We start from the raw sequence: 53378 nt of genomic DNA on the forward strand, positions 1-53378 counted from the left end.
AACAATTTTGATTAAAACACTTTAAAATTAGTCTTTTAAATTTCTATTGTTTTCTGCATCTATTAAATCATAGGATCCTCTTAAATATTTATAGTACTGTGTGATACTATCATATATTTTCATAAATTTATTAAATGCGATGAATAACTCTCTGTCATTTAATTCATCAAAGGAGTATGATTTAGAACAGACCCAATGAAATCTAAATACATCATATTCTCTGGATTTAGGTCCTGCTTTTATTCTATCTGTCTTATCAATTTCAACATAGTCACAGTCAGCATTATCTTCTTTTAGAATTTCAATTAACCTTTTACCTATTTTATTACTTTCCATTGCATTGTTAATCCTGTTTAAATCCTGTGAAATATAGAATTTTATAATTCTTTCATCGCATTGGAAAGTTACACCAAAAATTAAACCGTTTCTATAAAATAGTGAACTTGATATATGATTTAAATTCATGGATAAATTAGGTGTTAATGCGTACTCATCATTTGCATCTGATAGGGATATTCTTAAATCACTTGGTATGCCATTATATGCACGTCTTATTGTTTCAATAAAATCATATTTTATATAAGTTATCATTTCATAACCAAGTAATGTCTGTGGAAATTCCTCTTTTTCTCTCGGATAGTTTTTGAAGATTTCCTCAATATCATCTAGTAAGCTAAACTGTTCTAATTTATCATAGTCAATTAACAGATCATTATAGATATTCAGTACATTATCCAATTCATCTATAATCTCATCTTCTGTAATCTCAATAATCATGTTATGGAATTTGGATATGATATGTACCTCGTCAATATCATCCCAGCAAGAACTTCCATAATAGTTATTTAATTTAATATAGCCTTTAGGCATATCTTTTATGGCATTACTTAATGTTTCAATAATGTCATGACCTACAAATTTAGTTGTATCTTTAAATTTAATCCAGTCATGTGCTATGGAGATTAGAAATCCATTTTCATTAGGTTTGATTTTGATCTTAACATATAAATCTGAATTAATGATCTGTTTATTAATTATTTCAATTGTAGGTTCCATTTCACTATCGATGATTAACACGTCATAGTCATCAAATGTTCCTTCGATTTCGGACTGTATAATATTACACAAATCATCAATCACATCATTAACTGCAGATGTATTGTCATTATTTTGTAGAATTTCTATAATTCCATTAATACAGTCTAAAATCATTTTATAACCTCTTTATATTTTTTAAAAATTAACAATCTATTTAATTTTATAACATCTTAGTTTTTATAGTTTATACTATTTATAAACTAAGACTCAATTTTTATATTCTTTAATATTAATTCCACAAAATGGGCATAGGACGGTATTCTCTTTAACTTTATTACCACATTTTGGACAGTAGGTTCCTAATTTCAATGGTTCTTTGTTCTTTCTATCTTTATGTAATATGGATTCTTTAATCCTTTCAAATTCTTTTAATGACTGGGGGTTCCATTCATTCTCAATTAAAATCTTTTTTGCAAGATATGCCTCTGTCATTGTGTCGAAAGAACCGAATTTTTTATCTCCTTTAACTATTGTGAATTTATTTATTTTATGATTGAATTCTAATTTACCTTCAATCCTGGATTTGTCTATTTTATTATGTTTTATCTGTCCCTTTGGTCTTTTTTCTGGAAAGGGAGGCAAATCCATATTTTCATATTTGTTTTCTAAATCACATTCAACAAGTAAATCATAGTCAAAGTTACAGTAAATTAAACAATCCCTTTCATATAATGCATCACTTAATTTACTAAATTCTCCATAATCTTTATTTTTGTGTTTTATTCGATAATGGTCTCCTACACGGACAATATTCCTATAAAAGTATCTAATATCGATTTCTTTAATAGAATCCCCTCCATACCATTATCTATTTAAAATATTTCTTCTTAAAAAACAGTTTATTTGTAAGTATTTCTTTGATTTTTTTATTTAATAAAGTTTATTAACTTTACAAATTCATTAACTGTTAAACTTTAATTCTATTTTTTTTGCTTATTTCATTTATTGTAAATTTATTTAGTGCCTATATTATTTTTTATTTTAAAAAAATTATTATATACTTTTAAATAAATTATTATTCATGTTAACAATAGAAAATGGATTGGTTTTAAAGGGTTCTAATCTTGATCCTGTTTATGAAAATATATTAATAGATGATGGAGTGATTATAGAAATCTCTAAAGAGGTTAAAGAAGGTAGGACAATAGACGCCTCTGGTTGTATTGTATCTCCTAGTTTTCTAAATGCCCATGTTCATATTGGTGATTCCATTATTAAAGATGAAGGTGATGGTTTAAGTTTAAGTCAGATGGTTAAACCTCCAAATGGTATTAAGCATAAGGCTTTGGAAAATGCAGAACCTGAGGATATTGTTCAGGCTATGAAATCATCTATGAAGGATATGCTTTCAAGTGGAACCACCCACTTTATTGATTATAGGGAAGGTGGAGTCGAAGGTGTGAAATTACTTCGAAAGGCTTCTTGCAATCTTCCAATAAATCCGATTATTTTGGGAAGGGATAATAGTTTCTATGGTGAAGATCCTGATATGAATCTTGTAAAAAGACAGTTACATAAACTCTTAAAATATGGTGACGGTGTAGGTTTAAGTGGTTTTGGTGAGATATCCGCTGAAGTTTCAGAGTTAATATCCTCGGAGTGTGCTAAACATAATAAGATATCCTCAATACATACTGCAGAGTCTATAAATGCTCAAAATAAATCGATTGAAAAAACAGGTTTAAGTGAGATTCAAAGGGCTGTGGATTCTTCTCTAGATCAGGTTGTTCATTGTACTAATCCTGTTGGTGATGATATTAAACATCTAAAAGAATTTAATACATCTGTGGTTTTATGTCCTAGGGCAAATGCCACATTGAATGTTGGGATACCTCCAATAGATGATGTCCTATGTGAGAATATTCATCCACTTATCGGGTCTGATAATATAATGTTGAATGCTCCAAATATAATGAGGGATTTGGAATTTTCACTAAAACTAGCAAGAGCATATTATAGGAAATATTTCAATCCAAAATTTTTCTTTGAAATGGCAACAACAAATATTTATAAATCTAAAAAGACTAATCCCCGTTTATATGATGTAGTAGGTAAAACTGTTATTGAGGAAGGTAGTTCTCCACAGTTAACAATTTTAAGGAAACTATCAAAAAACCCTTATTTAAGTATAATTAATAGGACTGAAACAAAAAATATATTATATGTAATGAATAAAAATACACTTGTAGATTATAGTAATAATCAAAATTATAATGATTAATTAAATTTTCTTTAAAAAATGATAGATTATAGAAAATTTTTTTTAATTATCAATTAAAAATTATTTCACATAATAACTTAAATCTAAGTTGTTTTATGGATATATGGGATAAAAGGGTAAATGTAATATGATTTCCATATATTTTTTGATTTATAGTACCCGTTATTTAATTTATATATTTCAAGGAGATTTAAAAATGTACAAAAAAATATTATTACCTACTGATGGTTCAAAATATTCTGAGAATGCAGAACAACATGCACTTTTCCTAGCTGAAAAATCAGGTGCTGAAATTATTGCATTAAGTGTAATTGAAAATGGTTTTTCAATAGGTCTTCCATCAGATGATACTATTTATGAAATAAATCAAATGCTCAAAGAAGAAACTAAACAAAATCTTAAAAGAGTTGAAGAGATTAGAGATGAAGTTGATAGTAGTATTAAAGTAACTAGTTTAGTTAAAGAGGGATCTCCTGCTGCAGTAATTTTAGATGTTGCTGAAGATGAAGATGTTGATTTAATTGTTATAGGTAGTTCAGGTAAAACTGGATTTGATAGATTTTTAATGGGTAGTGTAGCATCTAAAGTTGTTAAATCAGCTAAATGCTCAGTACTTGTTGTAAATTAAATCTTTAATTTTTAATAATTTATAATTTAATTGAAAAAATAGTTATCTATTAAAATTACTGGATATCTACAATTTGTAATTAAGTTTATAAATTAATTATTCGAAGATATTAAAAATTAATTATTGATTGATTTAATATTATTTTATGATTAATCTTCTATTTTTTTAATTTCGATAATTTATTTTAAAACTTATAAAATATTTTATTAAATTAACTAAAAAATGGTGGAATTATGTTAATAAAAAGAATAGTGTCTAAAAACGTTGTAAGCGTTTCTGTTCCAGGTAATAGACATAAAGCTTTAGAATTAATGAAAAAAGAAGATGTTTCTGTTGTACCTGTAACTAAAGGAGATACTAAAAAAGTTATTGGAATATTAACTCGTTCTGATTTAATTAATAATCCTGACGAGGAACAAATTGCTCTTTTAATGAGTAGAAAATTGGTAACTGCAAAACCAAATGAGGAAGTAAGTGTAGTTGCTAAGAGAATGTTAGATAATAATGTTAGAAGAGTTCCTGTTGTAAATGATGATGATGAACTCGTAGGTATTATAACAAGCTATGATCTTGTAACCTCAGCACTTGCAAAATTGGATGTTTCAATTCCAGTTGAAGATTTCATGATTACTAATGTTCCAACTACTTGGGATGAGGCACCATTAAATGTGGCTTTTGAATCAATGAAATTCTTTGGTTTAAAATCTATTTTAGCTTTAAACAGTAATTGTAAATTAACTGGTATATTGACCGAGACAGACTTTATTGCAGAAAGTGAAATTATCTCTGAAAGAACTGAGCATAGTTCTACAGTAGGTACTGAAGGAGATAAATGGTCATGGGATAGTACCTCAATATTATACATTGAGAAAAACCATCTTAAATTTACAAATAAACTTGTAAAAGATGTTGCAACCTCAAATGTTGCAACTGCAAATTCAAAAACAAAAGTATCTGATTGTGCTAAAAAAATGAAAGAATTAAACATTGAACAGATTCCTGTTACTGATGTTGATGGTGAAATCTTAGGTCTTGTTCGTGCTAGTGACTTAATGAAAGCACTTATTGATGCAGAATAGACCATCTCTTATTCTTTTATTTTTTTATCAAATTATTTCTTTGTTTTAATTTTTTTAACTTTTTTTATTGTTTCAAATTAGTATTGTTTAAATTTAATAAAAACAAATATTATTATTAACTAACTTTTTATTTTTATTAAGTGAATTTATAAAAAAATGATTTAACGGAGTAATGATATGTCATCTGAACCGATTTTGGTAATTAGAACAAGTCAAAGGAAAATTATTATTAGAGCTCGTATTGAAGATGATTATGTTGAAAATGAAATTCTTTTAAGTCCTATTTTAGCAATGTATAGAAGAAATAATGATAATATTATTAAAAATTTCTTGGATCTTTTTGAATCTTCTGTTAAAAGAACTATAAATGAATTTATACCTCATAAAACTTTAAATATGGATTACAATGTAATTGCAGATGATGATTTAGATAATGCTACACAATTATCTGTTAATGTAACTAATATTGAAGCAGATAATCTAAAATTCCGTATTGATGGTGGAGAATTTACTATCTTTAATTTAAATCCCGAAAGAAATGAGAAAGTTCCATATGATAATAATATTAGTAGGGTCTTACTTACTCCAGATATTGTTTTAAAAAAATATAAAGAGCTTTATGATAAGCGCCAAATAGATTTAAAAAAACCTAAAAGACAATATGTTGGTGAGGATTACAGTCCTGAGGACTTAAACTAAAACATTTTCTATTTTTAATTTTTCTTTTCTAATTTAATTTAATCTAATTATTATTGTTTTTAATTGGATAGGGAAATTTCTTATAAAATTAATATATTAAATATTTCCTTTTAACTTAGTTGATTACAGAAATTTCTTATAAAATTTGTATATTAAAGCTTTCTTTTTCTGTTTAGTTTAATTTTTATATCATTTTTAATTGAATATATGAAATTGGCTAAATTCAATTGGTATAATTAAAACTATGCTTAAAAATAGGTTTAAAAAATTGGTTTTATAAATGATTCTAAAAATTAGATTTAAGAATTCAATTATTATAGTTAAAAGCAATTATTAAAAATTAGATTTAAGAATTCAATTATTATAGTTAAAAGCAATTATTAAAAATTAGATTTAAGAATTTGATTTTTATCTTTGGAGATAATTAAATATGAAAAAATAATTTATAATGTCTTTTTTATTGGTATTTAATGGATAATCTTATTAAAAAAATAAATAAAGAAGTTATAAAACATATTTATTTTTTTAAACAGTTCTTCTAATCAATTTAAGAATTTTAATTGCAAAATCTTCTCCTTTATCAATATCAACATTGTCTATAATGATTTTACCGTTTTTTGAAATGCTTATGTCTACATCTTCATTGCTGAATAGGATAAGACCACGATCATCGAAGTATTCAACATCACTAAATTCCTTGGATAAATGATTGATTGTCTCTTCAATATCTATTTCATAGGGAAGATTCTTTGTAAACATTACCTTATTATTCTTTGCTTGACATCCCCTATAGGTGTAAAGTTTCTCGTCATTATCTTTAATTTCGGTAATATTTATTCCAATCTTTTTAAATCCTATTGCTTTAAATTCATCCTCTATTAATTGTAATGTTTCAACATTTAATAATGGCTCAATATTATCAGTTTCAATAATAGCATAACTATTAAGTTTCCGAACTTTTACAATATCATTTTTTGTAATGTTTTCAACAATCTTTTCAGCAGTATTTATTCTATTAATTAAATTTCTAGTAATTGGTTTATTGGTTTCAATTCTAGTTGCAAGACATGTGGTTGATTTATTGTATTCTATATTATGTTCTTTTAGGAATCTATGCACATCTCTTGTTTCAAATCCTGCATCTATTAAAGGACTTTCAATATTATATTCATATTTTGCTATAATTCCTGGTCTGTCCTCTAAAAAGTCACTGATATTGTTTCCGTCAATTACATAGTCAAGGTTATTTTCCTCTGCAAGCTTTTTAATTGAGGAATATATTTTATTTCTACAGATTAGACATCTTTTTTCATTATTTTTACAGAACTCATCATCTCTGATAAACTTATCTTTAACTATAATCTGTTTAAGGTTGAATTTATCTGCTTGTTCTTTACTTTTTCTAATAAAATCCTTTGGGAATAAACCATTATCAAAGGTGAAAAGGATAATTTCTTTACAAAGGTTTGCCCCGACATATGCAAGTAAACTACTGTCTGATCCTCCAGAAAAGCATAACGCTACCTTTTTATCTTTTAAACTTTCTTCTAATTTCTTAACTTTTTCTCCATATTCCATTGTATCACACAATACTTTTATTACGATTTTTAAATGGTTTATTGCTTTTATATAAATATTTAATAATTGTATATTTTTTTTAATTGTTTTTATATTATTTAATAAATTTTACTCAATTTCTAAATAATTTCAATATTTTCTATATTTTAAGACATTATTTGTATGCTATTTTCTTAATATATTTCAATACCTCTTTGGCATCTTGGGTTTTAATGTTTTCATGGGAATTGATATATCTTATAAGTTTATTCATCTTATCTTCGGGGAGATCTGATTTTTTAAAGATATTCGGATAGTTTCTATGGGGATAATAGATTTCTTTTGCTATTTCATGTATCTTTTCACCTTCCTCTTCTATGATTATTCCAGAGGAGATAGCCCCCTTAAGTTTATAGTCAATATTAACCAATGCCTCTGATAATGGTCTATATGTTTTAGGGTCTAATATTACGGCAACATCATCATCAGATTTGATATTTCCATTTTTATATTCGTTATAAACAAAACCTACACCTATCATTCCAAGACTGTCAAGTTCTGATGCTCTTAAAGCACCCATACTAGATCCACCAACAACGGTTATCCCTTCATTCAGTGCTTCCATAATTTCTTTATGTGCTACTGCAGGTGCTGAGTGAAATTGCCCATCTATTATGCCAATAATATCGGGTTTTTCCTCTTCTTTAAGAATTTTAAATATGTCCCCTCTTTTAACGGGAGGCCTATAATCTGCATCAAGTATTTGGCTTGCATCATCAAAACTTAAGGATAATCCTGTAAAAACTATAATCCTTTTATTATTCTCCATTTTATTACATCCAATAAAAATTATTTAAAAATCTAATAAATTTAAATAAATAATAAAACAATTGTTATATATATTTATTTTTATTAAATTTATATATTTTTATTATTTCTTTTTAATCTTTAAGATTAAATAATATTTCTTATTAAACTTAAAAAATTTATTATTTTTATGATGTTTTTAAAGTTTGGCTATAAAAATAGATGTTTTATTAAGTTTTAAAAAAATAGGTAAAAAATAGGTGTTTTTAGATTCTTTAAAGGAATTTTTTATATCTGGTACCTAGTCTATCCTGGTCTAGTGTATAAAGTTCTGCACCAGGAATTACAACACGGCAAGCATTAATATTAATTTCAGGTCTTGTTAAATCGTCAAACAATATTTTATCAAAACCACTTTCAATTAGATGACTTTTACAGATTTCAATATCCTCTTTAAGTGATGAATTACCACTTAAATCATTCATATCCTCTATTGAAATCTTGTTTTCCTCTTCTTTATAATAGATGCTATTGATTTTTTTCATGCGGTCATAACCTGCTTTACGCATGAAATTTGCCCTTGTAGTATCCTCCCTTGTACCATGTATCTGTGTTGCTCTACTTTGTGCAACCTCCGTTAATGCACGTATGATTGCTATATTCGGATCAAGATGTGTTCCAACACCTAAACATAAAAGGGCAGGATCTTTCAGTGAATCATCATCACTTGATGCTGTAACGGTTGGAACATTAATGTCACTTGTAACATCCATTAATTTAATGTTAATGTTCTGTTTGTTAAATTTGTCAAGTAATTCTTGTATGATTGGGTTTTCTATACTATCTGTATCAATCTGCCTTTTATTTTTATGGACTATTTCAAACAGACTCCATGCATCCCTTTCAATAACCTCAAAGATTCCGTGAAGTACGGCCTCTTCAATGACATTTCCAGATGCAAGTCCGTTGGTGTTTCCTTTAAACAGTGGTGTTGCACTTTTATTTGATGGGATATATGGGTGGAAAACTGCGTTTGCAGGTATGTAATACTCCTCCTCACTTACAATATCAATACAAGGATACCATTCAAGGGTTGTAACAGATAGAATGTCATCGGTAATGTTGTTCGGTAGATATAGGCTTTTAGGGTCAATGAATTTTTCACCTTTCATGTCTTCAATGGAAGATACTATGATCTTTTCCTTATCTGTCTCTTGCATCTCGGCGGAATATCTCTCAAATCCCTCCATCATTGCAGATGCTTCAGCTTGATCTTTATTTGCACCCTTTCCTGCATATACACTCACTGCTCCAGATTGTGCAGTAGGTCTGATTGCTGAGAAGACAGGTATTCCCACCCTATCTAAACCAGTAATATCTGTAATTCTAGTAATGCCCGCTGTTTTAAGTTTATCTTCATTTTTTTTAAGTGTTTCTGAGGGTTCACAAACTCTATGGCCTGTTTTAAAATATTTCAATTTAACATCTGAAAACATTAATTTACCACCAATTTTATATTATGTTTATTATGATTTTTTTAAGATTTAAAATATTTTATTGAGTTTTAAAATTAGTTGTGAAGTAGGCATGTCCACAATTGAAAAATAAAAAAAAGAAATGTAAGAATAATTCTTTTACATTTTTTGTGTTTTAATAAAATTACATTAATAAATTAAGAAGTCCACCATTATATGTATAGTATACAAGTATTCCTGCAAATGCTGTAATTATAAGCCATACTAACGGATTCCAATTAAACACCTTTCTACCATCAAGCATACTTATAGGTATTAAGTTGAACAATGCAAGGAAACTGTTGGTTGAAAATCCTAAAAAACTAATTGATTGGATAATTGAAGTTCCAACTGTATATGGACCAAATATCGCTCCGGCATTAAGTAATATTCCTAAAAATATTAATGCAAGTATAATGTTTGTAAGGGGTCCTACAATGGAGATTATTCCATTTTCCTTATTACTCATATAGTCTCCATAGATATATACTGCTCCAGGAGCCGCAAATATGAATCCGAAAAATGAGGTTATAAGTGAAAACACCAAACCTGGAATCCATAATTTAAATTCCGCCCAGTAACCATAATGTAATGCAGCATACTTATGTGCAAGTTCATGTAATATAAAACCTAGACCTACACCAATCATAATCATTGGTAAGATAAAGATTAAAGTACCTGGATTCCTATTGGAATAAAGTATACTAAAACCTAATGAAATAACCAGAAATGATATGATTAAATCAATTGATTCTTTTTTAGTAATATGAAACATAATTTCATATTAGCTTTTTTACTTTATATATTTATACTAATCAAATTCCATTTTATATGGGGGTATATCGTTTAAAATTGGTTATTTGTTATTGTTTTTATAAAAATTTTAATTTGAACTATTTATTTTTATTTTAATTAATTTTTATTATAAATTTTACTAATAATCCAATTATCTTTTATTTATAATAGTTTTAAACAATTATTTATTAATATTTAAATTTTTATAAATTAAATAACTTGTAGTTTTTATTTTAAATAGTTTTTAATAGGTAATTTTTAAAATAATTCTGGATAATATTTTTGTTTGTCATTTAAATTCCTATTAATTCTTTAATTTTTTAATATTTTTTGGATTTCACTTATAAGTTTTAACAAAAATCTTTAATAATGATTTAAATTAAAATTATTATTGATTATGGGTTTTATAATAGGAGATAAAAATGTCAGAATATGAAAGTCCAAGTTCAATTCATTTATCTAATTTGATTAAGAAAACTAAAGAAAAAGGTTATGACGGTTTATTATTAACTGAACCTAACAATATTAAATATTTATCTAACTATGATACTAAAAGCTTTGCTTTTGCTATTTTAAGTGATAATCCTGTTGTTTATGCGACTGAATTAGATTTGGAAAATGCAAAACTTAATTCTCAGATAGAAGTTAGAAAATTTGAATCTTTATCTGCATTAAATGATGATTTGGTTAAGGAAGGTTTAACAAACTTTGCAATTGAGTCAACACTTCCAATTAGTTTATATGAAAAATTTTCTGATAAGTTCTCTGGAAAATTAAATTTAACCATTGATCATTTAATTGAAGATGAGAGAATGGTTAAATCTTATGATGAGATTGTTAAAATTCAAGAAGCAACTAAAATTGCTCAAAAGGCATTTACTGATTTGGATGTTTTATCTAAATATGATTCTGGAGCTAGCGAATGGGAAGTTTCCTATGAATTAGGTCGTTTAATGAGAGATTATGGTGCTGAATCAGAATCATTTGATACAATAGTTACCTCAGGTTCAAATTCATCATTACCTCATGCTGAACCGGAACATAAGGAACTAGAAACACCTATTTTAATTGATTGGGGTGCAAAATATAAGGGATATTGTTCTGATAATACAAGAACTATTGTTTTCAGTGAAAAACAACAAGAAATATTTGATATAGTACTTGAGGCTCATGATAAAACTATTGAATCTATTAAAGAAGGTATGAAAGCCTGTGAAGTAGATAAAATAGCAAGGGATATTATAGCTGAATATGGTTATGGTGATAAATACATTCATAGTACTGGTCATAGTTTAGGTTTGGATATCCATGAGAATCCGAATGTTTCAACAAGAACTGAAACCGTTCTTGAGAAGAACATGTTTATAACTGTTGAACCGGGTATTTACCTTGAGGGAAACTTTGGTGTAAGAGTTGAGGATACGGTTCTTATTGATAAAAAAGCTCATGTTATTGGAGATCTTCCAAGAATTATAATATGAACTCTTTTTTTATCTATTTCTATTTAATTTATGACTTCATTAACACTATATCTTTTCTACTTTTTTATCTATTTCTATTTAATCTAATGAAATCATTCAAAACACTATTTTTTTTAATTACATTTTTTATCTTTTCCATTAAATCGTCTTTATGGTATTTCTACTTCTTTAAATTATAATCTTTATTTAAAACTAGATAATTTTTTAATTAAATTATTTATTTTATGTATGGATAATAATAAATTAAATATCTACTTTAATAACCTATCTATATGGATTTTACAAGTGTTGTTGCAAGGTTTTCTATCTTTCTCGAAGGGCTGTTAAATAGAAAAACTATTAACAACTTACAGGAATTATTGCTTAAAGCAGGTATTAATCTTTATATATGTGATTTTTTAGCTATTCTTCTTTTAATATCTATAGTTCTATTTATTTTAGATTTAATCTTAATATTTTTCTTTAATTTTTCATTCTACTTTTTAATTACAGTTTTTGTTCCCTTTCTGGCTCTTTTTTTATTTATAAATTATAAGATAGAAAAAAGGAGGGATATCATAGAGAAAACATCTGCTGATTTCTTAAGACAGTTGGCATCTATGCTTAGGGTAGGTTTAAGTTTTGAGAATGCTATGGAGTATATGTCTGATTATGGTTCTGGTCCATTATATGACGAGATTAGAAGGGCTGTAATAGAGATTAAATTAGGTAATGACTTTGATAAAACATGGATTAAATTAACCAAAAGATTAAATTCTAAGGATTTAAAACATAGTTTTCTAATTATATTGGATAGTAGAAAAAGTGGGGGAAGTATTGCTCAGGTTTTAGATGATTTGTCATATGATATACGGGAGATGTGTGTCCTTAAATCTGAAAGGGAGTCTTCAGTTTCAATGACTATAATGTTTCTGGTTATTTCTGCAGTTATTGCCGCGCCTTTTGCAATGGGTATGGTGAATGTTTATTCTGATTTTGTTGCATCTTTAGGAAAATCTAATAGTTTAATCATGACTGTAAGAAATATCTTAGGATTATACACAATAATCCATTCGTTTCTAGTTGGTTTAATTATAAGTGTAATAAAGTATGGTCATTTTAGAAAGTTTTTACAATATTCTATACCTCTGACTTTTGTTGGATATTCTGTATTCTATTTGATCAGTAACTTTGGTGTAGGTTTCTTAAGTTTTACAGTATAGTAAAGAGTTACTTCTAAATCATTTTGTTTTTCCTGATTTTACAGTTTTAAGATGTGATTTTATATTAGAAAATCCTTGAGAAATTAGAACTTCATTAATATGTTATTTCGTTAAAATGTTTGGGGAATTGGAATTTTGTTAATATGTTCTTTATGTTGAAGATATGGGGGAATTGGAATTTTACTGATGTGATTGTTATGTTAAATAAAATCTTTGATGAATTAAATAGTCAGGTATCTTCCGAACTTATTTTATTAATTGGTGGAATTTTAGTTATTGTACTGATTACCATTAATCTTTATAAAAATTATATGTTTAACACATATCACAGTTTAAATAATTCCGAGATTTCGGATTTTAACCAATCAATAAATAAATTATCTGGAAGATTTAAGAATTTCTAATATTTTTGAAGTTTAAGAAAATATTTAATATTATGATTTTAATAATGAAAAATAATAAAAATTGAATTAAAATTATTGGGAAGTCTTATTTATGGAAATCTTAATCAACGGTAAATATGTCACTAAGGAAGAAACAATGGATGTAATAAATCCATATGATAATTCTGTAGTTGATAGTATATCGATTGCCGATAAAAATGATGTGTTAGATGCAGTTGAAGCTGCTAATAATGCAAAATCTAAAATTAATGAATTTTCATCAAGAAAAGTATCTAATTTATTATATGATGCATATGATGATTTAAAAGCTGAGAAGGATAAGATTGCAAAAATCATTACACAGGAAACAGGTAAACCAATTTCCGGTTCCAATTTTGAAATGGATAGGTCAGTTGAAACCTTAAAGTTTGCAGCTGAAGAGGCTAAAAGAATATATGGTGAAACCGTTCCTTTGGATGCAGGTCTTGGTGGTAAAGGTTTCTATGGATTTACAAGAAAGATACCTTTAGGTGTGGTTGCAGCTATCACTCCTTTCAATTATCCGGTTAACCTTGCAATTCATAAAGTAGCACCTGCAATTGCAGCTAAAAATACTGTAATCTTAAAACCTTCAAGAGAGGCTCCACTATCAGGACTTATGCTTGCCGACATTATTGCAAGACATTTTCCAGATGGTGTTATAAATACTATTACAGGTTTGGGAGAGGAGATTGGTGATGCTTTAGTAAGTAATGATGATGTTGATAAAGTATCATTTACAGGTAGTGTTCCGACAGGATTATCCATAGCCAATTCATCAGGTATGAAGAAGCTTACATTGGAACTTGGAGGAAATGATCCCGTAATTGTTCTTGATGATGCGGATATTGATAAGGCAGTAAGAGGTGTTGTAAATGGAGCATACCTTTTCTCAGGTCAAGTATGTATGGGGGTTAAAAGGGTTATTGTAGATAAACATGTTATTGGTGAATTTACAGATAAACTTGTAGCCGAGACCCAAAAACTTAAAGTAGGCGATCCTATGGATAAAGATACTGATATTGGACCACTTATAAATAATACTGCAGTTAAAATGGTTGAGGAATCTGTAAACAATGCAGTTGAAAATGGTGCAGAGATTGTATGTGGTGGAAAAATTAAGGATAATTTCTATTGGCCTACCGTTTTAAGCAATGTAAATCCTGAAATGGATCTTGTTAAAAATGAAACATTCGGTCCAATTGCTCCTATTATTGAGGCTGATGGTGTTGATGAAGCTATTTCAATTGCAAATGATACCCGTTATGGTCTACAAGCAGGTGTATTTACAGAAAATATTCATAGTGCACTTAAATGTACTGAGGAGATTGAGGCAGGCTCTGTATTTGTAAATAAACAATCAACATTTAGAACAGATAACATGCCATTCGGTGGATTTAAATATAGCGGTACTGGTAAGGAAGGAGTAAAATATGCAGTAGAGGAAATGTGTAAAACTAAACTCATTGGTTTAAATTTACGCTAATTTCTATTTTTTTTAATTTTTTGTTAAAACTAGTTTTATTTTCTTTTAGATTTTGAAATCGTTTTTTAATTAATCTTAAAATAGCTTTCTAATTTTATATTCTAAATATAACTATTAGTAAAATAATAGGTTTTTTTTTTATTTGTTTTAATTTATTTGTAAAAATAGGTTTTTTAATGTTATAATATTGGAACTATTAGTAAAATAATATGTTTTTAATTGATTTTAGCTTATTATTGAAAATGGTTCTATTTTAATATAATTTCATTGTCCTAAATATAATATTTTGAAATATAAAAAATAGTGTGTTGGTTTTTAAAATAAAAAATAAAAAAATTAAATTTAAGATTCATATGACTTCTTTTCAGGTCTTCCTGCTATTGAAAGTATAATTACAAGAATACATAATATTATTCCAAGTATTGCAACATAATGTAATCCTGCAGTTAATTCTTGAGCAGCAACACCAAATAATGTTTCCTGTTCAAGTGTTTTTGAGGATACTGCATAGGATAATATTAAACCACCGTAACATACAGCGAAACTAATACCTAAACTTCTTGAAGTAGGAATAACTCCAGAAGCAGTTCCTGCATATTTCTCTGGAACTGAAACCATTATCGCTTTATTAATTGGTGATTGTAGTAAACCACATCCAAGACCATATACTGCAAATACTATAAATATCTCAAGTCCATGGCTTAAGTTAGTTGTAAATGTGATTAGTACCAATGAAATTATACAGATAATATTTCCAATTACAGTTGGAAGCACAACTCCTTTTTTATCTGTAATCATTCCACTTATAGGTGCTATAAATATCATAATAAGTGGTGCTGCACTAAGTACTACACCTACCATTCCAGGTCCGTCATGTACTACCTTTTCTAAAAAGTATGGAATGGAATAAATAAGCAAATACTCTGCTATATATGCAAGGTGAAGATTAATTGTATTTGCTGTAAATGTTTTATTTCTAAATAAATGAAGATTAATTAACGGATCTACAGCAGTTTGTTCTGATTTAATAAATCCTAAAACAGAAATTGCAGTTAATACTGCACCAATAATCGCATATAAGAAATATCTATCCTCAATAAAGTTTAAAGTTCCAATTACAAATAATATTGAAAAGAAGGCGGTGGTTAATCCTTTTATGTCCCAAATAATTCTCATTCTTTCAATTTTATCAAGACTATATATTGCTAGTATGAATGTTATAATTCCTAAAGGGACATTGATTAGAAAGATTGCTCTCCAGTCATAGAGTTGCTGTAACAGACCACCAATGGTAGGTCCAATTGCAAGACCTACTGCCGCAGAAACAGAGTATATTCCATAAGCCTTTCCAAGATCCTTTTCTGCAAAAGCCTTTTCTAAAATAACCATTGGACTTGCAAGAAGTAATGCACCAGCAATTCCTTGTAAAAATCTACTTAAAATTAATATGTCTATACTTGGGGATATTGAACACATAATGGATGTTATAATCATTCCAACAACACCTATCTTGAATATCCTATCGTGTCCGTATCCGTCTCCAAGTTTTGATGCAAATAGCGCAAGACCAATAAATGATATAAAGTATCCGGTTACAACTAAACCAGTAAGACCTACACTGGCATTAAAGTATATTCCAATATCTGGAAGGGATACATTAGCAATACTTGTGTTAATACTGGCCATTAAGCATCCTAATGATAATGATAAAAGTATTTTCCATTTATTTGGTGATTCTTCATTATTTGCCATTTATTTTTAGATACTCCTTAAGTTTATTTTTCTATAGGTTATAGTTTGTATTTATGGATATAAATATATGATGAAAATTTTTTAATTAAAATTAAATAAATTTAAAGTTTAAAGAATTTTATAATAGATTTTAATATAAATATTGAAAAACATATATTTTTTAAGAAAATATTTAATGTTTGTTCTATTTTTCTAAAAATGTGTCTATTAAGTTTCTAGTTGTATTTAATGATTCCATTGGAATGCCTTTAGGATTTTTACCAATCTCACCTTGAACGTCTTTTAAAATATTTCCGTCATATCCTAAAAACATAGCTTCTGAAACTTCACCAAAGAATGACTGTGGTGGAAGTATTGATACTCCTACCCTATTTCCTTCTTTAACATTTTTATCATTTGTTATTACCTTTAAGGCTCTTGTTCCAATATTGACATTACACATCATAAGTTTATCTGCATTGGGATGTTTCATTACGCTCATTATTTCTCCTGCTCTAATGTCAATACCAATGATGGGATCATTAATTGGTCCATATGCTAATCTGTTTCTAAGTCCAAGGATTGTATCCAGGAAGAATTTAACTTTTGCAATGTTCTCCTCGGTTTTAGATTTATCGTCTTTAGGTGCTGCATTCATGAATTTATGGTTCCACTCAGGTCCTCCTAAAAATTCTATAATCCTTTCTGCATTTTCCTCAAGCTTGCTAACATCCTCACTGTTTGTTAGGTTATCTCCTTCAAGATATGAATATTTTAATGATTGGAAGGTACTGGTCATATTTTTAGCTTCATCAATAGCTGCTTTTTTATTCCAATTTCCCCTAAAACTTCCAGTTTGAACAGTATTTAAATATAATTCCTGTGACTTTATAGCTATTAAAATTCTATAATCCTTAGATGTATCCCACATAAACAATCTCCTAAATATTTCTAATAAAAATAAATAAACTAATTATATTATAATATTTTTATTTTTTTAAATAGATATACTTTAATATGGTTTTTGTTTTGGTTTTTTGGATTTAGTTTTTTTTAGTATAGATACGTTTTTTATTTACTTTTTATTTGGTTAAGGTATACTTTAATATGGTTTTTGTTTTGGTTTTTTGGATTTAGTTTTTTTTAGTATAGATACGTTTTTTATTTACTTTTTATTTGGTTAGGATAAGTTTATTCTTAAAATATATTTTATAAATTATGGAATTTTTCTATTTTTAAAAATACTGATTAGAAGCATTATTTTCTTAAATTTTTTTATAAAATTATTTATTTTTTCTTTAAAACCATTGTTTATAGGGGATTTTTTGAAATTTATAAATTTATATATGATAAAATATTTATATTAAGAATAAAACATATTATTATTAGTATAAAAAATCATTAAATTTATTATTAAATTTTATAATTTATTCTTATTATTATTGATGTGGTGAAAATATGGTTGAAGTTTCAAGTCTTCGTGATTTAGATATTTATACAGTTCATGGAAAATATGTTGGTAAAGTAGAAGATGTTGTTCTTAATATTCGTTTAGGTACTATTTCAAAATTAGTTATTAGAGCTTTAGAACCTCAACATGAAAGACAAGTTGGATTTAGACAAATTATAAGAAGCGGGCTTCAAATGGTACCTGAAGAAGATGAGATGAGATCTTATCAAGAAGGTTTACTTACCATTGGTTTTGATAAAGTTACAGCTATTGGAGATATTATGTTAATCAATACTCCTAATGTAAGGCAACAAATTCCAAATGGTCGTGGACCAAATTCTCAAAGACCAGTTAATCCTGAGACTTCTGAAAATCCGGAACAACCAGGTCCTCAAGTACCAAAACCAGAAGCTCCTAATGCATAATCTTATTATTTTTCATTAAATAATATTTTTATACTTTTTTTTATAGATACTAAATTTTAATTATTTTATCTTAATTGTATTAATAAATAATATTTTTTATTTTAATCTTTAATTTAGCTAAATTTTTTATATACTTTATTGATTTGATAATTTTAGAAGTGATTAGATGATTGTTGGAATACTTGGCTGTGGTGCCATAGCTAATATTATTGTTCAAAACGTAAATACTGATGATACTAATATTGAAATAAAATATTTCTATGATAGAGACGGTGAGAGGGCTGAAAATCTTGCAGATATTGCAGGAGGTATTGCCCTTTTAAAACTAGAAGATATGTTTGGTAAGGTTGATTTAATACTTGAAGCAGCTTCACAAGATTCTGTGAGGGAAAATGCTTTAAAAATCATTGAAAGTGGTACAGATATGATTTCAATGAGTGTAGGTGCATTTATGGATGAGGATTTTAGAAACACTTTAATTGATGCGGCTAAGAAAAATAACACTAAGATATATGCTCCTTCAGGAGCTGTAAGTGGTATTGATGCTATTAAAGCAGCTTCTGTTTTAGGTATTGACAATATCAGATTGACCACCCGTAAATCTCCTAAATCTTTAGGTAAAAATGTGGATGAGGTTGAGGTTTTGTTTGAAGGTAAAGCTTCACAGGCAGTAAAGGAATTTCCAATGAACATTAATGTTGCAGCAGCATTATCCCTTGCATCCGGAAGGGACATTGATGTAAAGATTATTGTAGATCCTGAAGTAACTAGAAATGTCCATGAAGTGGAAGTATGCGGTAAATTTGGACAATTAAAAACAGAAACAATGAATTTCCCGTCTAAGTTAAATCCTAAAACCAGTATGTTGGCAGCTTTATCTGCTATTAAATTACTTAGGAAATTAGACGAGCCATTTGTAATTGGTACATAATACTATAAAATTATTTAAGGTGTTTAAATGAATAATATGAAAGATTTTGAAATTTATTCTAATTTAAAAGTTTCAAAGATTAATCCGGTAATTATTCGCTTGGACGGTCGTAATTTTCATACTTTATCATCAGATTTAAAATTTGAAAAACCATATGATGTACATTTTGCAAAGGCAATGTCTGATGTATGTTTGGATATAGCAAATGAATTTCAACCCTTGTTTATCTATTCCTTCTCAGATGAGATAAATATATTGTTAAATGAACTTCCATTTAATGGTCGTGTTGAGAAATTAGATTCCGTATTTGCAAGTTTCGCATCCTCCTCACTAACATCAAAGCTTATCCGTGAATTCAATATTGATAATGATAAACTATTTAATGAAAATCCATCTTTTAATGATGAATATGAGAGATTTAAACGTAGTTTAGGTATTCAAAATAGTGAAGATACCAATGAAGTTTTAGGTTTTAGAAAACCAATTTCTTTTGATTCAAGGATTGTACCTATATCCCATGAAGAAATCCCGGAATACTTTAAATGGAGACAAAATGAATCCTGGAGAAATTGTATTAATGGTTATGGAATTTGGTCATTAAAGAGAAACTATCCTGCTGATGTAGCTGCCTCAAAATTGTTTGGTTTAAGTTTATCTGATATAATAGATATCCTATCCGATGAAGGAATAGATTTCAATGAAATAGATCTTTGGAAGAAGAGGGGATTTGCTGTTTATAAAAACTTCCACACTATTAAAAAATATGATAAACTAACTGACAGTGAGGTTGTAGAAAGAAGGAGATATCTATATAGGGACTTTAATCTACCAAAATTTGATAGACAATTCTTTGTTAAAAAGGAGATTATTGAAGAAAACCCTTAACTCTACAAAATTCCTCTTTTTATTAAATTTTCACTTTTTTCTATTTTTTATAGGAACATATTTTAGAAATATCTAAAATCTTAATAATTTTTTATATGGTTCTTTCATAACTTTTAAATATCTATTAATTTAAATTATCTATAAATCGTAAGTATGATTTTTATAATATGATTTAATTTTAAATTTAATGATCTTTATTTATTAATAAACTATGGAGAGATATAATGGGTTTAATTTCAAAAATATTAAAATCAGATGATAATGATTCAAACACCTTTAACAGGGTCTGTGTTGATAGAGAAGTTTTGGAATCTGTTATATACTATGCAAAGAAGGCATATCCTCATGAATTTTTATCTATGTTAGATGGTTTAATAAGGGATAATACTCTATATATCACTGGACTAATTTTTATTCCAGGCGAAACCTCTGATACTGGCGCAGTTCTCCATTATGATCAGCTGCCTCCAAACACTAAATTTTATGGTACTGTTCATTCACATCCAGGTCCTAGTGCAATGCCTTCCGATGCTGATTTGGAAATCTTTTCAAAAAGGGGATTTTTCCACATGATTGTAAGATTACCTTATACCATTGAAACCTTTAAAGCATATGATAAGGGAGGTAATCCCATGGATTTTGAAATAGGTGATTACTCCTATCTTAAAGAAGAGGAATTTTCCGATTTCTTTGATGAGGATGATATACTTACAGATGATGATAATTTCTCAGATGAAGAGGAGGAGTTTCTTGAAAGTTTTGATGATATCCATAAAAGAACAGATTATGATGAATTTTCAAAAAATTATAAAAACACTTTTTATATTCCATCACCAGGTCAATCTGATTCTGCTGAAAATCCAATAACTATTAATCCGGAGGATCTCGATGATAATAATGTAATTGAGATTAACGCTAGTGATATTAAACGTGGTATTAATATTAATCTTGAGCCGGGTATGCCGGTTCCTAGAATTGTTATAAAAAATGATCAGGATATTGACTATAAATGTAATAGCGAAGATGATTTTAAGGAAGAGTAATCCTTTCAGTATAGGTATCTAATATTTTTTTTAATTCCCTTTTCCTTTAATATATTTTTTTATTAACTAATTTTGTTTATATTGGTTTCGTATATTTCTTGATTTTTATTAATTGGTTTGTTCTTAATTGATTTTAATTTATTTCTCGATTTTTATTGTTGATTTTCTTTATACCGATCTGTATATCTCTTGATTTTTTATTGATTGGTTTTCATGCTTTAGTTTTATTTCAAGTATGATTCTTAGATTAATAGTGAACTTCTATTTTTCTAATTAGATTTTGTAATTTTTTTATTTACTTTAAATATAATCTTATTTTAATAATAAACTTCTATTTTTAATTATAAATTTCTATTTATATAATTTATTTTCATTTAAATCTAAAAATAATAAACTTAATCATTAGATTTTGGATATTAATTAAAAATGGAACATATTAAAATATTGTTTACTTAGTAAATTATTATAAAATTAGTAATTTTAATTTGCTTGGTATGACATTTTACTTAGCAAGTTATTATATAATTAGTAAAAACTTTAAAAATTAGTAACATGGTTTGTGGATTTAATTGAAATTTAAGTATGTGAAAATAAAAAAAAGAGAAGTTAAAATTATAATTTAATTTTAACTGCATTGTGAACATTGTCGAGAGCAACTAATTTTTCTAAGACATCTTCAGGAATTTCATGATCTACAGTAAGAATCATTACTGCATTTCCGCCAACGGTGTCTCTTCCAATTTGCATTACTCCAACATTAATATTAGCTTCACCTAAAATGGTGCCAATGCTGCCAATGGTTCCAGGTACATCTTTGTATCTAGCAATGAACATGTTTCCTTCAGGTTTTACATCTACCCAGTAACCGTCTACTTTTAGGATTTTTGGTTCAAAGAGAACAGTTCCTTCTGCAGAGAATTCATCAGAATCAGTTTTACCAGTTACTTTAATAAATGAATCGTAACCTTTTGCATCTTTTTTGGAACCTTCGGTTACAGAAATTCCTCTGGATTCTGCTACTGCAGGAGCATTAACGACAGTTACAGGACTGCTTAATATAGGGTTTAAAATACCTTGTAATACAGTTCTTGTGAATATTTCTTTATTGGAAAGTTCACTAATTTCTCCACCATAAATAACTGAGACTTCTTTAATATGTCCGTTAATGGATTGTGAAATGAAACTACCTAATTTTTCACATAATTCTAAGTATTTTGCAGAATCCTTTAATCCAGAATTATCTACTCTAGGCATGTTAATAACATTGTTTGGGGTTTTACCAGCAAATAAATCTGCAATTTCATCAGCAATAATTATTGCTGCTCCTTTTTGAGCTTCTTTGGTGGATGCTGCAATATGTGGAGTACATACGATATTGTCAAGTTCCATTAATTTGCTGTCTTCAGGAGGTTCAGTTTCATATACATCAAGTGCTGCTCCCCCGATTTTATCATTTTTAAGTGCATCATATAATGCATCTTCATCAATGATTCCACCACGAGCACAGTTCATAATAATTGCGTTTTCCTTCATGATCTCAAATTGTTCGGTTGAGATTAAATGGTTAGTTTCAGGAGTAAGTGGTACATGAATAGTAATTACATCTGCGTTTTTAAGTACAGTATCTAAATCGGTTAACTCTACTCCCATGTCTTGTGCTACTTCAGGAGGTAAGTATGGATCATATGCAAGTGCATCCATCTCGAATGCTTGGCATCTTTTTACTACTTGGGAACCGATTCTACCCATTCCAATTACACCAAGGGTTTTACCTTTAAGTTCCATTCCCTTAAATAATTTTTTCTCCCATTTACCTTCTTTGGTAGATTTATCAGCAATTGCAATTTTACGAGCAACAGCTAACATAAGTCCCATGGTATGTTCTGCTACAGTAATTGAAGTTGATTCAGGTGCATTTACAACCATAATACCTTTTTTAGTAGCTGCATCTAAATCCACATTGTCTACACCTACACCTGCTCTTGCAATGATTTTTAAATTTTCAGCAGCTTCAATAACCTCAGCAGTCATTTTGGTTCTACTTCTGATAGCTATTCCATCATATTCCTTAATAGTTTTTAATAAGTCTTCTGGACTAATGGTAGTATCCACTACAACATCAGCGACTTCTTTAAGTCTATCTATACCTTTTTGATCTATTGCATCAGCAACAAGTACTTTCATCCTTTCACCTATATTTTAAAAATTTCTTTATAAGTAATAATATAAAAAATAAGCTCTATTTTATTTAGTTAAACAAAATTCATATTTAAAATAGTATTTAAATATTTGTTTTAATATTAATTTGATAAAATAGTTTTAAATATCATCTTAGATATTTTTAAAAGCCTTTGGCTTTTATTTTAATGAAATATTATCTAATCTACTTTTTTTCTAAGATTTTATTTTATATTATACGTAAAATTTAAATATAATTGAATTTAAAATAATATAAATTAATAGTTTATATTATAAAATAATCTTTGTTATTCTTAATATTTAAATTTTTGATGTTTCTAAACTTTTGGAGTTTAAATTAGTTTTAGCTATTTTTCCTTATTTAAAATACTAAAATCTATTTTAATACCTCGCATTTGGACATTTTTTAAATATTGTTTATAACATGATATTATTTTATAATATTCAAAATTGGTGATATTATGGTTTCTGTAGATGAATTTTTAGTATCAAGTGCAAATTTTTTGCCTGGTTATGAAATAGTTGAAATTAAAGGGTTTGTTTATGGTTTAACAGTTCGTGCCCGTGGTGTTGGTGGAGATATAGGTGCCGGAATCAAAGGTCTCTTTGGTGGTGAGATAAAACAGTATGTTCAGATGATGGAAGAGTCAAGGGAGGAATCCATTGAAAGATGTATTAGTCATGCTAAACAATTAGGTGCTAATGGTATTATATCTGTAAGACTTGATTCTGATTCAATCTCTACAAATATGCAGGAAGTTTTAGCATATGGTACAGCTGTTGTAGCTAAAAAAATAGAATAGTTATACTAATTTTATTGTTTGTCCTTTCTAATTTCCAAACACTTTTTTTTATTTTTACTTTAAAGTTTAATAATAAATTTTAATAATCCTATAATTTAATATTAAACTAAAGATTATATCTAAATTTTTTTTATTAATTTAATTTTTTATGGTGTTGATATTATTTTTAATGATAATATAGTTTTTAATGATGTTGAGATTCCAAAAGCAGTTTTAGGTTATGCACCTATGACCTGTGAGGGATATTTTGGACATAGGACACGGTTATATGAATTGGATATTTATAATAATCCTGAAAAAATAGCATCTATTATTGTAAAAGCATATGAAAAGGGAGTAAGGGCTATGAATATCCCTAATGATTCATGTTTGTTAGATGCAATTGATATTGCTAAAGGTCAAGGTGCAGATATGAAAATAATTGGAACTGTAGGTCATACAGATGTTAATTATCTGGCACCTAATTTTAAAAAAGCAAGAGAAGAGGTTGATTATTTAACAGATATTGAAATATTATCTAACTATGATACCCCTTTAATGCTGGTTGATGATATTCTAGTTGACGGTTATGATTGGGATTATACTGCTAAGGTTTTGGAAGAGATTAAAGATCATAATATAATCCCAGGTATTATCACATCTTATCCTTTTAAAACATCCGGACAATTGGTTGATGATTGCATTGACCTTGATTTATTTGATTTTTATATGGTTCCAGTAAATAAAATAGCATATACAATGGATGTTGATTTCTTTGTAAAAGAGCAGCAGGAAGAGTTAAAAACATTGCTCAATCAAATTAATAAAAAAGTAATTATTTCAAGAATATTGGCCTGTGGTATTCAATCACCTAAAGAGGCCTTTGATTTTTTAGAAAAACTAGATTATGCTGATATGGTAACTGTAAGTGCAGCTTCTGAACGTGAAGCCGATGAGACATTTGGTCTATTATTAAATAAGTAAACTTAAGAAAAGATTTAAGTATCTTTTCTCTCTTTTACCATTTTAATAAACTCACTTGAGTTATCTGCTTCTTTTAATTCCCATGATTTGATTACAGGAATACCGTCAATTGATTCCTTGAATTTTTCATTATTTATTACAAAGAATGAATCAGAGGATGTAATTAAAGATAGGTCTTTAAGTGGTATTGCCATTTTTTTAAGTGTTTTTGTATTTCTATTTTTCTCAAGATTTGCAATTAATGGACTTTCATTTTGACTGGTGTCCTTAAGTTTTGCAAGTGCATCAAAAGGTGTTTTACTTGTATTTACAACACCGAAACCTAATTTTGCAAGATCATTGTTTTTATCAGTAGTTATTTCCTCTTGATTTTGATAAGGTTCAAAAATATCAATATCAAAGGTTATCTTTGTGTTTAAAACATCTTCCAACATGATTGCAGTTTCAATATTGGCCTTAACTTTACCATTTTCATAGTTATATATTGTTTCACGGGATACATGAGCTAAATCAGCTAAATCTTTAAGTGATAAGGAATATTCTTCCCTGTATTCCCTTAAAAGCTTACCATTAATATTAACAAAGTATCCTCCACGGTTTGCCAATACCTCAGGATATTCGTTATATATAATCATGTTTTTAAATGTTCCAAGACTGACTGCTGGAATACCATGTCTTTCATAGACCACATCATCTTCTAATGGACGGTTTCTTGTTTTAAGTCCAACAAGTAATGGACTTCCTAAGAAAACTTCTGATATTTTTTTAATTTCATTTACATGGGTTTCATTAACACTATCAATATTAACAAGAACTTTCATAAGTAAAAGCAAAAGCTTACGACGAGCCACCATATCAAAACAGCTCTGTTCATAAACATTTGATGTTTGAAATCCTTCTGTAGTTAATAGTTGACTTATTTCTTGAATTAATATATTCCTACTTGTAGCCATAGGAATCACCTCATGAATAAAAATATTATTATAATATATTATGTAATTTCTATTTAAAAGGATTTTTTATTTTTAGTGAATATATTATATAAATTGAAAATTTCCTTATTTATTTATTCTATTTTTTAATTAGTAAATCTAAAATTAATTCATCTTTTTTATTATTTTTTTATTAGCTAATTATTTTTTTAAATCCCCCTTTTAAAGGTATCTCATCATTTAATTGTTTTTTATATTTGATTTTTAATTTTTATTCTAATCTTTTAATTTTGTTTTTGTGTTTTCTTTAGCTGTTGTTTCAGTCTTTTACTAATTTAACCTTGATTAATGATATTTATGAAATTATTATATAAGGTATAATATACAATATATTAATATTATTAATTTTTTTGGATGTGTTAGTATAAGTTATATTTATGTAGGTATTGATGATACTGATTCACCAGATGGAATGTGCACTACCTATCTTTGTGCACTTGTAATTCAAAGATTGAAAGATAAAGGGTTTACTATTGAAGGTTATCCTAGACTCATTAGGTTAAATCCTTTCGCTAGATTCAAAACACGTGGAAATGGTGGAGTTTCATTTAAATTTCCTAAAGAACAATTTAAAGATCATGATTTAAATGAGGCTAAAAAAATTATTTTGGATGCAGTTGAAGAGCTTGCAATGTTTGATTGTGATAATACTAATCCAGGTGTAGTGTTTTATGACGGTGAAATCACCGAAGAAATGGAGGCTTTTGCATATAAGGCATTACATTCAATTATTACAATTGAAGAGGCTGAAGAATTTGCAGAGCATATCGGTGCCGAAATCCATAAATTTAAAAAAGGTAGAGGTATTATAGGATCTATTGCAAGTATGTCATGTAAACTTACAGACTATACCTATGAACTTTTGGCATATAGGTTAAAGGAAAATAGGGGCACCAAACGTCATATTGATTATGATTCCGTTGTTAGGATGGATAAATTAACAGACACCTTTGAGAATATTGACGGCGATTATTTGGCTATTGAACCTAATACTCCATGTCCTGTACTTTATGGTATTAGAGCAAACGATCCCGAAAGCCTTAAAAAAGCCCAAAAAATTGTAATTAATGGTGAGGAAGTAGAAAGATACTGTATTTATTTAACAAATCAACATACTGATATGCATCTGGAGGATGCTAGGGATATTGCCTCCATGAAACAATACAGCTCATATATTGTTGAGGGTTTCGTTAAAGACAAACCTCACACTATTGAAGGTGGACATCTGTTCTTTACACTTGGGGATGAAAGTGGTTCCATTGAATGTGCTGCTTATGAACCTACCAAAGATTTTAGAAAAATCGTTGCTAGGTTAAGACCTAAGGATAAAGTTAAGTTATATGGTGGTATTGGAAAGGAAAACACATTTAATATTGAAAAATTCCAAGTGCTTAAATTGAATAATATTGCCTATAGAAATCCAAAATGTCCTGAATGTGGTAAAACCTTAAGCTCTGCAGGTCATAATAAAGGATTTAAGTGTAAACATTGCGGATATATTTTAAGAGACTCCTCTAAAATTCTTTATGAAATTAGTCGTCAATTAAAAGAGGGAAAATTCTATGAAACTCCTGTATCTGCACGTAGGCATTTGGCAAAACCACTTGTTCGTATGAATTTAAGTGATTAGATTCATATCTTCCTTTTTTGTCTAGTTTTTTCACTTTTTGTTTAGTGGTCTAATATTTTTTAATCTTTTTTTCATTTTTATAATATTTTTCTTAAATATTAATATATTATATTAATTTTTTTTGAAGTTTTTAGCTTTTTTAATCAATTTTTATCTATTTTTCTGAATTTTTAAAAAATTCAATTCTCTTTTTGAAATTCTTAAAGTCCTTAATTTTTAATTTTTTTTAATCTTTTTATATTGGTTATTTTTATTAATATCCTGTTTGAATTCTATGTTTTTGGGGATTATGGACTTTATTTTAGTATTTTTTATAATTGATTCATTATTTACTTTTTGTTCTAATGGATTTATATTCTATTTAGTTTTAAGTATATGTTCTCAAAATAAGAAGTATTATTCATTTTTTGCATTTTATACTAAATTTTATTCACATTTAGGGAATTTTATTTTCTAAAATAGATTAGTTTATAAATTAAAAGAATAAATAATATTTTAATTTATTTTAGAATAATATTATAACTCCTAAATTTAATATTATTTTTTTAAATTTTTATTAGGGTATATTTATGAGTAAGGAATCAACATCTCAGGATCGTAAAATAAGACCATGGATGGAATATAAACTACATATTGTAGTACTATTTTTGGTTATCATTGCTGAATGGATTGGTATGAAGAAATTCAATCTGGGTGGTAATGTAAGTATTGTTATTATGCCATTACTTTATGCAATGGTTATAGGATTGGCTTTTTATCTTGCAAAACCAATTACTTTTATTGGAAATCATGAATCAAAAGTTGCAGAAGGATTAATGTTATTATTTATGACTCCGCTTCTTGCTAAATTAGCAGTGTCAAGTGGTCAAGCTTTAAAGCTTTTATTTGATGTAGGTCCAGCTATTATATTACAGGAATTTGGTAATTTAGGAACTATATTTTTTGCTTTACCAATCGCTCTTCTTTTAGGATTTAAAAGAGAAAGTATCGGTATGACAAGTTCTATTTGTAGGGAACCTAATATTGGTACGATTCTTGATAAATATGGTACAAAATCTCCTGAAACCAGGGGGGTTTTAACTGTTTATGTTATAGGTACTATTATTGGTACTGTTTTTATTAGTTTAGTTTCAAGTCTTTCTACCTCTTTACCTTTCCACCCTTATGCTCTTGCAATGGCAAGTGGTGTTGGTAGTGCAAGTATGAATGCAGCTGCACTTGCACCTTTAACTGCAATCTTTCCAGATATGAAAGATACCATAATGGCATTTTCAGGTTTTTCAAATCTAATTTCTTTCTGTTTCGGTATTTATCTTACAATGTTTATTGGAATACCTGTAACTGAAAAATTATATTATTGGCTGGAACCTAAGATTGGTAGGACTACTTCTGCATCAATACCCTCTCAAAGTTATGAAGACGAGGATATGAAAAACCATGATTTAAGTAAAGAAATCAATAAGATTACATGGAAAAGGGTTAGTGATTGGATTATTCTATTTGTAATCTTTTCATTTATTGTAACCTGTGGAAATTGTGTTTCAACAGGAAGATCATTTTACTTTACATTTGTTGGAATGTTGATCCTATCTGCTATGGCATTTGCTAGTGTTGTTTTAGAGCGTGTACTTCCACATCATATATCCTCAATTTTATATGTAAGTATAATAGGTATGCTTCTTTCAATGCCTTGGTGTCCATTATCTCCAATCATTGTAACCTATGTTAATAATGTTGAACTTACTTCAATCGTTACTGTATACCTTGGTTATGTTGGTATTTCAATTGGAAGAGATTGGGATCAATTTAAAAAGTTAGGTTGGAGAGGAGCTATTGTTACCTGTTTTGTTATATTGGGTACATTTATAGGTTCTGCTACTATTGCTCAACTTGTATTAATGGGTACAGGTGCAATCTAAATATTCTTAAACCCTCTTTTTAAATCTTATTTTTTAAATTAATTTTCTTAAAGATTCAATTTTAAATTTAAAATCGCTTAAATTAAAAATAAGTATTAAATGTCTTTTTTTTGATGGGTTATAGTTTAAACGTTTTAATCTTCTTTTATTTTCAAATCTTATAATTTAGGAATAAAAAATTGATAGGTTATAGTTTACGTTTTAATCTTCTTTTATTTTCAAATCTTATAATTTAAGACTTAAAATAATCTTTTTATAAAATATTAATAATCTTATAGAAACTAATAAAACTAATTTTAAATATATTATAATTAATTATAAGCTTTATAAAAATGGTGTTTTTATGGATGATATATTAATAAGAGATGTGATAGTCATAGATTCAACTTACAATGATCTTTTAGATACATCTATCTTGATTAGTGATGGGAAAATTGAAGAGATTTCAAGAAACATAAAAGTTGATGATGATGTTAAGGTTATTGATGGGGATAATCAGTATATTCTTCCAGGATTTATTGATTTACACACTCATTTGATGGCTAATGGTTTTCATTATGAGGATAATATGAGAAATCCCTTATCTACCTATTTTTATAATGGTCTTATAAATGGAAAGGATACCATTGAATGTGGTGTAACTACAGTCAGGGATTGTGGTCTTGCAGATATCGGATTTAAAAGAGAATCAGAACAATTTAGATTTCCACTACCTAAGACCCTTATTAGTGTATGTCCTTTATCTATTACAAGAGGTCATTTTGATTATACAGAACCTTCAGGTCATGATATGAGAATATCTTATCCTGGAATGCCTAGATGTATTGGAGACGGTGAAAGTAATGTACTTAAAATGACAAGGGATTGTATTGGTGCAAGAGCAGATTTTATTAAAGTCATGGCATCAGGTGGAGTTTTAAGTGCTTACGGTTTCCCACAAAATCCACAATTCAATAAAAAAGAATTAAAAACCATAGTTGATGAGGCAAGAGCTAATCATCTTAAAGTAGCAGCACATTCTCATTCAATAGCAGGGATGAGAAACTGTATTGCAGCAGGTGTATCCTCAATAGAACACGGTACTTTTGTAGATAGAAAAACGGCAAAAGAGATTAAAGAGCATAATATGAGTATAATTCCAACTTTACTTGTCCATAAGGAATTATATAAAAATCCCAATGAATCCTATAGGGTTAATAAGGGCAATATTAAAAAACTTAAGGATGTTGTCAAGGTACATTCTGAGAATATTACAACCGCATATGAGGAAGGTGTAAATCTTTTAATGGGTACAGATTGTGGTGTAGTGGATCATGGTATTAATTTAGGTGAACTTGAGAATTTAACTAAAATCGGCATGAGTGAAAAGGAGGCAATAAGTGCAGGTACCTATAAGGCAGCCCAATTTTTAGGTCTGGATGATAGGATTGGCTCAGTTAGACTACATCATGATGCTGATTTAATTCTTACAGATAAAAATCCTTTAGATGATATATCCTATATTAAAAATAAAGACAATATCAAATTGGTGGTAAGGGACGGACATATCTTTAAAAACCATTTAAATAATTAAATATTAATTTATTTTTTATTTAAGTCGGGTTTAATTTTATTTTCCTTTTATTTTGAATTAGGTTTATGTTTTATTATTTTTAAATTTAAACTATTTTAAAGCAATCTTTAAAGATTTGGCTATTTTTAATAAGCTATTATATGATTTTCAAATATCCTCATAATTTAATGCATTGGGTTGTTTTTAAATATTTGGCTGTTTTTTTATTTTTATTTTACTATTTTTAATGATTTTAATCTTAATCTTATGATATTATAATTTTTTTTTTTAAATCTTCAGCTGTTTTATTGATTTTTTTATTTTTTATTATATAATCTCCAATTATCTCCATAATCTAAATTATATTGAGGCTATTTTTAGATATTTGTTTATTTAAATGGGTTTTTATTATTATTAATATTATAACTAAAAATTTAATTAATATAGTTTACAAAATATTAATATTATTTTAATTAATCATTTTTAAAAATTATTTATCTAATTAGTCTGTGTGTTTTTTATGATTGTAAAGAAAATTGCCGATTTTATTGTAAATTTAAAATATGAAGATATATCTGATGATGCTTTAAAACAGATTAAACTAGCTTTTATTGATTATATTGGTGTATATTTAAGGGGACGCAATGAAATGGCTCCTCAGATTTTAAAAGATTCATTTAGTCTTATGGACCATAATTATGATAATTCAATCTTAACTGATGCAATGTTTTTAGGTACCTCCTCACATGTTCTTGATTTGGATGATGGTCATGATGTGGCATCTGTACATCTTGGAACCGTCGCATTTTCGACTGCCATTGCATTGAGCCGTAAATTAGAGGTTAATGGTAAGGAATTTATAGAAGCTATTCTTGCAGGTTATGAAACCGGAATATTGATTGGTTCCATTGCAAATCCCAATCATAGAAATCAAGGATTTCATTCAACCGGAACAATAGGTACATATGTGTCTGGTGCCGTTGCAAGTAAGATTTTAAGATTAAACTTTTATCAAACAATACAATGTTTAGGTCTTTGCGGAACACAGTCTGCAGGACTTTTAGAATCAGATCATCAGGGAACTATGGCTAAAGCTTTTCACTCAGGTAATGCTGCAAGGGCAGGAATCGTTTCTGCATTCTTGGCCTATAATGGATTTACAGGTCCCGAGTCTATCATCGATGGTGATGAGGGTTTCCTGAAGGCCATGGCAATAGGGGATATACGTTCTGGTAAGACATTAAAAGAAGTCAATTCAAATAAGATTAACAGATATATGAATGATTTCGGTAAATTCCTTCAAACTAGTGATGTTTACTTTAAACTATATCCTTTCTGTAGACATATTCACTCAGCTATTGAGTCAAGCTTGTATTTGCATAATATAATTAAAAAACAATACGATGTAATCGAATCCGTTGAAATATTCACATATAAGATTGCATCAGAACATGATAATTATAAACCTCATAATAAAGAAGAATTAAGGCAATCACTTCCATATGCGGTGGCCATTGCGTTGGTATGTGGTGAGGTTGGTCTTACAAAGATTAATTATTTAATTGAGGATGGTCTTTTTAAGGATATTGATGAGGTTGAGGATGAGAAGGTTAAAGAGATTAAAATCTTGGCTCCTAAAATCATTATTCATGATAAAAAAGAATTCGATTCTTTAGAGGCAGGTGCCCGTCCGGCTAATGTTAAAATTAATCTAAATGAAAGTTTTAGAGGTGGGGCATTTGAACACACTACCATCTATTCAAAAGGAAATAAACATAATCCAGTAAGTCCTGGAGAGGTTATCGATAAATTCAGAAAATTAAATCCAACTTATGGGGTTCAAAAATTAAATAAGATTGATTATATGGAATCTTCAAAGATGGATGAGTTAATTAATGTTTTAATTGATTCTTATGAATAATGGAATTTAATTTTGATGATAAGTTAAATCGGGGAAATATTATGATGGATGATACAAAGAATTTCTTAAAAGGATTAGGTATTGAAGAACAAGATTCTAATTATGTGTCTTCAAAGTGTTTTAATGATAAAGGTCAGTATAGATTAGAAATACCTGGAATTCAATCTGTAAATGCTCTTGAAACAGTTTTAAAAACTTGTAAACAAAAAGATATTTTTATTCATAGAATTACACAGACTAAGGGAATCATGTTTTTAACCGATGATGAAATTAGCCGAATGGTTGATTTAGCAGGATCTAATGGAGTGGAACTGTTTTTAGCTGTAGGTCCAAGGGCAACTTATGATACAAGTGCAAGTGTTCATACCAAGGAAGGTATTCGTATAGGATATAGGCTTAGAGGTTATGACAATCTAGTTTATGCAATTGAGGATGTTAAAAGGGCAGTCTCTCTTGGAGTCCGTGGAATACTATTATATGATGAGGGTCTTTTATATGTTTTATCTAAAATGAGAAATGAGGGCCAACTTCCAAAAACGTTACACTTTAAATTGTCTGCCCATGCAGGCTGTTCAAATCCTGCAAGTGCTAAACTATTTGAATCAATTGGTCTTAATTCTTTAAATCCTGTAAGGGATCTTCAAATACCTATGCTTGCATCTATACGTTCTGCTATTAATATACCTATGGATGTTCATACAGAAAACCCTAAATCCTCTGGAGGTTTTATACGTCATTATGAGGTTCCAAGCATGATAAAAGTGGCGGCTCCAATTTATCTTAAAACGGGAGGTTCTGTTGCAAAAACACATTCCTGGGATACAACAAGTCAGGATGCAGTAAAAAGAGTAAAACAAGTAGAGCTTGTAAAAAGGATAATAGATAAATACTGTCCTGATGCGGTAATCTCACCTCAAGCATCAAAGGATTTGGCTGTTCCTGAAATTTAATCGTTAATGGTTTAGTTATTTAAAATATTATGGTGAATTATGTCTTTAATTAATAAGATTGCAGATGGGGTTATTAAAGCCAGTACTACTTATAGTCAGGATAGAATTGACGGATTTAAAAGAGCTTTAAAGTTAGAGGAGGAACTTTCTAATGATAATGCAGTATGGGCATTGGAACAAATGATTAGAAACGAATCAATCGCATCTTTAAGAAAACTCCCATTATGTGATGATACAGGTATTCCTCATATATTGGTAGAATTAGGTGAGAACAGATCCCTTCCTGAAGGATTTATAAGAGATATTAAGGAAGGCTTGAAACAAGGTTTGGATGATTTACCTGGACGTCCTATGGCTGTTAAAGGAAATCCTTTAGAGCGAATTGAGCAATCTAAAGGATTATATGATGAGCCTTCCATGATGTTACCTGCACCTATTTCCATTGATTCCTTTGATAAGAATAATAGGAGTTATTCCAGGGATTTAGAAAATCAGATACATATTCATATATTACTTTTAGGTGGTGGACCTGAAATACGTTCTAAAACATATAGGGTTTATCATCAGCATGATAGAAAAATCGTAATAAATGAAACGATTGATTGGCTTAAGGAATCTCTTAAAATGTTGGGCTGCACACCTTCCATTCCTGCAATTGGTATTGGGAGAAGTCATTATGAAGCAAGTCATCTAATGTTAAAGGCTATGGTTTATGGTAATTTAAATTACCAAAGTAACACTGAAAACTTCATTACAAATGAATTAAACAAATTAAATATTGGTCCTATGGGTCTTAAAGGTCATACTACTGTTTTAGGGACATTTTTAAATATCGGTCCTCAAAGGGCAAGTGGTGTTAGGATAGTATGTGCAAGACCCTGCTGTTTTGTTGAACCTCGTATTTCAACAATTAAAATATAATTTCTATTTTTTAAGAGGTAAGTTTTATAAATTTAGATATTGATATTTATATTATCTTATAAACTAATGTGAGGCATAAACTTGGAGAATAAAAAAGTACATAATAAGTTTAAAATTCCAGAACATAATCTTACTACTGCAATTACTAAGGTAGAACCTAATAAGATTTCTACAAGAGGTTATAATCAAGTAGATCTAATAGAACATCTAAGTTATAGTGAAATGGTATATTTATTACTTTTAGGTAAATTACCTAGTAAAAAAGAAGGCAGATTATTAAATCATGTACTTGTTTCCTTCTGTGATCATGGTGTAACACCTCCAAGTACTCAGACTGCAAGGATTATATCTTCAAGTGGTTCTCCAATTAATAATGCAGTTGCTGGCGGTTTGCTATCCTTTGGATATCATCATGCTGGAGCTATTGAGAAAGTCATGATAATGTATCAGGATGGAATTAACAGTTTACATATATCTGGAGATCCTGATTTGGATGACCCCCAAATTACAGATAAGGCATTGGATATTGTATGTGAAAAGATTTCAAAACATGAGAAGGTTCCAGGTTTTGGTCATAGATACCATGATAAGGATCCAAGAGCACGTAAATTAATTGATTTGGTTATTAAAGAGGGAAGTTTAGGTCCACACGTTAAACTTGCGTTGAGTATGGAACAATTATTGAGGGAAAGGAAGGGCATATCCTTAAATGTGGATGGTATTAATGGAGCTATTCTTTCAGATTTAGGTTTTAATCCTGAGTTAGGTATAGGGGTATTTATGATAGGCAGACTCCCAGGTTTGGTTGCCCATAGTTATGAGGAGAAAATGGATGAGGAAGAGTTTAGAAGATTCTGTGAATTAGATGATATCACTTACACAGGATTTGAAAATAAACAAGTAAATAATAGAAAATAATTTAATGGTGGTCAATATGGATTTTTTTGATGTAATTGATAAAAGATATAGTGTACGTGGATTCACTGATGAGGAAGTTAGTAAAGAAGACTTAGATAAAATTTTAGATGTAGCTGCAAAAGCTCCTACTGCAGTAAATTTTCAACCTTTTAAGGTTTATGTAATTGACACAAATAAAAATAGGGGGGCTCTTAAGAAGGTTTATCCCTCAGAATGGTTCTTACAAGCACCAATTGTATTGTGTGTTGCAGTTTCAAAAGAAGATGCTTGGACACGTAGGTATGATAATAAAAACTTTGCTGATATCGATGGGACTATTGTCATGGATAATATCATTCTTGCAGCAACAAGTTTAGGATTAGGCACATGTTATGTTGGTGCATTTAATCCAGATGCAGCTGAGGAATTAATTAACTCAGATAAATATGCTCCATTATTATTTACTCCACTAGGACATGTTGATGCAGGTCCAAGAATTCAAGATAAAAAAACAGCCAATGATATAAGTGAATATATTTAATCTGAGTATTAATTATTTCACCTATCGGTTTTTTAATATTATTTCCTCGGGTTTTATTAATCAGTTAAGGATATAATTGAATGTTAAGTTTGTCAATGTTGAATTTGTTAATCTTTAATTGATGGGTATTTTAGTTTTATTGTTTATTTTAAAAAGATATTAAGTAGTTGAGATGATGAGACCTCTTACAATACATGCTAAAAATAAAGAAGAATTAGATAAATTTACAGATCTTCTTGAGGAGAACAATTTTAAATTACATTCATATGATGATAATTTTTCATTTCTTTATAAGAGGGCATATGGCAATTGGGTAGCTCATTTAATTTGCATTATACTTGCAGCTACTCTCACTGCATGGTTTCTATTTGGAAATTTAGTCCTATTTTTATATGCTTTTTATAGAAATTCCCAGTATGTTTTAATTACAACAAAACTTGAAAATGATGGTGAAAAATTGGATTTCGATGAGTTTAATGAAATTGATTTAGACAGGGGTTCATTTTCTTAATTTTCTTAAACTCCTTTTTGAATTTCTTAAGATTTTTATAAACTATTTTAGTTGAGTTTTTTTTACTAATTTCTTTAAAGTTTTCTTAAAGATTTTAGAAACTATCCTTGAATTTTTAGAGATTCTTTCTAAAATTTCAAAAAACTATTTTCTTATTGGTTTTTTACATATTTCATATATATGGTAGTTATTATTTTAACATGTTTTTTCAAAAACATTGTTTTATAGATTTTTTTATTATTTTCATAAATAATTTTTTTAATTCTTTGTGTTTTTTATTGTAAGCTTATTTTATTTCATTATTTTATTAAATGGACAGTATACTGTATTTATTAATTTTTCATATAATTTTTTATATACATTATTAGTATTTGTTTAAGTCTTTATAGGAAATCTCTTAAAACTCTATTTATTCTTCATTCTTAACTATCATATTTTTTTTAAAAAAATATTTAAATTATCTTAAACAAAATTTTAATTGTAAATTTTTAATATTTTAAAATTTTTATTTTCAATATTTTTTTCTAATTTTTTAGGAAATAATAGTTAATTTATTATATTAAAAATTAAATAAATTAATACATTAATAATATGATAAATAAGAGAAAATTATTTTTAGTATAAAATAGGTTTTTAGGTAGATAATATGGTTCAGATGACTTATCAAAAAAGGATGCAAGTATACTCAATTGTTTTCTTATTTGTTATGATTAGCTTAGCAATAGCTCCATTTTATCTAGGCGAACCTTTTACTAGTGAAAACTTAGCTACTGCTGTACTTGTTTGTTTAGTGGGAGTAGCGTTTCCATTGGTCTCATATAGACCAGAATGGAATAAGGCTATGTTATTTTGTGAAGGCATATTATTCGCTATTTTAGGTTATATGTTTTTGGAAAATCCTTATAATTATGTTTTTTTAGTATTTGGTATTGTTTTGATTGCTATTTCAATTTTAGCATATATGAAGAAATTACCTCCACGATTACTAGGATATTTTTATCATAGTAGTAAAAAGAAGTAATTTTTTTAACTTTTTTTTAAAAATCTTTTTGTATTAATAAATTGAAACTTATTGAATTTTATTAATGAACTTTATGTGTTTTATTTAGAGTTGGATTTTTATTTAAAATCGCGTATTATAATCTAGATAAAATTTTAAATACCATGGTGATAAAAAATGGCAGAAATATCAGAGGCTATCTCAATGATTAAAAAGGCTGAAAGTGATGCTGTTCAAGTAGTGGAAGATGCTAAAGTTAAATCTGAAGATTTAATTAATGAAGCTACTGCTAAATCTAACCAATTAATGGAAGAAGCTAAAAGTAATGCATCACATGAGGCTGAGGTCACTGTTTTAAATTCAGAAGAAGAAGCTAAAAAAGAGGCTGAACAAATTAAAGCTCAATCTGAAAAAAATGTTGAGTCTATTAAAGCTAAATCTTCAGTGAATGTTGATGAAGCAGCTTCTGTTATTGTTGAAAAATTGTTGTAGTGTGAGATAATGTTTCAAACTGAAAGAATGCGTAAACTTAAAATAGTCACTTTGGATAAGTATGCTCCTTCAATAATTAGTGAATTACATGAGGCAGGTACTGTTCAAATTGATGATATTTCAGAACGTATTCAACAAGATCCTGAGATTGGGGAACTATTAACTCCTGCTAAATCCACATCTAAAACTGGTAGAATATCATCATTATTAATGAAAACAACTAGTCTTTCCGATGCAATTGCAAATGCTTTAATGTTTAATACAAGTAAGAAAGATAAGATTCATTCATTAATTAATCCAGAATTGATTGTTCCTAAAAATGTGGAACCGATGGATACTGACGCATTGATAATCTATGCAGAATCTGTTTTAGATGATGCTAGTACTGAAATATCTCCAGTACAGGATAAATTATCCGCTCTCGACACTGAAGCAAGTAGATTAAATTCTAAAATTACCGTTGCTCAAAAATTAATTAACTTTAATTATGACTTAGGTATTTTAGCAGACACTAATACTACTTCAACAATAGTTGGAAGGATTGCTGTTGAATCTGCTTCTGAAGTAAAAGCAGAATTGAATAAAATAACTGATGAAATTGTAATTGATGAAACTAATTCTGATGAAGCTTTTAATAGTTTTATTGTAGTTAGTTCTAATGAATATAAAGACACTGTCTATTCTACACTTAGAAAATTCGGTTTTGATAATTTAGATGTTAGTGGTATGGAAGGTAAACCTTCTGATTTCATTGCTAACGCTAATGCTAGGTTATCTGCTATTGCTAATGAAAAAACCCAGTTACAAGCTCAATTTAAAGAGCTTGCTAAAAAATGGGATGACGATATCTTAGCTTTAAAAGAACAATTAGAGAATGAAAAAGATAAAAATGAGATTTACACTAGTTTCGGTGAAACTAAAAACTCTAAAGTATTTGAAGCTTGGGTACCAGTTAAAAAAGCAGAAGAAACTAAAAAACTTATTGAAACTGCAAGTGATGGATATTGTGTTATAGAGGAAGAAGAAATTCCAGATGACAGTGAAGATGTACCTGTTCTTCAAAATCACTCTGGATACGTTAAACCATATGAAATATTAGTTGATATGTATTCACCTTTAAAATATAATGAGGTTGATCCAACTTTATTTGTAGCTATTACATTCCCATTATTCTTTGGGTTCTGTTTAACTGATGCAATGTATGGATTGTTAAACTTTTTAGTTGGATACTTTGTATTATATAGAGGTCTTGGAAGAAATAGCGAAACCTCAAAAGACTTTGGTAAAATATTTATGGCTTCAAGTTTATGGGCTATACTTTTAGGTCTTTTAACCAACGGTCTATTGGGAGATTTCTCATCTAGAGTCTTAGGTATGGGAGCACTTCCAACTACCTGTTTAGATGCATTTACCAATGCAGCAGTAATTTTAGTTATTGCAATTGCTCTTGGTTTAGTCTATCTTAATATTGGTTTCCTTTTAGGTGCAATCAACAATTACAGATATGGTAATAAAAAAGATGCTTGGACTAATCAAATTGTTTGGTTCGTTTTAGAAATTGGTATTGTATTCTTAGCACTTGGATACATGTTACCTGCAATTGGAATGATTGGAATAATAATTGGAGCTATTTTCATAATCGCTGCTTTCGGCCTCTTATTCTGGGGAGGAGGAGCTTATGGAATTATGGATTTCTTCAGTTATATGGGAGATGTCCTTTCATTTGCTAGGTTACTTGCATTATGTTTAGCTACTGCAGGTATTGCAATGGCTGTAAACATTCTTACTGTAATGTGTGGTACTATGATTCCATATATTGGAATTATTCTCGCTATCATTGTATTCATTGGTGGTCATATATTTAACTGGCTTTTCCAAACTTTAGGTGCTGGTGTTAATGCATTACGTCTTAACTATGTTGAATTCTTTGCTCAATTCTTCATGGGTGGAAAAAACAGATTTGAGGCTTTCAAAGCAGGTAGGAAATTTACAAAACTTAACAAATAGATTTTTTCATTTACAATTTTAATATTTAAAAATAAAATTAATTTCAAAATTATGATATAATTTAAGGAGAAATAAATTATGGTAGAAATTGTCTTAGGAACTGCTTTAGCAGCTATTGGTGCTGGTGTAGCAGTCGGTTTCGCTGGTTTAGGATCAGGTTTAGGTCAAGGAATGGCAGCTGCAGGTTCTGTAGGTGCTGTTGCTGAAGATGGGGATATGTTCTCAAGAGGTATTATTTTTGCAGCTTTGTGTGAAACTCAGGCTATTTACGGTTTCTTGATTGCTATCTTATTATTAGTATTTTCAGGATTACTTGGTGGTGGAGGTAAAGGATTATCCACTGCTGTAGGTATTGTTGCTATTGGTGCAGGTGCTGCTGTTGGATTTGCAGGTCTTGGTTCCGGTATGGGTCAAGGTATTGTTGCAGGTTCATCTGTAGGTGCAATTGTTGAAAATGATGATATGTTCGCAAGAGGTATTATTTTCTCAGCATTACCTGAAACTCAGGCTATTTACGGTTTCTTGATTGCTATCTTACTCATGGTATTCGGTGGAATATTATAAGTGATTAGGAGGTCAAGAAATGAGTTCTGGGGCAGATAAAATTGTCTCTAACATAAACTCTGAGGCTCAAACTAAAGCTGATGGAATAATTCAAGAAGCTCAAACCAAAGCAGATGCTATAATAGCAAATGGACAAGCTGATGCAGATAAAGAATCAGCTAAAATTATTGCTAATGGTGAAAAACAAGCTAACATGAGACATCAACAAATTATCTCTGAAGCTAGAATGAATCAACGTAGAGATGAGTTAGGGGCTAAAGAAGAAGTTATCGAAATGGCTTTCGATAAAGCTATGGACGATTTAAAAGATTTAGCATCTACTGCTGATCCAAAATATGTGGAAGCATTAAATAAATTAATAAAAGAAGCTGCTGTTGAAATTGGCGGTGGAGATTTAATCGTTCAAACTAAAGAAGCAGATAAAACTAAAATTCAAAGTGCTTTAAGTTCTATGGCTAGTAATATATCTTCTGACACTAATGTAACTACTACTTTAGAATTTGGTGAGCCAATAGACACTATTGGTGGAGCTATTGTTAAAACTAAAAATGGAGATATCGAAGTAAATAATACTATTGAAGCTAGGGAATCTAGATTCAAACAATCATTACGTAGTGAAGTTGCTCAAATATTATTTAGATAGGAGTGAGAATATATGGCTGATGAAATAGCTACTTTAATAACACAATTAGGACTTTCTAATGAATTACTCCTTGTAGGTGTAATTATTGCAATATTGATTGTTGGTGCTGTTGTAGTTGTTGTTACTAGTAGACCTATATTAGATATTTATCCTTATCTCAACCCTATTGCTAAGGTCAGAGCAAGAAAAGGTAGACTTTTAGATGATAAACAAATGTCAGAAATCATAGAAACCGATTCTATTGATGAGCTTACAAATTATTTAAGAGGATTACCAGATTATGCTCCATACATAAATGAATACTCAATTGAAAAATCATTAGATACACATCTTGCAGATACTTATCAATATCTTGCAACTATTGCACCTGATGAAATTAAGGATTCATTTGATGTTTTAGCTACTAAAACTGATATTGCTAATATTAAAGCATTATTAACTGCTAAAGAAGTAGGATATAATAATGAACAAACATCTAATTTGTTACTTCCTTCCGGTTCATTATATGAAGACTTAGATCGTTTAGTTGATGCAGGTTCTGTAACTGATGTTATTGCAGGATTAGATGGAACCGAATATGCTGATGTTTTAACTGATGCTATTCCAGAATATGAGGAACAAGGTTCTTTATTACCATTTACAAATGCATTAGATAAATATTATTTACATAAATTATTACACTCAACTAAAGTTCCAGGAAATGACAATACTGAAGCAATGTATTCATATATTGGAACCCAGGTAGATATGGATAATCTTAAATTAATTATAAGAGCTAAAGAAAATGGTTTAGCTTATGATTCAATTAGTCCTTTCTTAATTAGTGAAGGTTATCAATTAAGAGAATGGAAACTCAAAGATTTAATGGAATCTGATAATGTTGAAGGAGTTATTTCTTCATTAGAAGGAACTAAATACAGTGAAATACTTTCTGAGCCTTTAGCTCAATACAATAATGGGGAATCTATTGCTGTATTTGAAAAAGCTCTAGATACATATTTTGTTGAATATTCACATTCCTTATCTTTAGAAAAACCATTAGGTGTAGGTCCAATTATAGGATTTTTAAGTGGTAAAGAGAAAGAAATTAAGAACTTAAAAATCATTACAAGAGCTAAAAGAGAAGAAGCATTTCCAGATAGTAAGATTCCGGAGTTGCTTGTATGATTTCATATGTTAATTATGGAGTGATATTATGAGTTCTGTTGCTGTTATTGGAGATTTAGATACTGTCACCGGTTTTAGACTTGGTGGAGTAAGAGAAGGACGTATTGTAAATACTAAAGAAGAAGCTGAACAAGCTCTTGATGAGTTAATTGAAAATAATTTTTCAATTATTATTATTACAGATAAAATAGCTGATGAAATAAGAGAACATATCAGAAAAACTCTCGGTTCAGAGATTGTACCAATGATTATTGAAATCCCTGATAAAAACGGTAAATCTGAAACTGATGGTGATCAAATGAGAGCTCTTATTAAACGAGTTATTGGGGTAGATATCAAATGATTATTGAAGGAAACATTATCAAAATTGCTGGTCCGGTTATCCTTGCAGATGGGATGAGAGGGACTCAAATGCATGAAATGGTAAAAGTAGGTGATTCTAAACTTATCGGGGAAATTATTGAACTCGAAGGTGACACTGCTACCATTCAAGTATATGAAGAAACCGCTGGGATAAAACCTGGTGAAGTAGTAGAAAGTACTGGAGGACCATTATCTGTAGAACTTGGTCCTGGTATTATGGGATCCATCTTTGATGGAATTGAAAGACCTCTTGAAGTTATTAAAGAGAAAACCGGAGATTTCATTGCTAGAGGTGTCCAAGTACCTTCTATTAACAAAGAGAAAAAATGGACATTTAAACCAACTGTAGCTGTAGGAGATAAAGTTACTGGTGGAGATGTTCTTGGTGAAGTAAATGAAACTTCAGCTGTAGTACATAAAATTATGGTACCTCCAACTGTTTCCGGTACTGTAAAAAGTATTGTGGATGGAGATTACACTGTAATAGACGATATTGCAGAAATTGAAACTGAAGAAGGAAACGTCGAAAAAGTTCAAATGTTACAAATCTGGCCTGTAAGGAAAGCTAGACCTTACACAAGAAAACTTGATCCGGATATACCTCTTGTAACTGGTCAAAGAGCACAAGATACTTTCTTCCCTGTAGCTAAAGGTGGAACTGCAGCTATTCCTGGTCCTTTTGGTTCAGGTAAAACTGTTACTCAACAACAATTAGCTAAATGGGCAGATGCTGATATTGTTGTATACATTGGATGTGGAGAACGTGGAAACGAAATGACAGAAGTACTTACTGAATTCCCATTCCTCGATGATCCAAAAACTGGTAATCCTATTATGGATAGAACTGTTCTTATTGCTAACACTTCTAACATGCCAGTAGCTGCTCGTGAAGCATGTGTATACACCGGTATTACTATTGCAGAATACTTCAGAGACCAAGGTTACGATGTAGCACTTATGGCTGATTCAACCTCAAGATGGGCTGAAGCTATGAGGGAGATTTCTGGAAGACTTGAAGAAATGCCTGGTGAAGAAGGTTACCCTGCATACTTAGCATCTAGACTTGCACAGTTCTATGAAAGAGCAGGAAGAGTAACCACTATTGGAACTGAACCTAAAGAAGCTTCTATTAGTGTAGTAGGTGCAGTATCACCTCCTGGTGGAGATTTATCCGAACCTGTTACCCAAAACACCTTACGTATTACTAAAGTATTTTGGGCATTAGATGCATCTCTTGCAGATAAACGTCACTTCCCATCTATTGATTGGTTACAAAGTTATTCATTATATGTGGACAGTATCCAAGATTGGTGGAAGGAAACTGTTGGTGAAGATTGGAGATCTAACCGTGATGAAGCTATGGTTTTACTCCAAGAAGAATCTGAACTCCAAGAAATTGTACAATTAGTTGGTCCAGATGCTTTACCTGATTCCCAACAAGTTGTTTTACAAACTTCCCGTATGTTAAGAGAAGACTTCTTACAACAAAATGCATTTGATGATGTTGATACTTACTGTCCTCCTGCAAAACAAGCAGACATGTTAAGAACCATTCTTTTATTCAACAAAGAAGCTCAAGCTGCTGTTGCAAGAGGTGGAGATATCAAGAAAATAGATGCTTTACCTGTTAAAGAAGAAATTGCAAGAATGAAATATATTCCTGCTGAAGAATTTGAAGCTAAAATCAAAGATATTAAAGCTAATGTTGTAGACCAAATGGGTGGTGTATAAATATGAATACTGATATTAAAACAAGAGAATACACTACAGTCACTGAAGTTTCTGGTCCTTTAATGGTTGTTGAAGGTGTTGAAGGTGTAGCTTACAACGAAATTGTAGACATCGAAACACCTAACGGAGAAAAAAGAAGTGGACAAGTATTAGAAGTTAGGAATGATGTAGCTGTTGTTCAAGTTTTTGAAGGTACAGATGATTTAAACACTAAAAATACTAAAACTAGATTCACTGGTAGAACTGCTAAAATCGGAGTTTCCAGAGATATGATGGGCCGTATCTTTAACGGTACTGGTAAACCTATTGACGGTGGTCCAGAAATAATTCCTGAAAAAGAATTGGATATTAACGGTAACCCTATGAACCCAACTTCAAGGGAATATCCTGCAGATTTCATCCAAACTGGTATTTCTACTATTGATGGAATGAACACTTTAGTAAGAGGTCAAAAACTTCCTATTTTCTCAGGATCTGGTTTACCTCACAATGAACTTGCAGCACAAATTGCAAGACAAGCTAAAGTAGTTGGTGAAGACACTGAATTTACCGTAATTTTCGGTGCAATGGGTATTACTCACGAGGAAGCTAACTTCTTTATGAGAGAATTTGAAAGAACAGGAGCACTTGAAAAAGTAACTGTATTCATGAACTTAGCAGATGATCCTGCTATTGAAAGGATTTTAACTCCTAAAATGGCTTTAACTACTGCAGAATACTTTGCTTTCGAATTAGGTATGCATGTACTTGTTATCTTAACCGATTTAACAAACTACTGTGAAGCATTAAGGGAAATTTCCGCTGCTAGGGACGAAGTACCTGGAAGAAGAGGTTATCCTGGATACATGTATACTGATTTAGCAGGTATATATGAAAGAGCAGGACGTATTCAAGGTAAAGAAGGTTCCATTACTCAAATGCCTATCTTAGTCATGCCTCAAGATGATATTACTCACCCTATTCCAGATTTAACTGGATATATTACAGAAGGACAAATTGTATTAAGTAGGGATTTACACAGGAAAGGTATTTACCCACCTGTAGATGTACTTCCATCATTATCTCGTTTAATGGGTGGAGGTATTGGTGAAGGTAAAACCAGACCTGACCATAGTGGTGTATCTGACCAAATGTATTCAGCTTATGCTGAAGGTCGTGATTTAAGAGATTTAGTAGCTGTAGTTGGTGAAGAAGCTCTTACAGACAGGGATAAAAGTTTCTTAGAATTTGCTCAACAATTTGAAGACAAATTCGTAACTCAATCCAAAGATGAAGATAGAAGCATTGAAGAAACTTTGGATCTTGGTTGGGACTTATTTAAAATCTTACCAAGAACTGAACTTAAACGTGTTAAAGACGAATTTATTGAAGAACACCTTAAAGATTAGATTTAAATTAATTTTTAAATCTTTGGTTCTATCCAACTTTTATAAAGGAGGATATTATGGCAGAAGAAATTTTAGAGGGTATTAATCCTACTCGTATGGAGTTACTCGCTCTTAAAAAACGTGAAAACCTTGCAGTTAAAGGTCACAGTCTTTTAAAAGAAAAACGTGATGCTTTAATCAAAGAGTTTTTTGATATTTTAGACAGAGTTAAAGGCGCTCGTTCCGATGTAGAAAAGATCCTCAAAGAAGCATATGAAGCTTTAACCTTAGCTCAAATTGAAATGGGTGATTTAGCTGTAGAAAAAACTGCTTTATCTGTTAAAGAATCAGTTGATGTAAAGGTTACATCAAGAAGTATTATGGGTGTTCCAGTTCCATTATGTGACACTACATTTGATTCAAGGGATTTAGTCAACCGTGGATATGGTTTCTCAGATACATCTGCTCAATTAGATATTGCTGCTGAAAAATTTGAACAGGCAGTAAAAATGATTATTGAATTAGGTGAAATTGAAAAAACTATCTACCTTTTAGCTGAGGAAATCGAATCAACTAAACGTCGTGTAAATGCTCTTGAACATATTATGATTCCAAAATTGGAAAACACTGTAAAATCTATTGATATGAGACTTCAAGAGATGGAAAGGGAAAATTTCGTTAGATTGAAAATGATTCGTGCTACTATCGAAGCAAATGAAGCAGAAGAAGCTGCTAAAAAAGCTGATAACCCAGCTTAGAAAAACAACATCTAGTATTTAAGATTTATTTAGATTGAAAAAAGGGTAGAATAATATTTTCTCTTATTTATCAACCCCTTTTTCTCTAATCTAGATATTCTTACTAGAATAAATCTTTTTTTATTAAAAAAAGATTTTCTTTTAAACTTTTTTTTATTAAAAGTTAAATTAATTAAAATAAGTGAGATTATGGAAAGAAATCCATTGGAAATGGCTATGCAGGATCCTGAAAAAAGGACTAAATTATATATTTGGATAAATATTGCAATGATTGGTGTAACATTTATTATGGTCTTTGGTGTTATTTTATTTATTTTAATTGCATTTGGAATTATTCATGCATAATTTAATACTTTTTAATTTTTAGGTTTTAAAACTGCTATTTTTTATTTATTTGATTGTTTTTTTGAATATATTTTTTAAAATAAGGATTTTTAATTATTATTATTTATGGGGTATTTTTAATTTTTAGGTTTTAAAACTGCTATTTTTTATTTATTTGATTGTTTTTTGAATATATTTTTTAAAAAAAAATATTTAATTTGTTATTATTTATGGAATAACTATTTTTTTTAAAAAAAGAATCAATTTTCTAGTTATTGTCTATATGATAAATATATTTTTAAAAAAAAGGAATTTTTTAATTTAATTATCTATAGGATAGATATTTGAATTGATCTTATCTTTTAATGATTTAATCTCTTTTAAACCTTTTTTCACATTACCACATTCTTTAATTATTGTAACTAGCGGTTGATCCTTTTCTATTATTGTATTTTCATGGGATATATCATATAATCCGTCGATATTGAGATTTCCCTGTTTGATTTTAGATTGTGCATATAATATCTCTTTAATTGCATGGGCATTCGGATTTAATTCTTCTATTAATTCTCCATTACATGCTTTAATATGCTCTTCTAATAGATTTATGGATAACACTTTTTCTACACATTCATAGGTACCTTGAAAACGGGGATTAACTTCTATTAGATATATGTCATTATTTAATATGTTTCCCTCATTATTTTCCTCACCGGATAATATCAAATCTACTCCATTAGATCCGATTAATTTAGATTCTTTTATAATCTCCTCTGAAAGCATATTCATGTCCTCATTTAGATTCTTTATTCCAATCTCATCATGAGGTATATTGAATCTTGTAAATTGTTGTATGGATTTTATATCCAATGGCATAATATTTCCGCAATATCTATAATCACCTTTAAATCCAATATCATCAAGTGTTAATAGTCTTGTATTCATTATTGTCTTTGCATCAGTTGAACTTGCTAGTACTGATGAGCTTATGTTAACTCCACTTATGAATTCCTGAACTAATATCTCGTCCTGTGACAAAAGAATATTTTCAATACTATTTTTTATTTGATTATCTTTAATGTATGCATCATAATTCAGATGGATTGTATCATATCCACCTGATCCTTTATTGGGTTTTACAATAAATGATACATCATCATATTCTTTTAAAATTTCACCTAACTCATCAACATCAGATATTAAAAAAGTCATAGGACATAAGAATTTATTGGAAATTTTATTGTAAAATCTATATTTGTCACTTACATGTTCCGTTGATTTATTTCCGATAATCTTGGATTTGTATTTTTTAAATTCTCCAGTGAAGTCATCTCCACTTATACCTGAAGTTAATATTATATTGTCTGCACTATCCAAATAGTCCCTTACATTAATAAGTAATTTCTTGGCACTATAATTTTCCTCAAATAATCCACAGGATGTGTCTGCCTCTTCATTTAAAATGTGTTTTTCTAATACGTTTTTTGGAAAATCTATAGTCGTATAATAAGCTGAAGAGTATACGTTGTATTTTAGTTTTAAAGCTGAATTTACCTGAGGACGAGTATCAATTCCAAGTATAACTAGATTATCCATTTAAAACATTTCCTTATAATTTAATCTAAAGATCATTAATTTTATTATATAGTTATTTTGTTTTAAATAGTATATATTTTAATTATTTAAAAATATTAAAGTTGGAAAATAAGTAATTAAAATTAAAGATTTAATTGAAAAAAAAGATTAAATTAAATATTGAATTAAATCTCTCTAATGAAGAATTTATTATAGATGTATTAATTTTTATAAATCATGGGCCTGGGAATATATCTAAAACTTTTAAGGAATTATGGCATCCACTAATGTATAATTAATTTTGAATAGTAAAATATTTCAATGCTGTTTGTAAGTATGTGATAAAGAATATGTGAAAACTCACAGCAGGCAAATGTATTATTATGTTAAGTTTCGTGCTAATGCTTTGAAAGAACAGAAAGCAAAGTATTAAATGTCTAGATGTATCTTTGCAGATGAGTAATAAATTGTTATTTTCCCAAAAAGAGAGATGTAGTAATATTACTAATGGTGGTTTATTGGAACATAAATTTGATGGTTTTAAAAAGGAGTATAAAGCCATTCAAAAAAAGAGGCTGAAATTTAAAATAATAATATTTTTTTTATAAAATTTTTTATGGTTTTTTAGAGAATATTTAGTAGAAAAAATAAGAAAATATTAAAATACTTTTTTTACTTTTTTATAAATTAAATAAAGATTAATATAAAAAAATTCAAAATATATTATGTTTATTTTTTTTTATATGGGGTAGTTTAAATGGTTCAAAACAATATTTTCAATGAAAAGAAAATGGAAGATTTTATTGAATATTATGATGATAAACTTGTTGTAAATTCTCCTGAAGATCATCCTATTGAGGATTGGATTAAAAAATTAGATGGTGATGAATTAGAAAATGAGAAAGGGAATTATATTAATTTTTTTACTATTATCCTTGAAAGATTGCTTGGTTATGAATTAGAAGATATTGGTTATGAGGAAGATATTAATGAGGAAGGAAGACCGGTTGAATTTACATTTAAAAAAGGTGATAAAGATTATGTTGTTGTGGAACTTAAGGGAACTAAAACAAAAGATTTAAACAAAAGATATAATCGTGCACAATCAGCTATTGATCAAGTTACTAATTATGCTTCTGGGAAAGAAGAAACAAAATGGGCATTTGTATCAAATTATAATGAGTTTAGAATTTTTAAACCATCTTATAGAAAAAAGTACATTTCATTTAAATTTAAAGAATTAACAGATGAAAATGTTTTGAAAAAATTTTTACTTATATTCAGTAAATTTTCATTAATTGAAAAGGATATTCCTCAGACATTGTTGAATCAAAGTATAATTATGGAAAGAAATTTAGAAGATCAGTTTTATCAATTATTTAGTGAAACAAGATTAATGCTTATTAAAGAATTAGAATATGAAATGGATTTTGATAAAAATAAAGCAATTTATTATGCTCAATTAATTTTAAATAGGTATATTTTTATTTGCTTTGCTGAAGATTTAAAACTTGTGCGTTCTGAAACTACAACAAATACATTAATTACTCCTATTAAACAAGATAATATTTTTGATTCAATATTATGGGAAAGATTAAATGAACTATTTAAATTTGTATATAAAGGAAACCCTAATAAAAAAATAAAAGAATTTAATTGCAGTTTATTTGAGGAAAATCTTGAAAATCTTAGAATTAGGGACACTGTAGAAAATCCTGTTGAATTTTTTAAAGATTGTTATCAAAATTGGAATTTTGATGGTAATGATAGATATGAAAGTATAGGGGGAATTTTGGGAGATTATAAAGATAAATTAAATCCTATTTTTAAAAATTTATTAATTATATCCTCTTTTGATTTTGGTTCTGAATTGGATGTGAATATACTTGGGCATATTTTTGAAAATAGTATTGGGGATATTGAAGATCTTAAAAACCAATCTAATTCTAGAAGAAAGAAAGATGGGATTTTTTATACTCCTAGTGAGATTACAGATTATATCTGTAGAAATACAATTATACCTTATCTTAGCCTATCGGGGGAAGTAAATACTATCAATGATTTAATTGAAGAGTATGAAGTGCACAATAAATTAGAAGAATTAGATAATAAGTTAAAAAATATTAAAATTATTGATCCTGCATGTGGTTCTGGGGCATTTCTGAATAAAGCGGTAGATATTTTATTAGACATACATAAGACGTTGTTTGATTCATTGTATTATAATGATAGTACTTTAATTCCATTTTTTGATAGTTTAAATAGTAGAAAACAAATTATGACTAATAACATATATGGTGTTGATGTCAATGAGGAATCTGTACAAATAACTAAACTTTCTTTGTTCCTTAAATTAGCAACATCATCAAATATTGAATCAGGTTTTGAATTACCTGACCTTGATAAAAATATTAAATGTGGAGATTCATTGGTTAATGATAAAAATGTTGTAGGTAATAAAGCGTTTAATTGGAAAGAAGAATTTAAAGAAGTGTTTAATAGTGGGGGTTTTGATATAATTGTAGGTAATCCTCCTTATGTTGATATTAAAAATATGGATGATAAAGTATCAAAATACCTATTTGAAGAGTACGATACCTCTGTGAATAGAATTAATTTATATTCTTTATTTATTGAAAAATCTACTAATATAATTAAAGATTCCGGATATTTCGGTTTTATTATTCCAAATTCTATTTTGTTCAATTCTAGTTATGAGAAAATTAGAATTAGGTTACTTGAAGATACTTCTATAACTCAGATATTAAAACTTACAGATGATATTTTTGAAGATGCAGAAGTTGAAACAATTATTTTAATTTTTAAAAATAAAATAAATAAAGAAAATAAAACTATGATTAAAATCTATGAGAATAAAAATTACTTTAACTCTTTTACTAGAAATCAGCAAATTTGGTTAAATGATTCTAAGCATATTATTCAAATTTATTCAAATGATGATTCAGTTAAATTAATAAAAAAAATAGAACAAAATCATTTTAAACTTGAAGATTTATGTGATTTTAGTTTAGGATTGACTCCTTATGATAAATATAAAGGAATGTCCGCTGAGGATATTAAGAATAAAGTTTTTCATTCAAATGAAAAATTAACTGATGATTATAAAGAATTATTAGGTGGATCTGATGTTACACGATATAATGTGGCATGGCATGATGGACAATATATTAAATATGGTCCATGGCTTGCGGCTCCAAGAGAAGAGAAATTCTTTAAAAAACCTAGAATACTTGTAAGACAAATTATTTCTAAAGAAGGGGAAATAATCGCAGGATATACAGATAAAGAATATTATAATGCGCAAGTTATTTTTAATATTATATTAAAAGATGAAAGTAATGATATTAATTTAAAATATATATTGGGGATATTTAACTCTAAACTAATGAATTTTTATCATAGGGAAAAATTTTTAGATCAGAAAAAGACAAAGTTTCCTAAAATTTTAATTGAAAATACTAAAATTTTTCCAATTGCATTTAAAAAGGATAGTCAAAAAGAATTAACTAACTTAGTGGAAGAAATAATACATTATTCTTCAAAGTTAGAAGAAGAATCATATAACTTTAAATATTGGTTAAATTATGAATTTGGTATTGGTAAAATAAGTGCAAGGAATAAATTGTTTAATTTCTGGAAACTTAATGAAAAAGATTTTTTAATAGCATTTAAAAGAAAATCAAAAAATATAAATAGTAAACAGTTATCTAATTTGAAAAACGAGTTTTTTAAATCCCAAAATAAATGTTTAGAATATAATAATAATATAATAAGTATTAGTAAAAGCATAGATAATTTAGTATATTCTTTATATGATTTAACTCATGAAGAGATTGAAACAATAGAAAACAGTCTAAAAATAAATTAGTTTTTTTTCTATTTTTCATGGTATATACTGGAAATGAAAAAATTAAGATGTGAGTTGAAAAAAGAGGTGTACTTTTTTTATTAATCTATTTTTTTTAGTTTAAGTAACCTTTCTCCAAGTATACTACTTTTCTTTTAATTAAATCTTTTTTTTAACATCTTTAAAAAAGTATATAATATGTTAAGAAAATAAATAAAAATTGCAGAAAAAAAGGGAATACATATAAAAAAGAATAGTTCCGAGCG

At 28.5% G+C, this 53378-nt stretch carries 46 protein-coding genes; 35 read left to right on the forward strand and 11 right to left on the reverse strand.

Features of this window, described 5'->3' with window-relative positions; translation table 11 throughout:
* Positions 1-27: 27 nt before the first annotated feature.
* Both ON24_RS07370 and ON24_RS07375 read right to left on the reverse strand, forming a co-directional pair.
* Entirely contained in the window at positions 28-1212 is a 1185-nt protein-coding gene (locus ON24_RS07370) for a hypothetical protein (RefSeq protein ID WP_016358000.1), read from the reverse strand.
* 93 nt (positions 1213-1305) lie between these two features.
* Entirely contained in the window at positions 1306-1686 is a 381-nt protein-coding gene (locus ON24_RS07375; RefSeq protein ID WP_016358001.1) for a zinc ribbon domain-containing protein, read from the reverse strand.
* Positions 1687-2119: 433 nt separating this feature from the next.
* Here ON24_RS07375 and ON24_RS07380 point away from each other — a divergent pair, with 433 nt between their 5' ends.
* The 4 genes from ON24_RS07380 to ON24_RS07395 all read left to right on the forward strand — a co-directional run bounded on the left by ON24_RS07380 (position 2120) and on the right by ON24_RS07395 (position 5725).
* Positions 2120-3319 (forward strand): amidohydrolase family protein, encoded by a 1200-nt coding sequence (locus tag ON24_RS07380; protein ID WP_040682487.1) that lies wholly within the window; start codon positions 2120-2122, stop codon positions 3317-3319.
* 196 nt (positions 3320-3515) lie between these two features.
* The gene (locus ON24_RS07385; protein ID WP_016358003.1) at positions 3516-3947 is read left to right on the forward strand and encodes a universal stress protein; all 432 of its coding nucleotides are present in this window, start codon (positions 3516-3518) and stop codon (positions 3945-3947) included.
* Between the two features lie 233 nt (positions 3948-4180).
* Positions 4181-5026, forward strand: coding sequence for a CBS domain-containing protein (locus ON24_RS07390; protein ID WP_040682488.1), 846 nt, complete (start codon positions 4181-4183; stop codon positions 5024-5026).
* 177 nt (positions 5027-5203) lie between these two features.
* Positions 5204-5725 (forward strand): hypothetical protein, encoded by a 522-nt coding sequence (locus ON24_RS07395; RefSeq protein ID WP_016358005.1) that lies wholly within the window; start codon positions 5204-5206, stop codon positions 5723-5725.
* Between the two features lie 525 nt (positions 5726-6250).
* On the opposite strand, the gene ON24_RS07400 is transcribed toward ON24_RS07395, so the two are convergent.
* The 4 genes from ON24_RS07400 to ON24_RS07415 form a co-directional block, all read right to left on the reverse strand.
* Positions 6251-7303 (reverse strand): adenine nucleotide alpha-hydrolase family protein, encoded by a 1053-nt coding sequence (locus ON24_RS07400; protein WP_040682489.1) that lies wholly within the window; start codon positions 7301-7303, stop codon positions 6251-6253.
* 154 nt (positions 7304-7457) lie between these two features.
* Positions 7458-8111 (reverse strand): TfuA-related McrA-glycine thioamidation protein, encoded by a 654-nt coding sequence (locus ON24_RS07405; RefSeq protein WP_040682490.1) that lies wholly within the window; start codon positions 8109-8111, stop codon positions 7458-7460.
* Between the two features lie 253 nt (positions 8112-8364).
* Positions 8365-9585 carry a YcaO-related McrA-glycine thioamidation protein gene (locus ON24_RS07410; protein ID WP_016358008.1) on the reverse strand — a complete coding sequence of 407 codons (1221 nt, stop codon included), beginning with the start codon at positions 9583-9585 and terminating at the stop codon, positions 8365-8367.
* A gap of 163 nt (positions 9586-9748) precedes the next feature.
* Entirely contained in the window at positions 9749-10378 is a 630-nt protein-coding gene (locus tag ON24_RS07415) for a zinc metalloprotease (RefSeq protein ID WP_040682491.1), read from the reverse strand.
* Positions 10379-10820: 442 nt separating this feature from the next.
* On the opposite strand from ON24_RS07415, the gene ON24_RS07420 reads away from it, so the two are divergent.
* The 4 genes from ON24_RS07420 to ON24_RS07435 all read left to right on the forward strand — a co-directional run bounded on the left by ON24_RS07420 (position 10821) and on the right by ON24_RS07435 (position 14989).
* Positions 10821-11879 (forward strand): M24 family metallopeptidase, encoded by a 1059-nt coding sequence (locus ON24_RS07420; protein ID WP_152411901.1) that lies wholly within the window; start codon positions 10821-10823, stop codon positions 11877-11879.
* 272 nt (positions 11880-12151) lie between these two features.
* Positions 12152-13081: a type II secretion system F family protein gene (locus ON24_RS07425; RefSeq protein ID WP_016358011.1), complete on the forward strand. Its 930-nt coding sequence runs from the start codon at positions 12152-12154 to the stop codon at positions 13079-13081.
* Between the two features lie 197 nt (positions 13082-13278).
* On the forward strand, positions 13279-13485 hold the full coding sequence (locus ON24_RS07430; protein ID WP_040682493.1) for a hypothetical protein: 207 nt from the start codon (positions 13279-13281) through the stop codon (positions 13483-13485).
* 91 nt (positions 13486-13576) lie between these two features.
* On the forward strand, positions 13577-14989 hold the full coding sequence (locus tag ON24_RS07435; protein ID WP_040682494.1) for a lactaldehyde dehydrogenase: 1413 nt from the start codon (positions 13577-13579) through the stop codon (positions 14987-14989).
* 342 nt (positions 14990-15331) lie between these two features.
* On the opposite strand, the gene ON24_RS07440 is transcribed toward ON24_RS07435, so the two are convergent.
* On the reverse strand, positions 15332-16741 hold the full coding sequence (locus ON24_RS07440) for an MFS transporter (RefSeq protein WP_040682495.1): 1410 nt from the start codon (positions 16739-16741) through the stop codon (positions 15332-15334).
* A 184-nt stretch (positions 16742-16925) separates the two neighbouring features.
* Positions 16926-17651 carry a tRNA-binding protein gene (locus ON24_RS07445; protein WP_040682496.1) on the reverse strand — a complete coding sequence of 242 codons (726 nt, stop codon included), beginning with the start codon at positions 17649-17651 and terminating at the stop codon, positions 16926-16928.
* Positions 17652-18178: 527 nt separating this feature from the next.
* On the opposite strand from ON24_RS07445, the gene ON24_RS07450 reads away from it, so the two are divergent.
* The 4 genes from ON24_RS07450 to ON24_RS09160 all read left to right on the forward strand — a co-directional run bounded on the left by ON24_RS07450 (position 18179) and on the right by ON24_RS09160 (position 21454).
* Positions 18179-18595 carry a PRC-barrel domain-containing protein gene (locus ON24_RS07450; protein WP_050553598.1) on the forward strand — a complete coding sequence of 139 codons (417 nt, stop codon included), beginning with the start codon at positions 18179-18181 and terminating at the stop codon, positions 18593-18595.
* Positions 18596-18761: 166 nt separating this feature from the next.
* Positions 18762-19526, forward strand: coding sequence for an aspartate dehydrogenase (locus ON24_RS07455; protein ID WP_016358016.1), 765 nt, complete (start codon positions 18762-18764; stop codon positions 19524-19526).
* Positions 19527-19553: 27 nt separating this feature from the next.
* Positions 19554-20411, forward strand: a complete 858-nt coding sequence (locus ON24_RS07460) for a tRNA(His) guanylyltransferase Thg1 family protein (RefSeq protein ID WP_050553599.1) — start codon at positions 19554-19556, stop codon at positions 20409-20411.
* A 224-nt stretch (positions 20412-20635) separates the two neighbouring features.
* Complete coding sequence (locus ON24_RS09160; protein WP_016358018.1) at positions 20636-21454, forward strand: Mov34/MPN/PAD-1 family protein; 819 nt, start codon at positions 20636-20638, stop codon at positions 21452-21454.
* A 612-nt stretch (positions 21455-22066) separates the two neighbouring features.
* Here ON24_RS09160 and serA read toward each other — a convergent pair.
* Entirely contained in the window at positions 22067-23638 is a 1572-nt protein-coding gene (gene serA / locus ON24_RS07470) for a phosphoglycerate dehydrogenase (RefSeq protein ID WP_040682497.1), read from the reverse strand.
* A gap of 476 nt (positions 23639-24114) precedes the next feature.
* Here serA and ON24_RS07475 point away from each other — a divergent pair, with 476 nt between their 5' ends.
* Positions 24115-24456 (forward strand): heavy metal-binding domain-containing protein, encoded by a 342-nt coding sequence (locus ON24_RS07475; protein ID WP_016358020.1) that lies wholly within the window; start codon positions 24115-24117, stop codon positions 24454-24456.
* 228 nt (positions 24457-24684) lie between these two features.
* A complete protein-coding gene (locus ON24_RS07480) occupies positions 24685-25419 on the forward strand; it encodes a hypothetical protein (RefSeq protein ID WP_050553600.1) in 735 nt (244 codons plus the stop codon).
* A gap of 14 nt (positions 25420-25433) precedes the next feature.
* Here ON24_RS07480 and ON24_RS07485 read toward each other — a convergent pair whose 3' ends face one another.
* Positions 25434-26372: a transcriptional regulator gene (locus ON24_RS07485; RefSeq protein ID WP_040682498.1), complete on the reverse strand. Its 939-nt coding sequence runs from the start codon at positions 26370-26372 to the stop codon at positions 25434-25436.
* Positions 26373-26775: 403 nt separating this feature from the next.
* On the opposite strand from ON24_RS07485, the gene ON24_RS07490 reads away from it, so the two are divergent.
* The 20 genes from ON24_RS07490 to ON24_RS09345 all read left to right on the forward strand — a co-directional run bounded on the left by ON24_RS07490 (position 26776) and on the right by ON24_RS09345 (position 47690).
* On the forward strand, positions 26776-28041 hold the full coding sequence (locus ON24_RS07490) for a TiaS agmantine-binding domain-containing protein (RefSeq protein ID WP_394295812.1): 1266 nt from the start codon (positions 26776-26778) through the stop codon (positions 28039-28041).
* A gap of 569 nt (positions 28042-28610) precedes the next feature.
* Positions 28611-29960 carry a DUF3100 domain-containing protein gene (locus ON24_RS07495; protein ID WP_040682500.1) on the forward strand — a complete coding sequence of 450 codons (1350 nt, stop codon included), beginning with the start codon at positions 28611-28613 and terminating at the stop codon, positions 29958-29960.
* Between the two features lie 343 nt (positions 29961-30303).
* Positions 30304-31533 (forward strand): metal-dependent hydrolase family protein, encoded by a 1230-nt coding sequence (locus tag ON24_RS07500; RefSeq protein ID WP_040682501.1) that lies wholly within the window; start codon positions 30304-30306, stop codon positions 31531-31533.
* Positions 31534-32032: 499 nt separating this feature from the next.
* Complete coding sequence (locus ON24_RS07505; protein WP_016358026.1) at positions 32033-33433, forward strand: MmgE/PrpD family protein; 1401 nt, start codon at positions 32033-32035, stop codon at positions 33431-33433.
* 44 nt (positions 33434-33477) lie between these two features.
* Positions 33478-34383: a peptidase gene (locus ON24_RS07510; protein WP_040682509.1), complete on the forward strand. Its 906-nt coding sequence runs from the start codon at positions 33478-33480 to the stop codon at positions 34381-34383.
* Between the two features lie 39 nt (positions 34384-34422).
* A complete protein-coding gene (locus tag ON24_RS07515) occupies positions 34423-35304 on the forward strand; it encodes a fumarate hydratase (RefSeq protein WP_016358028.1) in 882 nt (293 codons plus the stop codon).
* An 81-nt stretch (positions 35305-35385) separates the two neighbouring features.
* On the forward strand, positions 35386-36222 hold the full coding sequence (locus ON24_RS07520) for a citryl-CoA lyase (protein ID WP_050553601.1): 837 nt from the start codon (positions 35386-35388) through the stop codon (positions 36220-36222).
* Between the two features lie 16 nt (positions 36223-36238).
* Complete coding sequence (locus tag ON24_RS07525) at positions 36239-36742, forward strand: nitroreductase family protein (RefSeq protein WP_016358030.1); 504 nt, start codon at positions 36239-36241, stop codon at positions 36740-36742.
* A gap of 172 nt (positions 36743-36914) precedes the next feature.
* Complete coding sequence (locus ON24_RS07530; protein ID WP_016358031.1) at positions 36915-37253, forward strand: hypothetical protein; 339 nt, start codon at positions 36915-36917, stop codon at positions 37251-37253.
* 646 nt (positions 37254-37899) lie between these two features.
* Positions 37900-38274: a hypothetical protein gene (locus tag ON24_RS07535; RefSeq protein ID WP_016358032.1), complete on the forward strand. Its 375-nt coding sequence runs from the start codon at positions 37900-37902 to the stop codon at positions 38272-38274.
* A gap of 156 nt (positions 38275-38430) precedes the next feature.
* The gene (gene ahaH / locus ON24_RS07540) at positions 38431-38745 is read left to right on the forward strand and encodes an ATP synthase archaeal subunit H (protein WP_016358033.1); all 315 of its coding nucleotides are present in this window, start codon (positions 38431-38433) and stop codon (positions 38743-38745) included.
* Between the two features lie 9 nt (positions 38746-38754).
* A complete protein-coding gene (locus ON24_RS07545) occupies positions 38755-40752 on the forward strand; it encodes a V-type ATP synthase subunit I (RefSeq protein ID WP_016358034.1) in 1998 nt (665 codons plus the stop codon).
* Positions 40753-40830: 78 nt separating this feature from the next.
* The gene (locus tag ON24_RS07550) at positions 40831-41316 is read left to right on the forward strand and encodes a hypothetical protein (RefSeq protein ID WP_016358035.1); all 486 of its coding nucleotides are present in this window, start codon (positions 40831-40833) and stop codon (positions 41314-41316) included.
* Positions 41317-41335: 19 nt separating this feature from the next.
* Positions 41336-41959, forward strand: a complete 624-nt coding sequence (locus ON24_RS07555; RefSeq protein ID WP_016358036.1) for a V-type proton ATPase subunit E — start codon at positions 41336-41338, stop codon at positions 41957-41959.
* Between the two features lie 12 nt (positions 41960-41971).
* Complete coding sequence (locus ON24_RS07560) at positions 41972-43126, forward strand: V-type ATP synthase subunit C (protein WP_016358037.1); 1155 nt, start codon at positions 41972-41974, stop codon at positions 43124-43126.
* Between the two features lie 25 nt (positions 43127-43151).
* Positions 43152-43469: a V-type ATP synthase subunit F gene (locus ON24_RS07565; protein ID WP_040682504.1), complete on the forward strand. Its 318-nt coding sequence runs from the start codon at positions 43152-43154 to the stop codon at positions 43467-43469.
* Complete coding sequence (locus tag ON24_RS07570; RefSeq protein WP_016358039.1) at positions 43466-45220, forward strand: ATP synthase subunit A; 1755 nt, start codon at positions 43466-43468, stop codon at positions 45218-45220. Before ON24_RS07565 ends, ON24_RS07570 begins: the two co-directional genes overlap by 4 nt.
* A gap of 2 nt (positions 45221-45222) precedes the next feature.
* Entirely contained in the window at positions 45223-46608 is a 1386-nt protein-coding gene (locus tag ON24_RS07575; protein ID WP_016358040.1) for an ATP synthase subunit B, read from the forward strand.
* 56 nt (positions 46609-46664) lie between these two features.
* Positions 46665-47345, forward strand: coding sequence for a V-type ATP synthase subunit D (locus ON24_RS07580; protein ID WP_016358041.1), 681 nt, complete (start codon positions 46665-46667; stop codon positions 47343-47345).
* A gap of 189 nt (positions 47346-47534) precedes the next feature.
* The gene (locus ON24_RS09345) at positions 47535-47690 is read left to right on the forward strand and encodes a hypothetical protein (RefSeq protein ID WP_016358042.1); all 156 of its coding nucleotides are present in this window, start codon (positions 47535-47537) and stop codon (positions 47688-47690) included.
* Between the two features lie 300 nt (positions 47691-47990).
* On the opposite strand, the gene ON24_RS07585 is transcribed toward ON24_RS09345, so the two are convergent.
* Complete coding sequence (locus ON24_RS07585) at positions 47991-49265, reverse strand: ATP-grasp domain-containing protein (RefSeq protein WP_016358043.1); 1275 nt, start codon at positions 49263-49265, stop codon at positions 47991-47993.
* 736 nt (positions 49266-50001) lie between these two features.
* Here ON24_RS07585 and ON24_RS07590 point away from each other — a divergent pair.
* Positions 50002-53133, forward strand: a complete 3132-nt coding sequence (locus ON24_RS07590) for an Eco57I restriction-modification methylase domain-containing protein (RefSeq protein WP_050553602.1) — start codon at positions 50002-50004, stop codon at positions 53131-53133.
* Positions 53134-53378 lie beyond the last annotated feature (245 nt).

It is taken from the genome of Methanobrevibacter boviskoreani JH1 (genome assembly GCF_000320505.1).
In the GTDB taxonomy this organism is placed as follows: Archaea; Methanobacteriota; Methanobacteria; order Methanobacteriales; family Methanobacteriaceae; genus Methanarmilla; species Methanarmilla boviskoreani.

Bases quoted from the DNA above. Each gene is read 5' to 3' on its own strand.
- ON24_RS07435 (WP_040682494.1), top strand. From the start codon at position 13,577: ATGGAAATCTTAATCAACGGTAAATATGTCACTAAGGAAGAAACAATG.
- ON24_RS07485 (WP_040682498.1), bottom strand. From the start codon at position 26,372: ATGGCTACAAGTAGGAATATATTAATTCAAGAAATAAGTCAACTATTA.
- ON24_RS07555 (WP_016358036.1), top strand. From the start codon at position 41,336: ATGAGTTCTGGGGCAGATAAAATTGTCTCTAACATAAACTCTGAGGCT.
- ON24_RS07415 (WP_040682491.1), bottom strand. From the start codon at position 10,378: ATGTTTCATATTACTAAAAAAGAATCAATTGATTTAATCATATCATTT.
- ON24_RS07455 (WP_016358016.1), top strand. From the start codon at position 18,762: ATGATTGTTGGAATACTTGGCTGTGGTGCCATAGCTAATATTATTGTT.
- ON24_RS07570 (WP_016358039.1), top strand. From the start codon at position 43,466: ATGATTATTGAAGGAAACATTATCAAAATTGCTGGTCCGGTTATCCTT.
- ON24_RS07525 (WP_016358030.1), top strand. From the start codon at position 36,239: ATGGATTTTTTTGATGTAATTGATAAAAGATATAGTGTACGTGGATTC.
- ON24_RS07475 (WP_016358020.1), top strand. From the start codon at position 24,115: ATGGTTTCTGTAGATGAATTTTTAGTATCAAGTGCAAATTTTTTGCCT.
- ON24_RS07450 (WP_050553598.1), top strand. From the start codon at position 18,179: ATGGTTGAAGTTTCAAGTCTTCGTGATTTAGATATTTATACAGTTCAT.
- ON24_RS07550 (WP_016358035.1), top strand. From the start codon at position 40,831: ATGGTAGAAATTGTCTTAGGAACTGCTTTAGCAGCTATTGGTGCTGGT.
- ON24_RS07580 (WP_016358041.1), top strand. From the start codon at position 46,665: ATGGCAGAAGAAATTTTAGAGGGTATTAATCCTACTCGTATGGAGTTA.
- ON24_RS07575 (WP_016358040.1), top strand. From the start codon at position 45,223: ATGAATACTGATATTAAAACAAGAGAATACACTACAGTCACTGAAGTT.
- ON24_RS07405 (WP_040682490.1), bottom strand. From the start codon at position 8,111: ATGGAGAATAATAAAAGGATTATAGTTTTTACAGGATTATCCTTAAGT.
- ON24_RS09345 (WP_016358042.1), top strand. From the start codon at position 47,535: ATGGAAAGAAATCCATTGGAAATGGCTATGCAGGATCCTGAAAAAAGG.
- ON24_RS07500 (WP_040682501.1), top strand. From the start codon at position 30,304: ATGGATGATATATTAATAAGAGATGTGATAGTCATAGATTCAACTTAC.
- ON24_RS07370 (WP_016358000.1), bottom strand. From the start codon at position 1,212: ATGATTTTAGACTGTATTAATGGAATTATAGAAATTCTACAAAATAAT.
- ON24_RS07445 (WP_040682496.1), bottom strand. From the start codon at position 17,651: ATGTGGGATACATCTAAGGATTATAGAATTTTAATAGCTATAAAGTCA.
- ON24_RS07585 (WP_016358043.1), bottom strand. From the start codon at position 49,265: ATGGATAATCTAGTTATACTTGGAATTGATACTCGTCCTCAGGTAAAT.
- ahaH (WP_016358033.1), top strand. From the start codon at position 38,431: ATGGCAGAAATATCAGAGGCTATCTCAATGATTAAAAAGGCTGAAAGT.
- ON24_RS07375 (WP_016358001.1), bottom strand. From the start codon at position 1,686: ATGGATTTGCCTCCCTTTCCAGAAAAAAGACCAAAGGGACAGATAAAA.
- ON24_RS07510 (WP_040682509.1), top strand. From the start codon at position 33,478: ATGGATGATACAAAGAATTTCTTAAAAGGATTAGGTATTGAAGAACAA.
- ON24_RS07495 (WP_040682500.1), top strand. From the start codon at position 28,611: ATGAGTAAGGAATCAACATCTCAGGATCGTAAAATAAGACCATGGATG.
- ON24_RS07530 (WP_016358031.1), top strand. From the start codon at position 36,915: ATGATGAGACCTCTTACAATACATGCTAAAAATAAAGAAGAATTAGAT.
- ON24_RS07380 (WP_040682487.1), top strand. From the start codon at position 2,120: ATGTTAACAATAGAAAATGGATTGGTTTTAAAGGGTTCTAATCTTGAT.
- ON24_RS07400 (WP_040682489.1), bottom strand. From the start codon at position 7,303: ATGGAATATGGAGAAAAAGTTAAGAAATTAGAAGAAAGTTTAAAAGAT.
- ON24_RS07505 (WP_016358026.1), top strand. From the start codon at position 32,033: ATGATTGTAAAGAAAATTGCCGATTTTATTGTAAATTTAAAATATGAA.
- ON24_RS07480 (WP_050553600.1), top strand. From the start codon at position 24,685: ATGACCTGTGAGGGATATTTTGGACATAGGACACGGTTATATGAATTG.
- ON24_RS07440 (WP_040682495.1), bottom strand. From the start codon at position 16,741: ATGGCAAATAATGAAGAATCACCAAATAAATGGAAAATACTTTTATCA.
- ON24_RS07390 (WP_040682488.1), top strand. From the start codon at position 4,181: ATGTTAATAAAAAGAATAGTGTCTAAAAACGTTGTAAGCGTTTCTGTT.
- ON24_RS07545 (WP_016358034.1), top strand. From the start codon at position 38,755: ATGTTTCAAACTGAAAGAATGCGTAAACTTAAAATAGTCACTTTGGAT.
- ON24_RS07425 (WP_016358011.1), top strand. From the start codon at position 12,152: ATGGATTTTACAAGTGTTGTTGCAAGGTTTTCTATCTTTCTCGAAGGG.
- ON24_RS07385 (WP_016358003.1), top strand. From the start codon at position 3,516: ATGTACAAAAAAATATTATTACCTACTGATGGTTCAAAATATTCTGAG.
- ON24_RS07560 (WP_016358037.1), top strand. From the start codon at position 41,972: ATGGCTGATGAAATAGCTACTTTAATAACACAATTAGGACTTTCTAAT.
- ON24_RS07395 (WP_016358005.1), top strand. From the start codon at position 5,204: ATGTCATCTGAACCGATTTTGGTAATTAGAACAAGTCAAAGGAAAATT.
- ON24_RS07420 (WP_152411901.1), top strand. From the start codon at position 10,821: ATGTCAGAATATGAAAGTCCAAGTTCAATTCATTTATCTAATTTGATT.
- ON24_RS07460 (WP_050553599.1), top strand. From the start codon at position 19,554: ATGAATAATATGAAAGATTTTGAAATTTATTCTAATTTAAAAGTTTCA.
- ON24_RS07430 (WP_040682493.1), top strand. From the start codon at position 13,279: ATGTTAAATAAAATCTTTGATGAATTAAATAGTCAGGTATCTTCCGAA.
- serA (WP_040682497.1), bottom strand. From the start codon at position 23,638: ATGAAAGTACTTGTTGCTGATGCAATAGATCAAAAAGGTATAGATAGA.
- ON24_RS09160 (WP_016358018.1), top strand. From the start codon at position 20,636: ATGGGTTTAATTTCAAAAATATTAAAATCAGATGATAATGATTCAAAC.
- ON24_RS07410 (WP_016358008.1), bottom strand. From the start codon at position 9,585: ATGTTTTCAGATGTTAAATTGAAATATTTTAAAACAGGCCATAGAGTT.
- ON24_RS07515 (WP_016358028.1), top strand. From the start codon at position 34,423: ATGTCTTTAATTAATAAGATTGCAGATGGGGTTATTAAAGCCAGTACT.
- ON24_RS07590 (WP_050553602.1), top strand. From the start codon at position 50,002: ATGGTTCAAAACAATATTTTCAATGAAAAGAAAATGGAAGATTTTATT.
- ON24_RS07535 (WP_016358032.1), top strand. From the start codon at position 37,900: ATGGTTCAGATGACTTATCAAAAAAGGATGCAAGTATACTCAATTGTT.